General features: G+C 72.1%; 48 protein-coding genes, 1 rRNA gene, 1 pseudogene and 1 riboswitch (1 of these 51 cut by a window edge). Of the genes and pseudogenes, 17 read left to right on the top strand and 33 right to left on the bottom strand.

From position 1 onward, the window contains the following. Window positions 1-134, bottom strand: the 5' portion of a protein-coding gene (locus ACIQOE_RS19385) for an aminotransferase class I/II-fold pyridoxal phosphate-dependent enzyme (protein WP_401412599.1). It extends 1201 nt beyond the left edge of the window; 134 of the gene's 1335 nt are visible here — the first part of the coding sequence; its start codon is at window positions 132-134; the stop codon falls past the left edge of the window. A 36-nt stretch (window positions 135-170) separates the two neighbouring features. On the opposite strand from ACIQOE_RS19385, the gene ACIQOE_RS19380 reads away from it, so the two are divergent. Beyond that, window positions 171-869: a pyridoxamine 5'-phosphate oxidase family protein gene (locus tag ACIQOE_RS19380; RefSeq protein WP_401412597.1), complete on the top strand. Its 699-nt coding sequence runs from the start codon at window positions 171-173 to the stop codon at window positions 867-869. A 106-nt stretch (window positions 870-975) separates the two neighbouring features. On the opposite strand, the gene ACIQOE_RS19375 is transcribed toward ACIQOE_RS19380, so the two are convergent. Together ACIQOE_RS19375 and ACIQOE_RS19370 are read right to left on the bottom strand one after the other, a co-directional pair. Continuing rightward, window positions 976-1953, bottom strand: a complete 978-nt coding sequence (locus ACIQOE_RS19375) for an EamA family transporter (protein WP_401412595.1) — start codon at window positions 1951-1953, stop codon at window positions 976-978. 46 nt (window positions 1954-1999) lie between these two features. Then, window positions 2000-2575 (bottom strand): Clp protease N-terminal domain-containing protein, encoded by a 576-nt coding sequence (locus tag ACIQOE_RS19370; protein WP_351326980.1) that lies wholly within the window; start codon window positions 2573-2575, stop codon window positions 2000-2002. Between the two features lie 223 nt (window positions 2576-2798). Here ACIQOE_RS19370 and ACIQOE_RS19365 point away from each other — a divergent pair, with 223 nt between their 5' ends. Together ACIQOE_RS19365 and ACIQOE_RS19360 are read left to right on the top strand one after the other, a co-directional pair. Next, window positions 2799-2993 carry a hypothetical protein gene (locus ACIQOE_RS19365; protein WP_351327001.1) on the top strand — a complete coding sequence of 65 codons (195 nt, stop codon included), beginning with the start codon at window positions 2799-2801 and terminating at the stop codon, window positions 2991-2993. Between the two features lie 78 nt (window positions 2994-3071). Then, the gene (locus tag ACIQOE_RS19360; RefSeq protein ID WP_351326981.1) at window positions 3072-3500 is read left to right on the top strand and encodes an SRPBCC family protein; all 429 of its coding nucleotides are present in this window, start codon (window positions 3072-3074) and stop codon (window positions 3498-3500) included. 76 nt (window positions 3501-3576) lie between these two features. On the opposite strand, the gene ACIQOE_RS19355 is transcribed toward ACIQOE_RS19360, so the two are convergent. Beyond that, complete coding sequence (locus ACIQOE_RS19355; protein ID WP_362649631.1) at window positions 3577-4173, bottom strand: PadR family transcriptional regulator; 597 nt, start codon at window positions 4171-4173, stop codon at window positions 3577-3579. A gap of 161 nt (window positions 4174-4334) precedes the next feature. Between ACIQOE_RS19355 and argG the strand changes: the two genes are divergently transcribed. Then, window positions 4335-5783 carry an argininosuccinate synthase gene (gene argG / locus ACIQOE_RS19350; RefSeq protein ID WP_351326983.1) on the top strand — a complete coding sequence of 483 codons (1449 nt, stop codon included), beginning with the start codon at window positions 4335-4337 and terminating at the stop codon, window positions 5781-5783. Between the two features lie 211 nt (window positions 5784-5994). Then, window positions 5995-6807, top strand: a complete 813-nt coding sequence (locus ACIQOE_RS19345) for a PhzF family phenazine biosynthesis protein (protein WP_351326984.1) — start codon at window positions 5995-5997, stop codon at window positions 6805-6807. Here the strand turns inward: ACIQOE_RS19345 and ACIQOE_RS19340 are convergent. Beyond that, entirely contained in the window at window positions 6797-7537 is a 741-nt protein-coding gene (locus tag ACIQOE_RS19340; protein WP_401413380.1) for a CPBP family intramembrane glutamic endopeptidase, read from the bottom strand. The two genes, ACIQOE_RS19345 and ACIQOE_RS19340, sit on opposite strands and share 11 nt — an antisense overlap. 158 nt (window positions 7538-7695) lie before the next feature. After that, complete coding sequence (locus ACIQOE_RS19335) at window positions 7696-9216, bottom strand: glutamate--cysteine ligase (RefSeq protein ID WP_351326986.1); 1521 nt, start codon at window positions 9214-9216, stop codon at window positions 7696-7698. 557 nt (window positions 9217-9773) lie between these two features. On the opposite strand from ACIQOE_RS19335, the gene ACIQOE_RS19330 reads away from it, so the two are divergent. Continuing rightward, window positions 9774-10358: a hypothetical protein gene (locus ACIQOE_RS19330; RefSeq protein WP_401412591.1), complete on the top strand. Its 585-nt coding sequence runs from the start codon at window positions 9774-9776 to the stop codon at window positions 10356-10358. Window positions 10359-10709: 351 nt separating this feature from the next. Next, entirely contained in the window at window positions 10710-10916 is a 207-nt protein-coding gene (locus ACIQOE_RS19325) for a DUF5999 family protein (protein WP_363014973.1), read from the top strand. Between the two features lie 168 nt (window positions 10917-11084). Here the strand turns inward: ACIQOE_RS19325 and ACIQOE_RS19320 are convergent, their stop codons facing one another. The 4 genes from ACIQOE_RS19320 to ACIQOE_RS19305 all read right to left on the bottom strand — a co-directional run bounded on the left by ACIQOE_RS19320 (window position 11085) and on the right by ACIQOE_RS19305 (window position 16391). Further along, window positions 11085-12599 carry a glycoside hydrolase family 43 protein gene (locus ACIQOE_RS19320; protein ID WP_401412589.1) on the bottom strand — a complete coding sequence of 505 codons (1515 nt, stop codon included), beginning with the start codon at window positions 12597-12599 and terminating at the stop codon, window positions 11085-11087. 102 nt (window positions 12600-12701) lie between these two features. Continuing rightward, window positions 12702-14519 carry an amino acid permease gene (locus ACIQOE_RS19315; protein WP_401412587.1) on the bottom strand — a complete coding sequence of 606 codons (1818 nt, stop codon included), beginning with the start codon at window positions 14517-14519 and terminating at the stop codon, window positions 12702-12704. Window positions 14520-14685: 166 nt separating this feature from the next. Beyond that, a complete protein-coding gene (gene lysA, locus ACIQOE_RS19310) occupies window positions 14686-16020 on the bottom strand; it encodes a diaminopimelate decarboxylase (protein ID WP_362649616.1) in 1335 nt (444 codons plus the stop codon). A 23-nt stretch (window positions 16021-16043) separates the two neighbouring features. Next, window positions 16044-16391, bottom strand: a complete 348-nt coding sequence (locus ACIQOE_RS19305) for an SAV_915 family protein (RefSeq protein WP_362649613.1) — start codon at window positions 16389-16391, stop codon at window positions 16044-16046. A 299-nt stretch (window positions 16392-16690) separates the two neighbouring features. On the opposite strand from ACIQOE_RS19305, the gene ACIQOE_RS19300 reads away from it, so the two are divergent. Continuing rightward, the gene (locus ACIQOE_RS19300) at window positions 16691-17230 is read left to right on the top strand and encodes a universal stress protein (RefSeq protein ID WP_401412584.1); all 540 of its coding nucleotides are present in this window, start codon (window positions 16691-16693) and stop codon (window positions 17228-17230) included. A gap of 76 nt (window positions 17231-17306) precedes the next feature. Here the strand turns inward: ACIQOE_RS19300 and ACIQOE_RS19295 are convergent, their stop codons facing one another. The 8 genes from ACIQOE_RS19295 to ACIQOE_RS19260 all read right to left on the bottom strand — a co-directional run bounded on the left by ACIQOE_RS19295 (window position 17307) and on the right by ACIQOE_RS19260 (window position 29877). Beyond that, complete coding sequence (locus ACIQOE_RS19295) at window positions 17307-19847, bottom strand: ATP-binding protein (RefSeq protein WP_401412582.1); 2541 nt, start codon at window positions 19845-19847, stop codon at window positions 17307-17309. 1 nt (window position 19848) lies between these two features. After that, on the bottom strand, window positions 19849-20532 hold the full coding sequence (locus ACIQOE_RS19290) for a response regulator transcription factor (protein ID WP_351328927.1): 684 nt from the start codon (window positions 20530-20532) through the stop codon (window positions 19849-19851). Then, window positions 20532-21200, bottom strand: a complete 669-nt coding sequence (locus tag ACIQOE_RS19285; RefSeq protein ID WP_365577351.1) for a potassium-transporting ATPase subunit C — start codon at window positions 21198-21200, stop codon at window positions 20532-20534. Before ACIQOE_RS19285 ends, ACIQOE_RS19290 begins: the two co-directional genes overlap by 1 nt. Before the next feature lie 5 nt (window positions 21201-21205). Then, on the bottom strand, window positions 21206-23305 hold the full coding sequence (kdpB, locus tag ACIQOE_RS19280) for a potassium-transporting ATPase subunit KdpB (RefSeq protein WP_399009606.1): 2100 nt from the start codon (window positions 23303-23305) through the stop codon (window positions 21206-21208). A gap of 29 nt (window positions 23306-23334) precedes the next feature. Further along, complete coding sequence (gene kdpA, locus ACIQOE_RS19275) at window positions 23335-24999, bottom strand: potassium-transporting ATPase subunit KdpA (protein WP_401412579.1); 1665 nt, start codon at window positions 24997-24999, stop codon at window positions 23335-23337. Between the two features lie 7 nt (window positions 25000-25006). After that, window positions 25007-25096 carry a K(+)-transporting ATPase subunit F gene (kdpF, locus tag ACIQOE_RS19270; RefSeq protein WP_016434100.1) on the bottom strand — a complete coding sequence of 30 codons (90 nt, stop codon included), beginning with the start codon at window positions 25094-25096 and terminating at the stop codon, window positions 25007-25009. Window positions 25097-25394: 298 nt separating this feature from the next. After that, window positions 25395-27236: an APC family permease gene (locus ACIQOE_RS19265; RefSeq protein WP_399009604.1), complete on the bottom strand. Its 1842-nt coding sequence runs from the start codon at window positions 27234-27236 to the stop codon at window positions 25395-25397. A gap of 139 nt (window positions 27237-27375) precedes the next feature. Continuing rightward, window positions 27376-29877: an ATP-binding protein gene (locus ACIQOE_RS19260; protein ID WP_401412576.1), complete on the bottom strand. Its 2502-nt coding sequence runs from the start codon at window positions 29875-29877 to the stop codon at window positions 27376-27378. Window positions 29878-30329: 452 nt separating this feature from the next. On the opposite strand from ACIQOE_RS19260, the gene ACIQOE_RS19255 reads away from it, so the two are divergent. Next, entirely contained in the window at window positions 30330-32285 is a 1956-nt protein-coding gene (locus tag ACIQOE_RS19255; protein WP_351328935.1) for an amino acid transporter, read from the top strand. A gap of 116 nt (window positions 32286-32401) precedes the next feature. Beyond that, the gene (locus tag ACIQOE_RS19250) at window positions 32402-32923 is read left to right on the top strand and encodes a hypothetical protein (protein ID WP_401412574.1); all 522 of its coding nucleotides are present in this window, start codon (window positions 32402-32404) and stop codon (window positions 32921-32923) included. Window positions 32924-32935: 12 nt separating this feature from the next. Here the strand turns inward: ACIQOE_RS19250 and ACIQOE_RS19245 are convergent, their stop codons facing one another. Continuing rightward, a complete protein-coding gene (locus ACIQOE_RS19245) occupies window positions 32936-33532 on the bottom strand; it encodes a DUF6461 domain-containing protein (protein ID WP_401412572.1) in 597 nt (198 codons plus the stop codon). 88 nt (window positions 33533-33620) lie between these two features. Between ACIQOE_RS19245 and ACIQOE_RS19240 the strand changes: the two genes are divergently transcribed. After that, window positions 33621-34016 carry a helix-turn-helix transcriptional regulator gene (locus ACIQOE_RS19240; RefSeq protein ID WP_351328941.1) on the top strand — a complete coding sequence of 132 codons (396 nt, stop codon included), beginning with the start codon at window positions 33621-33623 and terminating at the stop codon, window positions 34014-34016. A gap of 6 nt (window positions 34017-34022) precedes the next feature. Here the strand turns inward: ACIQOE_RS19240 and ACIQOE_RS19235 are convergent, their stop codons facing one another. Then, complete coding sequence (locus ACIQOE_RS19235) at window positions 34023-35504, bottom strand: PucR family transcriptional regulator (RefSeq protein ID WP_401412570.1); 1482 nt, start codon at window positions 35502-35504, stop codon at window positions 34023-34025. Between the two features lie 185 nt (window positions 35505-35689). On the opposite strand from ACIQOE_RS19235, the gene ACIQOE_RS19230 reads away from it, so the two are divergent. Together ACIQOE_RS19230 and ACIQOE_RS19225 are read left to right on the top strand one after the other, a co-directional pair. Next, on the top strand, window positions 35690-36514 hold the full coding sequence (locus ACIQOE_RS19230) for an FAD binding domain-containing protein (protein WP_401412568.1): 825 nt from the start codon (window positions 35690-35692) through the stop codon (window positions 36512-36514). Next, entirely contained in the window at window positions 36511-39252 is a 2742-nt protein-coding gene (locus ACIQOE_RS19225) for a molybdopterin-dependent oxidoreductase (protein WP_365553488.1), read from the top strand. The genes ACIQOE_RS19230 and ACIQOE_RS19225 overlap by 4 nt, the downstream gene beginning before the upstream one ends. Here ACIQOE_RS19225 and ACIQOE_RS19220 read toward each other — a convergent pair. Continuing rightward, the gene (locus ACIQOE_RS19220; protein WP_351328948.1) at window positions 39167-39655 is read right to left on the bottom strand and encodes a molybdopterin-dependent oxidoreductase; all 489 of its coding nucleotides are present in this window, start codon (window positions 39653-39655) and stop codon (window positions 39167-39169) included. The genes ACIQOE_RS19225 and ACIQOE_RS19220 overlap by 86 nt on opposite strands. A 208-nt stretch (window positions 39656-39863) precedes the next feature. Here ACIQOE_RS19220 and modA point away from each other — a divergent pair, with 208 nt between their 5' ends. From modA to ACIQOE_RS19205, 3 genes are read left to right on the top strand one after another with little or no spacing between them, the layout of a single operon-like run. Continuing rightward, window positions 39864-40691, top strand: coding sequence for a molybdate ABC transporter substrate-binding protein (gene modA, locus ACIQOE_RS19215; RefSeq protein WP_351328949.1), 828 nt, complete (start codon window positions 39864-39866; stop codon window positions 40689-40691). Further along, window positions 40688-41536 (top strand): molybdate ABC transporter permease subunit, encoded by an 849-nt coding sequence (modB, locus tag ACIQOE_RS19210; RefSeq protein ID WP_351328952.1) that lies wholly within the window; start codon window positions 40688-40690, stop codon window positions 41534-41536. The genes modA and modB overlap by 4 nt, the downstream gene beginning before the upstream one ends. Beyond that, window positions 41533-42738, top strand: a complete 1206-nt coding sequence (locus ACIQOE_RS19205; protein WP_365577343.1) for an ABC transporter ATP-binding protein — start codon at window positions 41533-41535, stop codon at window positions 42736-42738. Before modB ends, ACIQOE_RS19205 begins: the two co-directional genes overlap by 4 nt. A 64-nt stretch (window positions 42739-42802) precedes the next feature. On the opposite strand, the gene gcvP is transcribed toward ACIQOE_RS19205, so the two are convergent. Further along, complete coding sequence (gene gcvP, locus ACIQOE_RS19200; protein WP_365577341.1) at window positions 42803-45688, bottom strand: aminomethyl-transferring glycine dehydrogenase; 2886 nt, start codon at window positions 45686-45688, stop codon at window positions 42803-42805. 174 nt (window positions 45689-45862) lie between these two features. Beyond that, window positions 45863-45957: riboswitch (glycine riboswitch) on the bottom strand. A gap of 114 nt (window positions 45958-46071) precedes the next feature. Here gcvP and ACIQOE_RS19195 point away from each other — a divergent pair. After that, window positions 46072-46452 (top strand): PRC-barrel domain-containing protein, encoded by a 381-nt coding sequence (locus tag ACIQOE_RS19195; protein ID WP_351328959.1) that lies wholly within the window; start codon window positions 46072-46074, stop codon window positions 46450-46452. Here the strand turns inward: ACIQOE_RS19195 and ACIQOE_RS19190 are convergent. The 11 genes and pseudogenes from ACIQOE_RS19190 to rrf form a co-directional block, all read right to left on the bottom strand. Next, window positions 46365-47891: pseudogene (locus tag ACIQOE_RS19190) on the bottom strand (DNA polymerase IV). The gene ACIQOE_RS19195 and the pseudogene ACIQOE_RS19190 sit on opposite strands and share 88 nt — an antisense overlap. 61 nt (window positions 47892-47952) lie before the next feature. Continuing rightward, a complete protein-coding gene (locus ACIQOE_RS19185; protein ID WP_351328961.1) occupies window positions 47953-48636 on the bottom strand; it encodes a MerR family transcriptional regulator in 684 nt (227 codons plus the stop codon). A 272-nt stretch (window positions 48637-48908) separates the two neighbouring features. Continuing rightward, window positions 48909-49382, bottom strand: coding sequence for a bifunctional nuclease family protein (locus tag ACIQOE_RS19180; protein ID WP_026253112.1), 474 nt, complete (start codon window positions 49380-49382; stop codon window positions 48909-48911). Window positions 49383-49473: 91 nt separating this feature from the next. Then, complete coding sequence (locus ACIQOE_RS19175) at window positions 49474-50211, bottom strand: MerR family transcriptional regulator (protein WP_365553477.1); 738 nt, start codon at window positions 50209-50211, stop codon at window positions 49474-49476. Between the two features lie 40 nt (window positions 50212-50251). Then, window positions 50252-51082: an FHA domain-containing protein gene (locus tag ACIQOE_RS19170; protein ID WP_351328964.1), complete on the bottom strand. Its 831-nt coding sequence runs from the start codon at window positions 51080-51082 to the stop codon at window positions 50252-50254. Window positions 51083-51272: 190 nt separating this feature from the next. Then, window positions 51273-52109, bottom strand: coding sequence for a DUF881 domain-containing protein (locus ACIQOE_RS19165; protein WP_365554478.1), 837 nt, complete (start codon window positions 52107-52109; stop codon window positions 51273-51275). 5 nt (window positions 52110-52114) lie between these two features. Continuing rightward, window positions 52115-52447, bottom strand: a complete 333-nt coding sequence (locus ACIQOE_RS19160; RefSeq protein WP_046727248.1) for a small basic family protein — start codon at window positions 52445-52447, stop codon at window positions 52115-52117. After that, window positions 52444-53355, bottom strand: a complete 912-nt coding sequence (locus ACIQOE_RS19155) for a DUF881 domain-containing protein (RefSeq protein ID WP_351328966.1) — start codon at window positions 53353-53355, stop codon at window positions 52444-52446. The genes ACIQOE_RS19160 and ACIQOE_RS19155 overlap by 4 nt, the downstream gene beginning before the upstream one ends. Window positions 53356-53462: 107 nt before the next feature. Beyond that, the gene (locus tag ACIQOE_RS19150) at window positions 53463-55958 is read right to left on the bottom strand and encodes a mannose-1-phosphate guanyltransferase (RefSeq protein WP_363014941.1); all 2496 of its coding nucleotides are present in this window, start codon (window positions 55956-55958) and stop codon (window positions 53463-53465) included. Window positions 55959-56074: 116 nt separating this feature from the next. Then, window positions 56075-56683 carry a CDP-alcohol phosphatidyltransferase family protein gene (locus tag ACIQOE_RS19145; RefSeq protein WP_351328970.1) on the bottom strand — a complete coding sequence of 203 codons (609 nt, stop codon included), beginning with the start codon at window positions 56681-56683 and terminating at the stop codon, window positions 56075-56077. Window positions 56684-56795: 112 nt separating this feature from the next. Further along, window positions 56796-56890: ribosomal RNA gene (gene rrf, locus ACIQOE_RS19140) — 5S ribosomal RNA — on the bottom strand; the annotation flags it as partial.

Here is a 56890-nt window from a genome sequence, read left to right as displayed (position 1 = left end):
CCGAGCCGGGCCGCCAACTCCCTCATGGGCGGCAGCAGTTGACCGGGCTCCAGGTCGCCGGCGCCCACCGCGCGCTCGACGTCGGCGGCAATCTCCGCTGCGCCGCGGCCTTCGATCAGATATTCTCCTAGCACAAAAGAAATTATGCACTAGTGCAATAGGGAGACGCAATGGAGACCGCCGAGCCCGGCGTGCGGGGGACCGTTCCGGCACAGCCCGCCGCCTACGCACCGACCGACCGCACCGTCCCGACCCGCTCCGCGGAGCGGGCGTCGTACGACAAGGAGGTGGTGCACTCGATCCTCGACGAGGCGTACCTGTGCCACCTCGGCTTCGTGCGCGACGGCGCGCCGGTGGTGCTGCCGACGCTGTTCGCCCGGGTGGGCGGGGTGCTGTACCTGCACGGCTCGACGGGCTCGCGTCCGCTGCGGATGACCGGCCAGGCCGACCCGGGGCTCCCCGTGTGCGTGACGGTCACCCATGTCGACGGCCTGGTGCTGGCCCGCTCCGCCTTCCACCACTCGATCAACTACCGCTCGGTCGTGGTGCACGGCGTCGCCCACCAGGTCACCGACCCCGAGGAGAAGAGCCGCGCGCTGGACGCCCTGGTCGACCACGTGGTGCGCGGCCGCTCCGCCGACTCCCGCCCGGCCAACCGCAAGGAGCTGGCCGCGACGGCGGTGATCCGCCTGGACCTGGCCGAGGTCTCGGCCAAGACCCGCACAGGCGGCGTCAACGACGAGCCGGAGGACGTGGACCTGCCGTACTGGGCGGGCGTGGTGCCACTGCGGAAGGGCTACGACACGCCGATCGCCGACGGCGACCTGGCGGCCGGGACGCCGGTTCCGCTGTATCTGAAGAGCCTCTGACCCCGGCCGCGGCGAGGGGGGAGCGCCCCTTCGGGGGCGCCGGGCCGTGCCCTGTGGTGGCTGCCGCCGTGCGGGCGCGGGGGGCCGGACCGCGCCGTCGTCCCGGTCACATCGCGCTGGGTGAGGCGACCCGCTCGGCCACCGCGCCCCCGTCCGTCGTCGGCTCCTTCGCCGGGGCCGACGACTGCGCGATGAGCGCCCCGGCCAGCACCAGCACCCCGCCGCCGACCTGCGGCGCGGACAGGTGCTCGCCGAGCAGCACCCACGCGAGCACGGTGGCGACGACCGCCTCCAGGCAGGCCACCACTCCGGCGACCTGCGGTGACAGCCGCCGCACCGAGACCACGCCGGTGACGTAGGCGAGCACGGTCGCGACCAGCACGATCCACGCGAGGAGCGCGAACGCGGGCACCCGTGTGCCGTTCATCGGCGCGGAGCCGGCCAGCACCGCCCAGTCCATCTCCCACGGCCGGGCCACCGCGGTCAGCAGACCCGTGCCGGCCAGCAGCCCGTACGCGATGACACCGAGCGGGTCCACGCCTTCGCCGCCGCCGTGATCGGAGAGCACGAAGTACCCGACCTGACAGCAGGCCGCCCCCAGCGCCAGGGCCAGCCCGAGCGGGTCGAAGCCGAGCCCCGACCACACCTCCACGACACACGCGAGGCCGCCGGCCGCGAGGACGACGCCGAGCGCGGCGGCCCTCGTGACCGGCCGGCGCTGGACGAACCGGACCCAGCCGAGCACCAGCGCGGGCGCGAGGTACTCCACGAGCAGTGCGACCCCGACGGGGATGCGGGAGATCGCGGCGAAGTAGCAGGCCTGGACGCCCGCGACCGCGAGCAGGCCGAATCCGGCGAGCAGCGCGGGGCGGCGGCGCGGCAGGTCGCGGTGGCGCACGGCCAGCGGCAGCATCACCAGCGCGGCGCCCGCCACCCGCAGCCAGACCACGTGCAGCGGGTCGAGACCGGCCTCGATCAGCGGCTTGGCCGCGACACCGGAGCCGCCGAAGGCGAGCGCCGATCCGAGGGCGAGGCCGAGCCCGAGGCGCTTGCCGTGGTTGCTGTCAGTGAGAGGCACCGGCACAGGATGTCAGGGAACGACATGAGCGTCACCCCCTTTGACCCCTGTCTCACCGGCTGGACGTGCGGTTTTCCGTCCCGGTGTCCCACGCCCCGCCGTCCCCGTCGATCCGCAGGGCCAGGGCGCGGGCGGCCACTCCGGCCCGCTCCAGGACCTCCACGGCACGCGATGCGGGGTCCACGACGAGACCGGCCAGCAGATCGGTGCCGCCGGCACGGCCCGCGGTCCGGCTCCGGGCGCGGCTGCGGGCGTGCTCCAGGGCGGCGGTCGCCACCGGTGACCAGGCCCCGTCCCCGCTTCCCGCGGCGCGCGGGACGGCGGGGAGCGCGCCGGAGTCCTCGACCCCCTCCTGCCAGCGCAGGCCGTAGCCGATGCTGCGCTGCACGAGGTAGCCGAGCAGCTTGGCGAGTTGCGGGGCGTCGCCGATGGCGGCGCGGACCTCGGGGTCGTACTCGATCAGCGAGTGCAGCAGATGGGCGGTGTCGACCTGGCGGTCCCCGTCCCGTACGGCCCGGCGGCGGGCACCGGCGACCACCGCTGCCAGCTCGGCGCCGAGCCCGGCATCGCCGTCCGCGTGGATGCCGCCCTGGTCCTGGACGGGCTGGCGGGGAATACGGGGTTGCACATCCCCTACCTCATCAACCGCAAGCGCTTGAGTCATCACCGAGGGGAACCATCTTCGCGTCCCACGCAGAGTGGACGGCGGCGGCCGGAATCTCCTCCCTACGGATGAGATCAGGCCGAATCCCGCACAACGGCGCGCGTCGCGTTGCCATGCGCCGGTCGCGCAACCGTCGTACACCGGGCGCACGTCTCTCGTCGTCGTGGAGGACTGCTGCGGTTGCTGGCTGGTCGCGCTGCCCGCGGTCGACGGCAGGCGGTACGTCTACCGCGTCTGCGCGCCGGCGGACGCCCTGCTCGCGGACCTGTTCTGGGACGCCTGGCACTGCCACGACGAAAGCGCGTTCCCGCGGGCCTGCGACCTGTTCGACGCGGCGGAGATACGGCGGGTGGAGCCCGGCGCGGACCCGCACACGTTCTGACGGTTCATCAGTATTGAATGTTCGCGGCCCTGCGGCTACGTTCCGCGACACCGTAGCCCGATCCGAAGGGGTGGTCGCATGGCCGAAGTCAGCGCGGAGTCACGCATCCAGGCACCGGCCGAGAAGGTGTGGGCGCAGCTCACCGACTGGCCGGCGTACGGGCAGTGGAACGCGACCCACACGAGCTTCCCGAAGGGCGGCCCGGAGAACCTGGCGGTGGGCGGCACCTTCCAGGAGAACATGAAGCTGATGGGCTTCCCGGCCGAGGTCGAGTGGACCATCGAGGAACTGGAGCCGGCGCGGGTGCTGGCGATCCGCGGCAAGGGCCCGATGGCGGTGACGGTGGCGACCCGCTACACGCTGACCCCGGACGGGGACGCGACCGGGGTGCGGATCGACGGCGAGTTCACCGGCGCGGCCGTGTCGCTGATGGCGGGCAAGCTGAAGGACTCGGCGACCGCGGCGCTGAACGAGTCGCTGCGCAAGCTGGGCGGACTGGTGGCCTGACGCCCGCCCCGGGCACGCGGAAGGGCGCCCCGCGGAATCACTCCGCGGGGCGCCCCGCTCGCCGTGCCCATGAGGGTCAGTCCTCGTCGGCGAGGATGAGGTACAGCTTCTTGCGGGTCTCGTTGATGACGGCCAGCGCCTTCTCGCGCTGTTCCTTGGTGCCGGTCTTCCAGACCTGCCCGAACGCCTCCATCAGGCCGAAGCCGGCCTGCCGGATCTCGCCGAGGGCCTCGAAGTCGACTCCGCGGGAAGCCTCTTCCCAAGGGGCGTCCGGACCTTCGTCGGCCGCCGTGCGGCCGCTGTCGGTGAGGGAGAACAGCTTCTTGCCGCCCTCGCTCTCACTGGCGATCAGCCCCTCGTCCTCCAGCAGCTGGAGGGTGGGGTAGACCGAGCCGGGGCTGGGCTTCCACGCACCCCCGCTGCGCTCGGCGATCTCCTGGATCATCTCGTAACCGTGCATCGGGCGGTCCTTCAGCAGGGCCAGGATCGAGGCCCGCACGTCACCGCGCCGCGCCCTGCCCCTGGGACCTCCGCGCCCGCGCGGACCCCAGTGCCCGGGTCCGAAACCGGGCCCGCCCGGGCCGAAGCCGGGGCCGCCGGGACCGAAGGGCCCGAACGCCGCACGGCGTCCCTGTCGCTGTCCATGTCCATGCTCGTGTCCGTGGGGACGCATGACCATCACTCCATTCCATCGTTGATCTGTCGCGTATCGTTCGCGATGCCTCAACGATATATCGGAACCCTTTCGCTTGACAACCCCCGCCGACAGATTCGCCCCCGGCCCCCACCACCAGGGGCGTTGCATGGTCATGCGTTCTCATGCATACTCTTCCTATGTCCAAGGTCCTCACCTCCCTTCCCGCCGGCGAGCGCGTCGGCATCGCCTTCTCCGGCGGGCTCGACACCTCGGTCGCGGTCGCGTGGATGCGCGACAAGGGCGCCGTCCCGTGCACCTACACCGCCGACATCGGCCAGTACGACGAGCCCGACATCGCCTCGGTGCCCGGCCGCGCGCACACCTACGGTGCGGAGATCGCGCGCCTGGTGGACTGCCGTGCCGCGCTGGTCGAGGAGGGGCTGGCCGCGCTGACCTGCGGTGCGTTCCACATCCGCTCGGGCGGACGGGCGTACTTCAACACCACCCCGCTGGGCCGTGCCGTCACCGGCACGCTGCTGGTGCGGGCCATGCTGGAGGACGACGTCCAGATCTGGGGCGACGGCTCGACCTTCAAGGGCAACGACATCGAGCGGTTCTACCGGTACGGCCTGCTCGCCAACCCGCACCTGCGGATCTACAAGCCCTGGCTGGACGCGGACTTCGTCACCGAGCTCGGCGGCCGCAAGGAGATGTCCGAGTGGCTGCTCGCGCACGGGCTGCCGTACCGGGACAGCACCGAGAAGGCGTACTCCACCGACGCCAACATCTGGGGCGCCACGCACGAGGCGAAGACCCTGGAGCACCTGGACAACGGCATCGAGACCGTCGACCCGATCATGGGCGTGCGGTTCTGGGACCCCGAGGTCGAGATCCTCCCCGAGGACGTGACGATCGGCTTCGACCAGGGTCGGCCGGTGACCGTCAACGGCAAGGAGTTCGAGACCGCCGTCGAACTGGTCATGGAGGCCAACGCGATCGGCGGCCGGCACGGGCTCGGCATGTCGGACCAGATCGAGAACCGGATCATCGAGGCCAAGAGCCGCGGGATCTACGAGGCGCCGGGCATGGCGCTGCTGCACGCCGCCTACGAGCGGCTGGTCAACGCGATCCACAACGAGGACACGGTCGCCCAGTACCACAACGAGGGCCGGCGGCTGGGCCGCCTCATGTACGAGGGCCGGTGGCTGGACCCGCAGGCGCTGATGATCCGCGAGTCGCTGCAGCGGTGGGTCGGCGCGGCCGTCACCGGTGAGGTGACGCTGCGGCTGCGGCGCGGCGAGGACTACTCGATCCTCGACACGACCGGGCCCGCGTTCAGCTACCACCCCGACAAGCTGTCGATGGAGCGCACCGAGGACGCGGCGTTCGGTCCGGTGGACCGGATCGGCCAGCTGACCATGCGCAACCTCGACATCGCGGACTCCCGGGCGAAGCTGGAGCAGTACGCGGGCCTCGGCCTGATCGGGACCGCGAACCCGGCGATCGGTGCGGCGCAGGCCGCGGCGACGGGGCTGATCGGCAGCATGCCGGAGGGCGGGGCCGAGGCGATCGCGTCCCGCGGGGAGGCTGCGGCGGACGCGGACGAGTTGCTGGACCGGGCGGCGATGGAGTTCGGCACGGACTGAGCGTGCGGCGGGGAGTGGGGCCGGCTCGGTGACGGGCCGGCCCCCTCTTGTGTCGCGGTGCGGCGCCGTCGTGGGCCTTTGCGCAGTTCCCCGCGCCCCTTTCGGGGCGCCGTTCCCCGTGTGCCTGTCGGGCGGCCGGGTGGGGGAATCGGGCCAGGGGGGTGGGATTGGACTTGGGTGGGTGGGGGGTGGGGGCGTTAGCGTCCGGGGTATGCGGATCCGAATCGTCGACGCCTTCGCCGAGCGGCCGTTCACCGGAAACCCCGCCGGTGTCGTGCTGCTCGACTCCTTTCCCGATGACCCGTGGCTGCGGAACGTCGCCATGGAGGTCAACCACGCCGAGACCGCCTTCGCCCACCCCCTGCCCGAAGGCGGGGACGGCGACTGGGCGTTGCGGTGGTTCACGCCGGTCACCGAGGTGGCGATGTGCGGACACGCCACGCTGGCCACGGCCCATGTGCTGCACACCACGGGAACGCACGCCGGCCCCGTGCGGTTCGCCACCCGCAGCGGGGTGCTGACCGCCACCCCCGCCGCGGACGGGGCGATCACCCTCGACTTCCCCACCGCCCCGCTCACCCGCGTCGACACCCCCGCGGGCGTCGCCGACGCGCTCGGCGCCGAACCCGTGGCCGCCTTCGACACCGGACCCGGCGTCGGCGACCTGCTCCTCGAACTCGCCGACGAGAAGGCCGTGCTGGGCCTCTCCCCCGACCTGAGGGCGCTCGGCGCCCACTCCGTCCGCGGGATCATCGCCACCGCGCGGGCCGAGGACCCGGCGTCGGACTACGACTACGTCTCCCGCTGCTTCTTCCCCAACGTCGGCATCGCCGAGGACCCGGTGACCGGCAGCGCCCACACCGCGCTCGCCCCGCACTGGTCGGCCCGGCTCGGCAGGCCCGACCTGACCGGGCTCCAGGCCTCCCGGCGCACCGGCTTCGTGCGCACCGCGCTGCGCGGCGACCGCACCCTGCTCACCGGCCGGGCCGTGACCGTGATCGACGGCGAACTGCTCACGCCGTAGGCAGCCAGCCGACCTTGCCGGCCAGCAGCGCGTAGCCCACGAACGCGCCGATGTCGAGCAGGGAGTGCGCCACCACCAGGGGACCGACCCGGCCCCAGCGCCGGTACAGGTAGACGAAGACCACGCCCATCACCATGTTGCCGACGAAGCCGCCGATCCCCTGGTAGAGGTGGTACGACCCGCGCAGTACCGCACTGGCCACCAGGGCCGTACCCGCGCTCCAGCCCAACTGGTCCAGCCTGCGCAGCAGGTAGCCGACGACGATGACCTCTTCGAGGATGGCGTTCTGCATCGCGGAGAGGATCAGGACCGGGTACTTCCACCACACGTCGGGCAGCGCCTCCGGCACCACCGTCAGGTTGAAGCCGAGACCGCGCGCGGCCAGGTAGAAGGCGATGCCGGCGCTGCCGATCACCGCGGCGATGCCCGCCCCGCGGCCCAGGTCGGGCCAGCGGCGGGTGCGGTCGAAGCCGAGCGTGCGCAGGCTCGCGCCCTCGCGGAGCAGGAGGTGGGCGACCAGGAGGACGGGGACGAGCGCGCTCGCGATGCCGAACAGCTGCCAGGCGAGGTCCAGCCAGGGACGGCCCGGCGCGGCCGAGGCGTTGAGGGTGGCCGCCTGGTCCTTGAGGCCGCCCGGTTTGGTGACCGATCCGACAAAGCTGATCAGCGCGGAGACGCCGCTCGCGCCGAGCGAGAGCCCGAGCACGAGCAGCGTCTCGTCCCGGAACATGCGCTGCGAGGGCCGCTCCAGTGGGTAAGCACCGGCCACCTGGTCCGCCACCTGCACTCCTGCCTCCAACGGTCATCGGACGTCACAGCTTGCCCGATCGACCTGTGACAGGCGCGGCCGACCCCCGCCGCCCCGGCGAGGCGCCCCGAACGGCGGCCTCAGCCCGTCAGCACCGGTTCCAATAACCCGACCGGCCAGGTGTGCACCGGCTCCCCCTGGTTCATCAGCTCCGCGTAGCGCCGCGTCATGGCGGCCAGCGCCTCGTCCCGCGGCAGCCCCCGTTCCACCGCCCGGTGGAACGTCGCGGCCTGCCAGGACGCCCCGTTGACCCGCCGCCGGCACCGCTCCTCGATCACGCCCAGGTAGAAGTCCCGGTCGGCGCTCTCCACGCCCCACGCGTCCAGGCCGGTCGCCGCCAGCGGCAGCAGCTCGTCGCGGACCAGGGTGACCGCGTCCACCTCCGTCGTGCCGCCGCCGTAGCGGCCCCGCCGCGGCCACACCATCCGGGCGTCGATGCCGTGCCGGCACGCGGCGTCGAAGTTCGCCTCGGCCGCGGCGAACGGCAGCCGGGTCCACACCGGCCGCGACTCCTCCGCGAGGGCGCGCACGAGGCCGTAGTAGAAGGCAGCGTTGGCGATGACGTCGGTGATGGTCGGCCCGGCGGGCAGCACCCGGTTCTCCACGCGCAGGTGCGGGACGCCGTCGGCGATGCCGTAGACCGGCCGGTTCCAGCGGTACACCGTGCCGTTGTGCAGGACGAGTTCGGCGAGCTTGGGCACGCCGCCCGCGTCGAGCACGGCCAGCGGGTCCTCCTCGTCGCAGATCGGCAGCAGCGGCGGGAAGAACCGCAGGTTCTCCTCGAAGAGTTCGTAGGCGGAGCTGATCCAGCGCTCGCCGAACCAGATGCGCGGCCGTACGCCCTGCGCCTGGAGCTCGGGCGGCCGGGTGTCGGTGGCCTGGAGGAACAGCGGCGGCCTGGACTCCCGCCACAGTTCGTGGCCGAAGAGGAAGGGAGAGTTCGCGCCCACGGCGATCTGCACGGCGGACGCCGCCTGCGCCGCGTTCCACACGTCGGCGAAGCGGGCCGGGGTGACCTGGAGGTGCAGCTGCACGGAGGTGCAGGCGGCCTCCGGCACGATCGACTTCGACGTGCACCGCAGGTGTTCGACGCCTTCGATGTCGAGCACGAAGTCCTCGCCCCGCGCGGCGACGATCTGGTCGTTGAGCAGGGTGTACCGGTCGACCTCGGAGAGGTTCGCGGAGACCAGGTCGTCGCGTTCCAGCGTGGGCAGGATGCCGATCATCACGATCCCGGCGGCCACCTCGCCCGCCTTGCGGTCGGCATAGGCCAGCGAGGTCCGCAGTTCCTCGTCCAGCCGGTCGAATACCCGGCCGCCGATCCGATGTGGGGCTATGTTCACTTCCAGGTTGAACATCGCCAGCTCTGTCTGGAAATCGCGGCTGGCGATACGTTCGAGGACCTGGCCGTTCAGCATTCTCGGCATACCGTCCGCACCGGCGAGATTCAATTCGATCTCGACGCCCATGAGGTTCTTGGGGCTGTCGAACCGCTTCTCCACCAGCAGTCGCTCCAGCCCCGCCAGACAGTCGCGGAGCTTTTCGCGGTAGCGCTGGCGATCGGACAGGTCGAACCGGCCCGCCACGACCTTCTCCCCCATCGAAGCGTCCCTCCTCGAATGGGCGGACCGGGGTTCCGGCCGCCGGGTGTCCCGGGTCCAGGTGGGATGATGCCCACCGGAAGCGATCGATAACGTCGCGCGCGGCACAGGGAGCCGCTAGTCTGTTGGAATGTGTCCTGCGGCACATTCACGGGGCATGGGGCATCATGCAACTTCGGGTTCCCCGATGTCCTCGTGAAAAACGCCGACGACATTCGGCCGACCGCGAGAACCCCGTATTACGAGGTCAGTACGGTGGCGGCGGGCCGGAAATCGGGAGGATCCCGCACGTATCAACGGCCGAATTGCGCCTTGTTCTCTGCTGTGAAACGACCCGGTGAAACGCCGCCTGAACAGGCGTCGTATAAACTCCGCGAACAAGGCAGAAGGCTGGCGCCCATGGTCTGGTTCCTGCCCTCTGAATGACGTGCGGCAACAACGCCCGCACCTCTCTTCACCGAGCCGGGCCCCCGCCTCTCTGACCCCCCTGTGAGCTGACAGCGCCGTCCGCCCCTGCCCTCGCGCCGCCGCGCCTGTCGAACGAGAGGCGACCCACCATGCCGCTGCAATTCCCTCCTGCCCCCGCGCCTGCCCTGCGTTCCGTCCTCACCGCCCTGAGTTCGCCCACTGCGGTCCGCGAGGCCCGCACCCCGTCCCTGCGTACCGCCCAGGGACCCGCGACTCCCGAACTCCCGCTGCCCGTGCACGTCCTGGACCGCATCACTCCCGAGGGCATGTCCGGCACCCGGCTGGCCGGCTGGCGCTTCCTGATCCGCTGCGGGGACCGGGCGGTGGCCGCGGCCGACACCATGCTCACCCCGGACGGCTGGGCCTTCTCGCACTTCTTCGAGGGCCCCTACATCTCCTCCACCGAGCGTGCCCTGCAGCAGGCCGAGGCCCTGCAACAGGCCTATCAGCCGCGCCTGTTGTCGCTGCCCGGCCTCTACATGCTCACCCTGTGGCTGCACGGCGACTGCGGCGCGGACGGCACCGAGGGCCACCCGGAGGCCAGCGACCTGCTCGTCCCGCTGGCCCCGGCCCCGCCCGGCATCGCGGCCCACCGGCCGCACCCGGTGGCCGAACTGCTCCCCGTGCTGACCCATCGGATCACCACGGCACCGCTGCTGATCACCCCCGCCTGACGAGGCCACCGGCCCCACCCCGTCGCTCCGGGACGAGTGACGGGGTACGGTCGTATGTCAACAAGTCAATCCGTGCGACAGCGAAAGCCGCTCGTCCGAGCAATTGGCCGCTCCTCGGAGCCGATAATCCACCTCGCCGACGACCTGACTAGCCCCATCCGGCCATGCGGAACCATCCGAATTGGCAGCCGGGGCGAGATGAACCGTCCGCGCGAGTGACGCGTCTCCAATCTGTGAGAGGCGGTGCGGCCAAATCCCTGCGGAACACCGCCCGGAGGGCAACACTGGTTTCCGACCGACTCATCATCACGGGGGACCGAGATGACCACCACAGAGCGAGAGACCCCATCCATGTGCCAGCACCAGCCGCCGTGTCCGACAGCAGAGTCCGCCGACCGGGAGTCCGCCCGTCTGACGGCGCACCACCCGGAGCAGGGCTGGAGCCTGCTGTGCAACGGCGTCCTGCTCTTCGAGGACACCGGTGAGCTTCTGCCCGACGGGCAGATCATCGCGCCGCACCGCCCGGTCGGCGCCGGCAGCGTGATGACCGCCGCCTGACGGACGCAGCACCGCACCACCCCCGGGCGGCCCCGCCGCTCCGCCCGGTGACCAGCAGGGGCCGGACGCACACGCACGGTGCGCACCGGCCCCGACGTGCGTCCGGGGGCGGTCACCGCCCGTAGCCGCTCGTTGGGCGCAGCGCGAGCGACCGGGTGCCGGGCGCGTTCAGCTCGTGGGCCGGTACGCGAACCAGTCGAAGGCGGCCCGGCCCTCGGTGACGTACATGCCGATGACGCGGCCCGTGAAGCCGCCGGCCACCTGGGTGGAGAGGTACCGGCCGTCCAGTTCGGCCAGCCGGACGACACCGGCGGAGGTCTCCGCCGAGAGGATCACGGCGTCGGGCCCGGCGGCCCGGACCCCGGTCGTCCCCGACCGCCCCGGCACGGTGCCGGAGGGCGGCGGCACCCGGTCCGTGCGGGTCTCGACGACGAGGGTCAACGGGCCCGGCGGGACCGGGTGTTCGGAGATCGTCTGGCGCAGCGGGCCGATCCGGGCGAGCGCGCTCACCGTCCCGCCGTACACCTCCAGGTCGTAGTGGTGGGCCTCGTCGACGCGGACCGAGAGGCCCGCGCGGGCCGTACCGGGGTCGAGCAGCGCGGCGGCCCGGCAGTCCGGGTGCTGCTGGCGGCGGCCGACGAAGGTGTGCCCGGCCCGGTCCAGGCTGTCCCCGGTGGCCGTGAGCGTCAGCCACCCGGGCCGGTCGGCCAGCGACCATGAGCCGTCGGGCCGGGCGCGCGGGGAGATCCACTGCGGGGCGAGGGCGGCGGCCGTGAAGTCGTCGCGGGCGGGCGGCTGTCCGACCGGGTGCAGGCGGGCCGGCGCCTGCTCCCGCTCGCGCACCGGCCCCATCCGCGGCCACCCGTCGACCCACTCCACGGGCGCGAGGAAGGTCTCCCGGCCGAGGACGTGGAACTCCGGGAACCAGCCGCGCGGGCGGGTGCCCAGCAGCACCGCCCACCAGCGGCCGTCGGCGGCCCGCACCAGGTCGGCGTGGCCGGTGCACTGGACCGGCTCCCCGGTGCCCCGGTGGGAGACCAGCGGATTGCCCGGCGCCGGCTCCCAGGGCCCGCGCGGCGAACGGGCGCGGGCCACCGACACCCCGTGCCCGAGCGCGGTGCCGCCCTCGGCGACCAGCAGGTACCACCACGCGCCGACCCGGTACAGGTGCGGCGCCTCGGGATCGCGCAGCCCGGTCCCGGACCACATCGGCAGCGGCCCCTCCAGTACCTTTCCGGTCCGGGTGTCGATCCGCGCCACCGTCCCACCGGCCACCGCGCACCAGCAGTCGCCGTTCTCGTCCCAGGCGAGGTCGGGGTCGATGCCGGGGACGTCGATCCACACCGGGTCGGACCAGGGGCCCTCGGGCCGCTCGGCGGTGACCAGGAGGTTGCCGCCCCCGCCGACGACGGTCGTGACGACGTGGAAGAGGCCGTCGTGGTGCCGGATCGTCGGGGCGTACACCCCGCCCGAGGCCGGTGTCCCCTCCGGCAGCGTCAACTGGCCGGGCCGGTCGAGCACGTTGCCGAGCTGCCGCCAGTGCACCAGGTCGCGGCTGTGGAAGAGCGGGACGCCGGGGAAGTACTCGAAGCTGGAACAGACCAGGTAGTGGTCCTCGCCCACCCGGCACACGCTCGGGTCGGGGTGGAATCCGGGGATGACGGGGTTGTCGTACGTCCGCATGCGGAAGCCCTCCCCCAGGCGCCGCCGAAAGTTTCGGCGCATTCGGCGAACATGTCGAGGCGCACTGTAGGCGGGGCGTCCGGGGTCCGGCAAGACGGGCGGCTACAGCTTCAGGCGGTACGGGAGCAGGCAGACCACGACGTCGGTGCGGGCCCGCAGGACGGTGGCCAGGAGCAGGCCGCGCTGGTTCTGCAGGATCTCGTAGCGGCGGTGGACGGGATCCACCTCGGGGATGAGCACGGCGACCTGGCGGCCGCCCTCCGCCGCCCGCTGCACGTAGTCGACGACCGGCTGCACCAGCGAGCGGTGCGGACTGTTGACGATGTCGAGGCGCACCCCGGGATTCCACCGCTCCCAGGCCTCCTCCAGCGCCCGGACCCTGGCCGGATCGGCGTGCACGGCGACCGCGACCACCTCGTCGCCGAGGGCGAGGGCGGCGCCCAGGGCGTGCCGGGCGAGCTTGCTGACCTCGCCGATCGGCACGATCACCAGGCTGCCGAGGTGCCGGGGCGGCGGGTCCGGGGTGCGGCCGAGACCCAGTTCCCTGCCGACGGCGGTGTAGTAGCGCTGGATGCGGGCGAACAGCAGCATCAGCAGCGGTACGGCGAGCACCACCACCCAGGCGCCGCCGAGGAACTTGGTGAGCAGCAGGATGACCCCGGCGAGGGTGGTGAGCACCGCGCCGGTGCCGTTGATCAGCGCCCGCCGCTTCCAGCCGGGGGGCCGCTGGGTCGCCCAGTGCCGGACCAGACCGGCCTGGCTGAGGGTGAAGCCGATGAAGACACCGATGGCGAAGAGCGGCAGCAGCCGGTGGGTGTCGGCGTCGGTGGCGACCAGGAGCAGCGCTGCCAGCAGGGCGAGGGCGACCACGCCGTAGCGGTAGACCGGGCGTTCGGCGCGCAGGCCGAAGAGGTGGGGCAGCCGGTGGTCGCGGGCGAGCAGGCTCATCAGCACCGGCAGCCCGCCGAAGCTGGTGTTGGCGGCCAGCGCCAGGACGAGGGTGACGAGGAGATTGGTGACGTAGTAGGGCCAGCCGGTGCCGTAGGCGCCCGCGGTGAGCTGGGCGAGGACGGTCACTCCGTCGCGCGGGGCCACGTGGTCGCGGTGGATGAGGACCGCCAGGCCGATGAGCATGACGCCGAGCAGCGCGCCCAGCATCAGCTCGGTGCGCTGGGCGCGCCGGACGCTCGGCGGCCGGAAGGTCGGGACGGCGTTGGCGATGGCCTCGACGCCGGTCAGGGCCGAGCAGCCGGACGAGAACGCCTTGAGGACCACCAGCGCGCCGAGCGCCTCGGTCGCGTGCACCGGCCGGTCGGTGCCGACCAGAGCGACCGGGTGCGAGCGCAGCAGGCCGAGCAGGATCACGCCGAGGATCGAGACGATGAACAGCAGGGCCGGCAGCATCAGCACCCGGGCGCTCTCGGCGATGCCCCGCAGGTTCACCGCGGTCAGCAGGGCCAGGCCGATCAGGCAGACGAGCAGCTTGTCGTGGCCGAGGGAGGGGAAGGCCGAGGCGAGCGCGTCGGCGCCGGCCGCGAGGCTGACGGCGACGGTGAGGACGTAGTCGACGACCAGGCTGGCGGCGGCGAGCAGGCTCGCGGTGCCGCCGAGATCCGCCTTGGCGACGGCGTAGGCGCCGCCGCCGTCCGGGTGAACGGCGATGACCTGGCCGTAGGAGACCACGAGCGCGGCGAGCAGGAAGGTGATCGCGAGGGTGATGGGCAGGGTCGCGGTGAGCGCGCCGGTGCCGGCGACCACCAGGGCCAGCACGATCGCCTCGGGGCCGTACGCCACCGAACTGAGCGCGTCCAGGGAGAGGGCGGCCAGTCCCTGCAGGCTGGTCAGGCCGTGCTTGTCGCCCTCGCCCGGACGCAGCGGAACCCTGGGTCTCAGTTCACGACGTGCCAGGCCATACGCCATCGGAACCTCATCACGGCCGGTGGGACGGTCGGCAACAGTGTCCTGCGGACCGGGGCCGTGCGCCCGTGGGGAATGCCCGGACGGGCGGCCGCTGAGGTGGCACACCTCCGGGCGAGGGCCGGGCCGCCGCTCGCCCGGAGGTGGGTATCGGGGCGGGCCGGGCCGGTCAGAGGCCGACGTCCCGGCGGCGGATGTCCTCCAGGGACTCGCGGCGGACCAGCAGCCGGGCGTGGCCGGCCCGGACGGCGGTGACCGGCGGGCGGCCCACCAGGTTGTAGCCGGAGGCCATGGACAGGTGGTAGGCACCGGCCACCGGGACCGCGAGCAGGTCACCGGGGCGCAGGTCGGCGGGGAGTCCGGCGTCCGCGGCCAGCACGTCACCGGCCTCGCAGTGCCGCCCCACGACGGTCACCGGGGCCGTCGGAGCGGCGCTCGCGCGGCCGACGAGCCGGGGCGCGTACCGGACGCCGTAGAGCGCGGGACGCGGGTTGTCGCTCATCCCGCCGTCGACGGCGACGAAGGTGTGCTCGCCGGTCTTCTTCACGGCGAGGACCCGGTACACGGCGATCCCCGCCGGGCCCACGACGGCCCGGCCCGGCTCGATGATCAGGCGGGGCACCGGCAGCCCGGCGGCCGCGCACGCCTGGGTCAGCTCGCCGCGCACCCTGCGGGCCAGCGCGGTCAGGTCGAGGGCCGCCTCGCCGGGCCGGTAGGCGACGCCGTGGCCGCCGCCGAGGTCCAGTTCGGGCAGGACCAGGCCGTGCTGCTCGTGCAGCCGGGCCATCAGGCCGACCAGCCGGCGCACCGCGGCCAGGTAGGGCTTGACGCTGGTGATCTGCGAGCCCAGGTGGCAGTGCAGACCGGTGAGTTCGAGCTGCGGCTGGTCCAGTATCCGGGCGATGGCGTGCTGGGCGTAGCCGTCGGCGATGGACAGGCCGAACTTCTGGTCGTCGGTGCCGGTGCGGATCTTCTCGTGGCCGCCCGCGCTGATCCCCGGCACCACCCGGACCATCACCTTCTGGTGCCCGCCGGGTCCCACGGCGGCGGCGAGCCGGGCGATCTCCGAGGGGCTGTCGATCACGATCCGTCCGACACCGAGCCGCAGCGCGGTCTCCAGGTCGCGCGGGGACTTGGCGTTGCCGTGCAGCACGATCCGCTCCGGCGGGAACCCGGTGGTGACCGCGAGTTCCAGTTCGCCGGCCGAGCAGACGTCCAGGCCGAGGCCCTCCTCCGCGGTCCAGTGGACCATGGCCCGGCACAGGAACGCCTTGGCCGCGTACAGGACTTCGGCGTCCGGGAAGGCGTCCCGGTAGGTGCGGCAGCGTTCGCGGACCTCGTCCTCGTCCAGGACGTAGACGGGTGTGCCGAACCGGTCGGCGACCTCGGCGAGCGGGACACCGCCCACGGCCAGGTCGCCGGGCCGGTGTTCGGTGGTGGAGGCGGGCCACACCGACAGATCGGCGGGCGTGGTGGTGAGGACGGGTTCGTGCAGGGTGGTCATCGACCGCTCCCCTCTCAGACGGTTCAGGCGGTTCGGGCGATCCGCAGGGACACGGCGACCGGCGCGAGCGGCGCCACCGGGGTGGGGGCCGGCGCCGACAGCTGGGGGTCGACCGTGACGGTGGTGACGCCGAGCGGTGCGGTCAGGGCACGCAGCGCGGGTTCGGCGAGCCGGATCCAGGCCTGGCCGGGGCCGAGGGTGGCGGCGAGGGCGCGGGCCGAGGTGAAACCGACCGCCGTGCGCTCGCCGAGCGGGGTGCGGAAGAGCCGGGCCGCGCACCCCGCGGGTCCCGGCCGGACCGGTACGAACAGGGGTCCGGCCGGGAAGCGATCGGAGGGTTCCGGATCGTCACCGCACAAGAGTTCTGGCATGGGATGCCTCCTGCCACAGGAAGGAACGGGTGCCCCGGACGCGGGGAGGCGGACCGGGGCTCGCTGATGACGCTATGCCCGGTCCCGGCCCTCATCCGACGCTTCATGACGGGACGCTGACGGTGATCGCGGCGACGTTGACGGGACGCTGACGGCGGGCCCCGCGGTGCTGGTCGCGGGTGTCAGAGGCGTGCCAAGAAGAGGCGGCGGAGCTGGCCCGCGCCGGGTTCCGGGGGTGTCATGGAGGCGGTCCGGCCCCGGGACACGCCCGGGGTCCGCTGCGGAAATACGGTGAGGACATGTCCCGATACGACACCTGCGCGTCCCGTCGGGTCGTCGTCGGTGTGAGCGGTTCGCTGGGCAGCGTCACGGCCCTGTACCGGGCCGCGGCGGAGGCCAGGCACCGGGAGGCCGAGCTGTGGCCGGTGCTGGCCTGGGAGCCGCCGGGCGGCGAGTCGGCGGCCCGCCGCTCCCCCGCCCCGCCGGCGCTCACCGGGGAGTGGCAGCGGCTCGCCCGCGAACGGCTGCTCGTCGTGCTCGGCGAGGTCTTCGGGGAGGCGACGCCGGCCGGTGTCCCGCTGCACGGGCTCGTCGTCCGCGCCGCGCCGGGCGCGGCCCTGGTGGAGACGGCGGACCGGGACGACGACATCCTGGTGGTCGGCGCGGGCCGGCGCGGCTGGCAACGGGCCTTCTCGGGCCGGGTCACCCGCTACTGCCTGACGCACGCGCACTGCCCGGTCCTCGCGATACCGCCGTCCCCGCTGGAGGAGACGCTCGCGGCCGCCCGCCGCCGCAGCGCCTGGCATCTGCCGCTGAGCACACGGCAGTTGTCGTCCTGAGCCACGACAACGCCGGAGCCGTGACGGCGGCAGAGCGATCGGGAGCCGTCACGGCATCGAAGCGGACCGGGAGCCGTCACGACGTCAGGGCCGTGGGGAGAGCCGGCCGCTCCGGTTCGCGGCCCGGCGCCGACGGCAGGCTCAGCACCATGGTGAGCCCGCCGCCCGGCGTGTCCTCGGCCGTGAGCGTGCCGCCCATCGCCTCGGTGAAGCCGCGGGCCACGGCCAGGCCGAGGCCGACCCCGGCACCGCGCGGCGAGTCGCCGTACCGCTGGAACGGTTCGAAGATGCGCTGCTTGGCCTCGTCCGGGACGCCGGACCCGCGGTCCACCACCCGGACCTCCACCCGGTCGGCGAGGGAACTGGCCTTCACCAGCACGGGGGTGTTTGGCGGGCTGTACTTGACCGCGTTCTCGACGACGTTGGCCACCACCCGCTCCAGGAGGCCCCTGTCGACGTGGACCATGGGCAGCGTCTCCGGGATGTCCAGTTCGACGCCGTCCTCGGGGACCCCGCCCAGGGCCATCGGCACCACCTCGTCCAGGTCGGTCTCCCGGACGATGGGGGTGACGGTGCCGGTCTGCAGCCGGGTGATGTCGAGGAGGTTACCCACGAGGTTGTCGAGCCGGTCGGCGCCCGCCTCTATGGCCTCCAGCAGCTCCGCCCGGTCCTCCTCGGACCACTCGACGTCGTCCGAACGCAGCGAGGACACCGCCGCCTTGATCCCGGCGAGCGGGGTGCGCAGGTCGTGGCTGACGGCGGCCAGCAGCGCGGTGCGGATCCGGTTGCCCTCCGCCAGCTCCTTGGCCCGGTCCGCCTCGTGCTGGAGGCGCTGCCGGTCGAGCACGACGACGGCCTGCGCGGCGAACGCGGCGAGCACCCGCCGGTCGGACGCGGGCAGCACCCGTCCGGACAGGGCGAGCGTCATGCGGTCGCCGACCGGCATGTCGACGTCGGCGTTCTCCGGCCGTCCGCAGGGCTGCGGCCCGACACTGCCGGCGCAGGTCCACGGCGTCACGTCGTCCGCCCTCTCCAGCAGGGCCACCGACTCCATGCCGAAGGTCTCGCGGACCCGTTCCAGGAGCGCTTCCAGGCTGGTCTCGCCGCGCAGCACGCTGCCCGCGAGGAAGGACAGGATCTCCGACTCGGCGCGCAGCCGGGCCGCCTGCTGGGTGCGCCGGGCGGCGAGGTCCACGACGGACGCCACCGACACCGCGACCCCGAAGAAGATCGCCATGGCGACGATGTTCTTGGGGTCGGCGATGGTGAGGGTGTGGACGGGCGGGGTGAAGTACCAGTTGAGCAGCAGGGAGCCGACGAGCGCCGAGGTGAGCGCCGGGAGCAGTCCGCCGAGCAGGGCCGCGGCGACCGTCAGGGTGAGGTAGAGCAGCATGTCGTTGGCCAGGCCCACCTCGGGAGCCAGGCCGGTCAGCAGCCAGGTCAGCAGGACGGGTCCGAGGACGCCGGCGAGCCAGCCCCAGATGATCCGGGACCGGCCGAGCCGTGCCGGGCGTCCCAGCGGGAGCCGCCCCTTCCCGGCCTCGGCGTGCGTGATGAGGTGGACGTCGAGGTCGGGGCCCGACTCGCGGGCGACGGTGGCGCCGACGCCGGGCCCCAGCACGTACTGCCACGCCTTGCGGCGCGAGACGCCGAGGACGATCTGGGTGGCGTTGACACCGCGCGCGAAGTCCAGGAGGGCCGCCGGGACGTCCTCACCGACCACCTGATGGAAGGTCCCGCCGAGATCCTCCACCAGCGTGCGCTGGACGGCGAGTTCCTTCGGCGAGGCCGAGGTCAGACCGTCGCTGCGGGACACGTACACGGCGAGCACCTCGCCGCCCGCGCCCTTCTCCGCCAGCCGCGCCGCCCGCCGGATCAGCGTCCGGCCCTCGGGACCGCCGGTCAGCCCGACCACGATCCGCTCCCGCGAACCCCAGATCGCCGACACCCGGTGCTCACTGCGGTACTGCTTCAGATACGCGTCCACACGGTCCGCGACCCACAGCAGCGCCAGTTCCCGCAGAGCGGTCAGATTGCCCGGCCGGAAGTAGTTCGACAGCGCCGCGTCCACCTTGTCCGACTGGTAGATGTTCCCGTGCGCCATACGCCGCCGCAGCGCCTCGGGAGACATGTCGACCAGCTCGATCTGGTCCGCCCGCCGCACCACCTCGTCCGGCACCGTCTCCCGCTGCCGCACCCCCGTGATGGACTCCACGACATCACCCAGGGACTCCAGATGCTGGATGTTGACGGTCGAGACCACGTCGATCCCCGCCGCCAGCAGCTCCTCCACGTCCTGCCAGCGCTTGGCGTTGCGCGAACCGGGGACGTTGGTGTGCGGCAGCTCGTCCACCAGGGCGACCTGGGGGCGGCGGGCGAGCACGGCGTCCACGTCCATCTCGGTGAACACCGCGCCGCGGTACTCCAGTTCCCGGCGCGGGATCTGCTCCAGGCCGTGCAGCATCACCTCGGTGCGCGGCCGGCCGTGGTGCTCGACGAACGCGACCACGCAGTCCGTGCCGCGTTCGATCCTGCGGTGGGCCTCGGCGAGCATGGCGTAGGTCTTGCCCACACCGGGTGCCGCGCCGAGGTAGATCCGGAGCCTGCCGCGTGCCATGTCATCCTTCGAAGCGGTAGCCCATGCCGGGCTCGGTGATCAGATACCGGGGGTGCGCGGGATCCGCCTCCAGCTTGCGGCGGAGCTGCGCCATGTACACCCGCAGGTAGTTGGTCTTGCCGCCCTGCGAGACTCCCCACACCTCGTGCAGCAGGTGCTTCTGTGTGACGAGCCGGCCGGGGTTGGTGACCAGGATCTCCAGCAGGTGCCACTCGGTCGGGGTCAGGCGTACGTCGTGACCGGCCCGTACGGCCTTCTTGGCGCGCAGGTCGATGGTGAAGCCGTCGGTCTCCACCAGGGTGGTCTCGGGGGCGAGCGGCACGTCCTCGGTACGGCGGACCGCCGCCCGCAGCCGGGCGAGGAGTTCGTCCATGCTGAACGGCTTGGTGATGTAGTCGTCGGCACCCGCGTCCAGCGCGGCGACCTTCTCGTCGGAGGCCTGCCGCGCCGACAGCACGAGGATCGGCACCCGGGTCCAGCCGCGCAGCGCCCTGATGACGTCGACCCCGTCCATGTCGGGCAGTCCGAGGTCGAGCATCACCACGTCCGGCTGACGCGCGGCCGCCAGCCGGAGGGCCGTGGCGCCGTCGGGCGCCGCGTCCACTCCGTACCGGCGTGCCTGCATGTTGATCACGAGTGCCCGTACGAGCTGGGGGTCGTCTTCCACGACCAGCACGCGGGTCATCAGCTGCCCTTGGTCAGTTCCTTCAGCGCGATGTTGAGTTCGAGGACGTTCACCCGGGGCTCCCCGATGAAGCCGAGGGCGCGGCCCTCGGTGTGGTCCTCGACCAGCTTCGCCACCTGGCCGACGGAGAGGTGGTTGCGCGCGGCGACCCGGTGGACCTGGAGGCCGGCGTAGGCCGGGGAGATGTCCGGGTCGAGGCCGGAGCCCGAGGAGGTGACCGCGTCGGCCGGGATCTCGGAGGCCCTGACCGTGTACCCGGGCACCGAGTTGTCCTTGACGACCGCGGCCTTGGCGTCCTTCACCTGCTGGATCAGCACCTTGTTGTCGGCGGCGAGGTTGGTCGCCCCCGAAAGGATCAGCTTGTACCGGGTGTTGATGCTGTTGCTCCCGAGTCCGTTGGCCGGGCGGCCCTGGAACCACCGCAGGTCGGCGTCCGGGGTCTGCTGGCCCTTCTTCAGCGGCAGGTCGTAGGACTGCCCGATGAGGGACGAGCCGACGACCCTGCCGTCCGACGTGATCTCGGAGCCGTTCGCCTTGCCGTGGAAGGCGGCCTGGGCCACGCCGGTGACGACCAGTGGATAGACGACGCCGGTGACCAGGGTCAGCACGAGCAGCGCCCGCAGACCCGCCCCGAGCAACCGGGCCGTGTTGGTGATGGAGTTGTTCATGGCGATCAGCCGATTCCGGGGATGAGGGAGATGATCATGTCGATGATCTTGATGCCGACGAACGGCGCGATCAGGCCGCCGAGACCGTAGATCCCGAGGTTGCGGCGGAGCAGCTTGTCGGCGCTGACCGGCCGGTACTGCACGCCCTTCAGCGAGAGCGGCACCAGCGCGATGATGACGAGCGCGTTGAAGACGACCGCGGACAGGATCGCGGAGCTGGGCGAGGACAGGTGCATGATGTTGAGCTTGTCCAGGCCCGGGTAGACCACGGCGAACATGGCCGGGATGATCGCGAAGTACTTCGCGACGTCGTTGGCGATGGAGAACGTGGTCAGCGCGCCGCGGGTGATCAGCAACTGCTTGCCGATCTCGACGATCTCGATGAGCTTGGTCGGGTTGGAGTCGAGGTCGACCATGTTGCCGGCCTCCTTCGCGGCCGACGTGCCGGTGTTCATCGCCACGCCGACGTCCGCCTGCGCGAGGGCCGGGGCGTCGTTGGTGCCGTCACCGGTCATCGCGACCAGCTTGCCGCCGGCCTGCTCCCGCTTGATGAGGGCCATCTTGTCCTCGGGGGTGGCCTCGGCGAGGAAGTCGTCGACACCCGCCTCGTCGGCGATCGCCTTGGCGGTCAGCGGGTTGTCACCCGTGATCATGACGGTCCTGATGCCCATGCGGCGCAGTTCCTCGAACCGCTCGCGCATGCCGTCCTTGACGACGTCCTTGAGGTGGACGACACCCAGGACACGGGCGCCCTCGGTGTCCTCGACGGCGACGAGGAGCGGGGTGCCGCCGGCCTCGGAGATGCGGTCGGCGAGGGTGCCGGCGTCCTCGGCGACGGTGCCGCCCCGCTCGCGGACCCAGGCGATGACCGAACCGGCCGCGCCCTTGCGGATCTTCCTGCCGTCGACGTCGACGCCGGACATCCGGGTCTGGGCGGTGAAGGCGATCCAGTCGGCCTGCGCCAGTTCGCCCTGGTGGCGCTCGCGCAGCCCGTACTTCTCCTTCGCCAGGACGACGACGGAGCGGCCCTCGGGCGTCTCGTCGGCCAGCGACGAGAGCTGGGCGGCGTCGGCGACCTCGGCCTCGGTCGCGCCGCGCACCGCGAGGAACTCGGCGGCCCGGCGGTTGCCGAGGGTGATGGTGCCGGTCTTGTCGAGCAGCAGGGTGGAGACGTCACCGGCGGCCTCGACCGCGCGCCCTGACATGGCGAGCACGTTGCGCTGCACCAGCCGGTCCATGCCGGCGATGCCGATCGCGGAGAGCAGCGCGCCGATGGTGGTCGGGATGAGGCAGACCAGCAGGGCGACCAGCACGATCATCGTCAGGTGGGTGCCCGCGTAGTCCGCGAACGGCGGCAGCGTGGCGACGGCCAGCAGGAAGACGATCGTCAGCGAGGCGAGCAGGATGTTCAGCGCGATCTCGTTGGGCGTCTTCTGCCGGGCCGCGCCCTCGACCAGGCTGATCATCCGGTCGATGAAGGTCTCGCCCGGCTTCGTGGTGATCTTGATGACGATCCGGTCGGAGAGCACCTTGGTTCCGCCGGTCACGGCGCTGCGGTCACCGCCGGACTCGCGGATGACCGGCGCGGACTCGCCGGTGATCGCCGACTCGTCGACCGACGCGACGCCCTCGACGACGTCGCCGTCGCCGGGGATGACGTCGCCGGCCTCGCAGACCACCAGGTCACCGATCCGCAGTTCGGTGCCGGGCACCCGCTCCTCGGTGTCCCCGGCGAGCCGGCGGGCGACGGTGTCGGTCTTGGCCTTGCGCAGGGTGTCGGCCTGGGCCTTGCCGCGGCCCTCGGCGACCGCCTCCGCCAGGTTCGCGAAGATCACGGTCAGCCAGAGCCAGGCGCTGATCGTCCAGCCGAACCAGTCGCCCGGGTCCTTGAAGGAGAAGACGGTGGTCAGGACCGAGCCGATCCAGACCACGAACATCACGGGCGACTTGACCATGACCCGCGGGTCGAGCTTGCGGCAGGCCTCGGGCAGCGAGCTGATCAGCTGCTTGGGGTCGAACAGGCCCGCGCCGACGCGGCCTTCGGCGGGCTTGTGCCCGGTGGGGACGTCGCTGTGCGGCGCCCGGGTCGGGGTGGCTGTGGACATGGAGTCCTCTGACTTCCGGGTACGGGTGGTCATGACGCCAGCCCCTCGGCGAGCGGACCCAGCGCCAGGGCCGGGAAGTAGGTCAGACCGGTGATGATCAGGATCGCGCCGACGAGCAGGCCGGTGAAGAGCGGCTTCTCGGTGCGCAGGGTGCCGGCCGTGGCCGGGACGGGCCGCTGCTCGGCGAGCGAGCCGGCCAGCGCCAGCACGAACACCATCGGCAGGAAGCGGCCGAACAGCATCGCGAGTCCGGTCATGGTGTTGTACCAGTCGGTGTTCGCGTTCAGGCCGGCGAAGGCCGAGCCGTTGTTGTTGGCCGCCGAGGTGAAGGCGTACAGCACTTCGGAGAATCCGTGCGCACCCGGGTTGAGCATGGAGTGCGGCGGGGTCGGCAGCGCCATGGAGACCGCGGCGAAGACGAGCACCAGCGCCGGCGTGATCAGGATGTAGATCGCCGACAGCTTGATCTCGCGGGAGCCGATCTTCTTGCCCAGGTACTCGGGGGTCCGGCCGACCATCAGACCGGCGATGAACACCGCGATGATCGCCATGACGAGGATGCCGTAGAGACCGGAGCCGGTGCCGCCCGGCGCGATCTCGCCGAGCATCATGCCGAGCATGGTGATGCCGCCGCCGAGGCCGGTGAACGAGGAGTGGAAGGAGTCCACGGCGCCGGTCGAGGTCAGCGTGGTCGCCACCGCGAAGATCGACGAGCCGCCGACGCCGAAGCGCACCTCCTTGCCCTCCATCGCGCCGCCCGCGGCCTGGAGCGCCGGGCCGTGGTGGGCGAACTCGGTCCACATCATCAGCGCGGTGAACCCGAGCCAGATGGCGCCCATGGTCGCGAGGATGGCGTAACCCTGCCGGACCGAGCCGACCATCACACCGAAGGTGCGGGTCAGCGCGAACGGGATCAGCAGGATCAGGAAGATCTCGAAGAGGTTGGTGAAGGGGGTGGGGTTCTCGAAGGGGTGGGCGGAGTTGGCGTTGAAGTAGCCGCCGCCGTTGGTGCCCAGTTCCTTGATGGCCTCCTGCGAGGCCACGGCCCCGCCGTTCCACTGCTGGGAACCGCCCATGAACTGTCCGACCTCGTGGATGCCGGAGAAGTTCTGGATGGCTCCGCAGGCGACCAGGATCACGGCGGCGACGGCGGCGACCGGGACCAGGACGCGGACGGTGCCGCGCACCAGGTCGGCCCAGAAGTTGCCGATCTCGCCGGTGCGCGAGCGCGCGAACCCGCGCACCAGCGCGACGGCGACGGCGATGCCGACGGCCGCGGAGACGAAGTTCTGCACGGCCAGGCCGACGGTCTGGACGACGTGCCCCATGGTCTGCTCGCCGTAGTACGACTGCCAGTTCGTGTTCGTCACGAAGGAGACGGCCGTGTTGAAGGACTGCGCCGGGTTGACCGAGGAGAAGCCGAGCGAGCCGGGCAGGACGCCCTGGAGCCGCTGCAGCAGGTAGAGGAAGAGGACGCCGACGAAGGAGAAGGCGAGGACACCGCGCAGGTACGCGGGCCAGCGCATCTCGGTGTCGGGATCGGCGCCGATGCCCTTGTAGATCCACCTCTCGACACGCCAGTGCGTGTCGGAGGAGTAGACCCTGGCCATGTAGGTGCCGAAGGGGACGTAGCAGAGCGCCAGCGCGCCTATGAGCGCGGCGAGCTGGAGCACGGCGGCGGTTGCGGGACCCATGGCTGTCTCAGAACCTCTCCGGGAAGATCAGGGCGAGGACGAGATAGCCCAGCAGGGCGACGGCCACGACGAGGCCGACGATGTTCTCGGCGGTCACAGCTTGGTCACCCCCTTGGCGACGAGGGCCACCAGCGCGAAAGCCGCGAGCACGGTGACGACGAAGGCCAGATCGGCCATCGTGAACTCCTGGATGAGATGCGGAACGGACTCGGACTGTTAGAGGAAAGCGTCTTTCCGGCCGGATTCGGCCACCGTTGACGGGTCCCTTACGGCGGTGTTCGCGCCTTTGACGGGACTCTTACGCGGCCCCGGCCGGCCCGCGACCGGACAGCGCCGTTCGGTCGCGGAAACCGCTCTGAACTGGGGGAACACGAGCCTCGGGAGAACCGGCAGGATCAGGCGAGGCGGAACCGCAGCCGGCAGATCACGGCGTCGGTCTCCCGGCGGACGGCGTGCGCGACGACGGCACCGCGCTGGTTCTGCAGCAGGCGCTGCCAGAGCCGCTCGGGCTCGGTCTCCGGGATCAGCACGGTCACCCGGGTGGCCGGTTCGGCCGCGGCGACCTCGCGGACGTACGCGGCGATGGGACGGCCCAGCGTGCGGCGCTCGCAGGTCAGCCGGACGAGGGGCACGCCGGGGTCCCACGCGGCCCAGGAGCGTTCCAGGGCGCGCACCTGGGCACGGTCCTCGGGGTCGGAGTGGCAGACGGTCACGGCGCGGACCTCGTCGCCGAGGGAGGCCGCCGCGGACAGCGCCTGGGAGGTGAGCCGGGACAGGGACGACACCGGCACGATCACGACCGACCGCTCGCGGCGCGGCGGTTCCGGGATCCGCCCGAGCCCGAGCCGTTCCCCGATGCGTCCGTAGGCGCGGTGCACGGCGCCGAAGGCGGCGACCAGCAGCGGCAGCATCACGACGACGAGCCAGGCGCCGTCGGTGAACTTGGCGGCGGTGACGACCACGGTCGCCACCCCGGTCAGGACCGCGCCGAAGCCGTTGAGCAGCGCCTTCCCCCGCCGGCCGGGCCCGCGCTCCAGCGACCAGTGCCGCACCATGCCCACCTGGGCGATGGTGAAGCCGACGAACACGCCGATGGCGAACAGCGGCACCAGCGTGTTGGTGTCGCCGCCGGAGAACACCAGCAGCGCCGCCGAGACCAGGGCGAGGGCGAGCACTCCGTGCCGGTGCACCTGGCGGTCGGCCTTGAGGGCGAAGACGTGCGGCAGGTAGTTGTCCCGGGCGAGCAGCTTGAGCAGGACCGGAAGTCCGCCGAACGAGGTGTTGGCGGACAGCGCGAGCAGGATCATCGTGGCGAACTGGATGACGTAGAAGCCCCAGTCGTGGCCGAGCGAGGCGTCGGCGAGCTGCGCGAGGACGGTCACGCCCTGGACCGGCTGGAGGTGGAAGCGGGAGATCAGCACCGAGAGACCGATCAGCATCACGCCGAGCACGGCGCCGAGGGCTACCTCCGCGTGCTGGGCCCGCCGGACGCGCGGCACGCGGAAGGAGGGCACGGCGTTGGCGATGGCCTCGACGCCGGTGAGCGCGGCGCACCCGGAGGCGAAGGCCTTCAGCAGGAGCAGGGCGCCGACGCCCGAGGCGTTGTCGGCGAGCACCGAGGCATGTCCGGCGGCGGTGGCGGTGCTGACCGGCGCGGACCGGAACAGTCCCACGACGATCAGCACGAGGACCGACCCCACGAACACCGCGGTCGGCACGATGAACGCCTTGGCCGACTCCACGATGCCCCGCAGGTTGACGCCGGTGATCAGCACCAGCACGGCCAGGCAGATCCAGAGCCGGTCGGCGTACAGCTCGGGGAAGGCGGAGGTGAGCGCGGCGACGCCGGCGGTGACCGCGACGGCGACGTTGAGGACGTAGTCGAGCACCAGGGAGGCCGCGGCCACCAGAGCGGTCCGCGCCCCGAGGTGGCGACGGGCGACGGCGTAGGAGCCGCCGCCGTCCGGGAAGGCCGCGATGACCTGCCGGTACGACGCGACCAGCACCGCCAGCAGGGCCGCGATGGCGAGGGTGACGGGCAGCGTGAAGCCGAGCCCGTGCGCACCGGCGGCGGCCAGCACCAGCACGATGGCCTCCGGCCCGTACGCCACCGACGCCATGGCGTCCAGTGACAGCGCGGCCAGGCCGGTGACGGCGGTGAGCCGGTGCCGCTCGCCGGTGTCGGGCGGCTCCTCACCGGCGGGGACGGCGCCTGGTTCGGCGGTGAGCAGGGACATGAGGAGTGCTCCTTCGGGACGGGACGAACGCCCGACAAGGTTCTGTCCGGCGACCGCCGCGTCCGGCGCCCCTTGCGCCTTCTTCGCGCCGGGCGAGGGGACTTTGACGCCTCCTTGACGGCGGCGTCGCGGGCCGTGCTCAGCCGGAGGCGTCCCGCGCGTGCCGCGGAGCCGGCGGCGCCGCGTCCGGGCCGGCCAGGGGCAGCGAGACGACCATGGTCAGTCCGCCGCCGGGGGTGTCCTCGGGGGTCAGGGTGCCGTCCATCGCCTCGGTGAGGCCGCGGGCGAGCGCCAGGCCGAGGCCGAGGCCGGTGGTGTTGTCGGTGTCGCCGAGCCGCTGGAAGGGCTCGAAGAGACGCTCACGGCCGGCCGGCGGCAGGCCAGGACCCCGGTCCACGACCCGGAGTTCGGCGCGTCCGGCCAGCACGCTCACGGTGACCAGCACCGGCTTGCCCGGCGGGCTGTAGCGGGCCGCGTTGCCGGCCAGGTTGGCGATCACCCGCTCCAGCAGCGGCGGGTCGGCCAGCAGCGCGGGCATGTCCTCCGGGTCGCCGTGCACCTCGGCCGCGGGGACGTCGGCCAGCGCCGCGGGGAGGACCTCCTCCAGCGCGGTCGCCCGCAGACTGAGCCGCAGGACACCGGCCTCCAGGCGGCTGAGGTCGAGGAGGTTGTCGACGAGCCTGCTCAGCCGGGCCATCGACTCGTCGGCGGTGGCGAGGAGTTCCTCGCGGTCCTGCGGGGAGAACTCGACCTCCCGGCTGCGCAGCGAGGTGACCGCCGCCCAGCCCGCTGCGAGCGGGGTGCGCAGGTCGTGGCCGACGGCCCGCAGCAGCGCCGTGCGCATCCGGTCGGCGGCGCGCACCGGTTCGACCTCGGCGGCGGCCTGGGCGAGCCGGGCCCGCTCGACGGCCGAGCCGGCGTGCGCCGCGAACGCGGCCAGCACCCGCCGCTCGGAGGCGGAGGGCGTACGGCCGCGCAGGACCAGGTAGTTGCCGGGTCCTGCCGGTACGGCGGTGGCGTCGGCGGAGTCGGGCGGTTCGCAGACGAGTTCGGCGGAGTCCATGCCGAAGGTCTCGCGGGTGCGTTCCAGCAGGGCCGGGATGGTCTGGCCGCCGCGCACGATGCTGCCGGCCAGCGACGACATGGTCTCCGCCTCGGCGGTGGCGCGGGCCGCGCGCCGGGACAGCCGCAGCGAACGGTCCACGACCGCGGCGACGGTGGCGGCCACGACCGCGAACACCCCGAGCGCCAGCAGGGCGTTGGGATCGTCGAGGGTGAACCGGCCGACGGGCGGGATGAACCAGTAGTTGAGCAGCAGCGAGGCGGTGACGGACGCGATCAGCGCGGAGGTGACCCCGCCTATGCAGGCCACGCCGACCACCGCGAGCAGGAAGAGCAGGGCCTCGCTGGTCAGGTTGACGGTGCCGCGGACCTGGGCGAGGGCGACGGTGAGCAGCAGCGGCAGGACGAGCCCGGCGACCGGTCCGGCGATCAGCCGCCGGGTGGACAGGGTGCGGCGCCGGGAGGGCAGCAGGGTGCCGCGGCCGGCCCGCTCGTGGGTGACCCGGTGCACGTCGATGTCGCCGGAGAGCGCGGTGACCGCCTCCCCCGTGCCCGGTCCGGTCAGGAACCGTTCGAGGCGGCCGCGTCGGCTGGTGCCGAGGACGAGCTGGGTGGCGTTCTCGGCGCGGGCGAACTCGACCAGGGCGGTGGCCACGTCGTCGCCGACGACGCAGTGGTAGCTGCCGCCGAGGTCCTCGACGAGCCGGCGCTGCCTGGCCAGCGAGGCGTGCGAGACGCCGGCGGCCAGTCCGTCGCTGCGGGCCACGTGCAGGGCGAGCAGGTCGCCGCCGGCCGACCGGCCGGCGATGCGCGCGGCCCGTCGTACGAGTGTGTCGCCCTCCGGGCCGCCGGTCAGCGCGACCACGACTCGCTCCCGGGTCTCCCACACCCCGCCGATGGCGTGCTCGGCGCGGTAGGACTGGAGGGCCTCGTCGACCCGGTCGGCGACCCAGAGCAGGGCGAGCTGGCGCAGGGCGGTGAGGTTGCCGGGGCGGAAGTGGTGGGCGAGGGCCGCGTCGATCTTCTCGGGGGCGTAGATGGTGCCGTGCGCCATCCGGCGCCGCAGACCCTCCGGCGACATGTCGACCAACTCGATCTCCGCGGCCCGCCGGACCACCTCGTCGGGCACCGTCTCGTGCTGCGGCACCCCGGTGATCTTCTCGACGACGTCCTTGAGGGACTCCAGGTGCCGGATGTCGAGGGCGGTGATCACGTCGATGCCGGCGGCGAGCAGGTCCTCGACGTCCTGCCAGCGCTTGGGGTGCCGGGCGCCGCCGGGGACGTTGGTGTGGGCGAACTCGTCGACGACCGCGACCTCGGGGCGGCGGGCCAGCACGGCGGCGACGTCCATCTCCTCGAACGTGCCGCCCCGGTGGGCGCAGCGCAGCCGGGCCACGACCTCCAGGCCCTCGGTCATGGCCTCGGTCCCCGGGCGCCCGTGGCACTCCGCGAACCCCACCGCCACGTCCGCGCCGCGGGACGCGCGGCGCCGTGCCTCGTCGAGCATGCGGTAGGTCTTGCCGACCCCGGGGGCGGCCCCGAGGTAGACCTTCAGTCGTCCGCGCGGTACGTCGTTCATCACCTCAAGGAGAAGCGGAGGGCGCGGCCCGCGACCGGCGTCTTGACGCGTCTCTGGCGCCGCCGACGAGCACGTTGACACCGTCTTGACGCCCGTGCCGCGGACAGGCCGGGCTCGGTGTGCCGTCCCCGCCCGCGTGGTCCCGGGGACGGCGGCCTCCGCGCGCGACCGGACGCGTCCACGGTCGTACGGGATGACGCTCGGTGTCCGGTCCCGCGCCCCCGGACCGCCTTCCCCCGTACAGCCGAACGCCGCACGGCGGCCTCGCGGCCCCCGCTTCCTGATGCCGCACCACCGCTCGTCAGGCGATTCTTAACGCAAGCTTGACGCCCGGCCCCCGCTGATCCGTGGGCCCACGCGTCACTCTCTGCATACGCTGGTGCCGCCGTCCGCGTGATGGCCGGAATCGAACCGCCCCGCACTCAGCGCGCCGGACACCAGGAGCCCGACCGATGGCCACGACCGAACACCCCCCTCCCAGTCGCCTGCGCGCCTGGATGCTGGAGGGGCTGTCCGACATGGGCAAGAGCGGCGGCCACACCGGGCCCCACGCGCAGCCGGAGCCCGCGCACAAGGGCCAGCGCTGGTGGCGGGTGATGTGCCTGACCGGTGTGGACTACTTCTCGACCCTCGGCTACCAGCCGGGCATCGCCGCCCTCGCGGCCGGACTGCTGTCACCGATCGCGACCATCGTGCTGGTCGTCGTCACCCTGGCCGGCGCGCTGCCGGTGTACCGGCGCGTGGCCGCGGAGAGCCCGCACGGCGAGGGCTCCATCGCCATGCTGGAGCGGCTGCTCTCGTTCTGGCAGGGCAAGCTCTTCGTCCTGACCCTGCTCGGCTTCGCCGCCACCGACTTCCTCATCACCATCACCCTGTCGGCGGCCGACGCCTCCACGCACCTGGTGGAGAACCCGCATCTGACCGACGCCCTCCAGGGCAAGCAGATGATCATCACGCTGTTCCTGGTGGCGCTGCTCGGCGCGGTCTTCCTCAAGGGCTTCCTGGAGGCGATCGGTGTCGCGGTCGCCCTGGTCGGCATCTACCTGGCGCTGAACGTCGTCGTCGTGATCGTCGGGATCTACCACGTCATCACCGCCGAGCACGTCATCACCGACTGGACCAGCGCCCTGACCACGGAGCACGGCAACGTCTTCGTCATGATCGGCGTGGCCCTGATCGTCTTCCCCAAGCTGGCGCTCGGCCTGTCCGGCTTCGAGACCGGCGTCGCGGTCATGCCGCACGTCCAGGGCGACCCGGGCGACACCGAGGAGCGGCCCACCGGCCGGATCCGGGACACCCGGAAGCTGCTCACCACGGCCGCCCTGATCATGAGCTGCTTCCTGATCGCGACCAGCTTCATCACCACGCTGCTGATCCCGGAGAAGGAGTTCAGGTCCGGCGGCGACGCCAACGGCCGCGCGCTCGCGTACCTGGCGCACGAGTACCTCGGCAACGCCTTCGGCACCGTGTACGACGTCTCGACCATCTGCATCCTGTGGTTCGCCGGCGCCTCGGCGATGGCCGGCCTGCTCAACCTGATGCCGCGCTACCTGCCCCGCTACGGCATGGCCCCGCACTGGGCGCGTGCCGTGCGCCCGATGGTCATCGTCTTCACCCTGATCGCCTTCCTGGTCACCTGGATCTTCGACGCCGACGTGGACGCGCAGGGCGGCGCCTACGCCACCGGCGTGCTGGTGCTGATCAGCTCCGCCGCGGTCGCGGTGACCATCGCCGCCCGCAAGGCGGGCCAGCGCGGGTGGACGATCGGGTTCGGCGTCATCTCGGCGGTGTTCCTCTACACGACCGTCGTGAACGTCATCGAGCGGCCCGACGGTGTGAAGATCGGTGCCTGCTTCATCGTCGGCATCATCCTGGTCTCCCTGCTGTCCCGCCTGGCCCGTGCCTTCGAGCTGCGCGTGACGAGCGTGAGCCTGGACCCGATGGCGGAACGATTCATCCGGGACATGGCCAGCCGGAAGATGCGGTTCATCGCCAACGAGCCGGACCGGCGCGACAAGGCCGAGTACCGCGACAAGATCGAGCAGATCCGGGCCGACAACGACATGCCCGAACAGGAGGACTTCGTCTTCGTCGAGGTCACCGTCACCGACCCCTCCGAGTTCGAGGCGGGCCTGGCGGTGCGCGGCGAGGTCCTGCACGGCCGCTACCGGGTCCTGACCCTGGAGTCGGCGTCCATCCCGAACGCCCTGGCCGCGCTGCTGCTGCACGTCCGTGACGAGACCGCCTGCATCCCGCACATCTACTTCGAGTGGACCGAGGGCGGGCCGTTCGCCAACTTCCTGCGCTTCTTCCTGTTCGGCCAGGGCGAGGTCGCCCCGGTCACCCGGGAGGTCCTGCGCGAGGCGGAACCGGACCGCGCCCGGCGGCCGCGCGTCCACACGGGCTGAGTCACGCGGGTCTCCCGGACGGCCGTCGTAAGAAACCCGTCAATAACCGCTCGGTACGCATAAGAAGGCCGTCAGCCGCCGTCCCCGGGCGCGCGGCGGGACCTACCGTCGGCCCCATGGAGGACACAAGACCCGGGTGCCGGGCGGCCGGTGACCGCACCTGGCGCGGTAGCGCCCGCCTGGCCGTGTGCTGTGCCGCCGGCTTCGGCGGTCTGACGTTCCTGGTGGACTGGGACGCCGGCACCCTGACCCCGGCGCGCGCGGTGCTCTGGGTCGCGCTGTCGGCCGGCGTCCTCGCCGTGCTGGTGCCGGCCCGGGTGACGGCGGGCCCCGGCTGGCTGACCGCGCGCGGGCCGCTGCGCCGCCGTACCGTCCGTACCGACTCCCTCGTCTACCTCGGCCGGTACGGCGACGTCTCCGGCCACCTGGTGCTGCGCGACACCGCCGGCAACCGGCTGGAGCTCGACCTGCACGTGCTGCACGCCAATCCGCTGCTCTGGCACGAGCTGGACACCGGCGTGCGCCGCTCCCTGGACCGCGGCACGCTGCGCCGGGGCGGCGAGGTGCTCGCGCGGCTCGGCCACGAGATCGACGACGCCACCGCGCTCGCGGTGCTCAGGGCCTCCGGTCTGACCTGACCGCCGGGCCGTTCACTCCTCCGGCAGGGCGCGCAGCCGGCCGCTCCAGCGCTCGCCGCCGGCGGTGGCCGGGTCGGTGACAGCGATGCCGAAGGCGTTCTCCAGCAGCGTCAGCACACTGTCCGGCGGCGCCGCCTCACCGCGGACCAGGCCCAGCGGCCGCATGCTGGCGTCGAGCCGTGCCGGGTCGTACCCGATCGGGTCGATCGCGTGCAGGGTGTGGAAGTCCACCTGGACGTCACCGCCGACCGCGTACTTGAACCAGTGCATCGGCTTCTCGTTGTAGTGGACCACGACGGCCTCGGTCCCCGCCGAGACGGCACCCAGGACCCGCTCGTCCAGCCCGTGCAGGCCGCCCAGCTCCCACGCCCACGTCCACGCGCCGTCCACCCCGGTCAGCACGACCGGTTCGTCCCCGTCGTAGAGGTCGTCACCGAGGTCGTCGGCGAGCGCGGCGCCGGCAGCGCGCAGCGCCAGGGTCCCGGGGACGGCTCCCATGCGGGTCAGCAGTTCCTCGGGGGCCACGTCCCGCGCGAAGGTCAGCGTGTAGATCGGGATGTCCTGGTGCCGGAACAGGTCCAGGCCCCGGCTCGCTCCTGTGGTCGTCATACGCCGGATGCTGCCACACCCCGGCCGCCGGGCCCGAACCGGCGGACGCCGGTCCGCGGGCCCCGCCGGGCGGCCCTATCGTGAGCCCATGCAGTCCTACACGATCGGCCAGGCGGCGCGGCTGCTCGGCGTCAGCCCGGACACCGCCCGCCGCTGGGCCGACGCCGGCCGGATGACCACCCATCGCGACGAGGGCGGCAGGCGGCTCATCGACGGCAAGGCGCTCGCCGCGTTCTCCGTCGAGCTCGCCAGGGCCGGGACGGCCGAGGAGGACGCCTCCTACACGTCGGTCCGCAACGCCTTCCCCGGCATCGTCACCGCGATCAAGCTCGGCGACGTCGCCGCCCAGGTCGAGATCCAGGCCGGCCCGCACCGCCTGGTCTCGCTGCTCACCCGCGAGGCCGTCGAGGAACTGGGCCTGGAGGTGGGCATGGAGGCCACCGCCCGCGTGAAGTCGACGAACGTGCACATCGACCGCGTCTGACCGCGGTCACCGGCACATCAGTGCCGCCCACAGGTCCAGCCGGTCGCCGAGCCGGGACAGGTCGCGTCCGGTGAAGTGCTCCACCCGCTGCATCCGGTAGTGCACGGTGTTGACGTGCAGGTGCAGCGCCTCGGCGGTCCGCGCCCAGGAGCCGTCGCAGGCCAGGAAGGTCTCCAGGGTGGTCACCAGCATGGCGGAGGCGGCGCGTCCGCCGGTCAGCAGCGGGCCGAGCACGGTCCGGCTGTAGGCCGCGCGGACGTCGGCCGGCACTCCGGTGAGCAGCGCGGCGAGGCTGCTGAGCCCGGTGGCGTCGACGAGGACGGAGTCCTGCGGGGCCGAGCCGCGGGCGGCGGTGAACGCGTACCGGGCCTGCGCCAGCGCCGCCCCGAGTCCGCCGGGCCCGTCGGCCGCCGCCCCGGTCCCGCCGTGCAGCGGTACGCCGGGCTCGCAGCCGGCGACCAGCGCCCAGACCTCCTTCGGCACCGCGTCCCCGGTGGGCAGCACGGCGAAGGCGAGCCCCTCCGGCAGCCGTCCCACCGCCGCGACGGGCGCCAAGTGCCCCGCGACCTCCGACAGCGCCCCCTCGGCCGGTCCCGGCCGGCGCGTCCCGGTGTCGGCGACCAGCACGCGGTAGGGCCCGTCGGCGGGCAGTCCGCACTCCCGTACGGCGGCCGGCAGCGCGCTCTCCGCGGCGGCCGGTCCGGTCAGCAGCGCGCCGAGTTCGTCGGCGGCCTGGTGCTCGGCGGCCCGGCGCCGGACGGCGGCCTCCTGGCAGCGCCCGAGCGCGGCGGCCACCTCGTGCAGCATCCCGGCCGGTGCGCCGTCCGGGTCCGGCAGGTAGAGCAGCCAGCGCTCGTAGGGCGAGACGCCGTCGGCGGCCACCGACACGGTCACCCCGCGCCCGTCCGCGACCAGTGCCGCCGCCTCCCGGGCCGGCACGGGCCCGGCGCCCGCCGTGGCGGCGACGGTCCGGCCGGACGGCGTGAACACGTGGGCGGCGAGCCGGTCCAGATGCGCGAAGGCGGCCGCCAGCACCTCCCCGGGCCCGGCCTCCCGCGCGAGCAGCCGGCTCAGCCGCACCCGCGCGTTCTCCGGCAGCGCCTGCCGCCGGCTCAGCTCGCCCCACTGGCGCAGGTACACGGTGTCCGTGATGGCCCGGAACATGATGTGCGCCGGCACCCCGGCGAGCGGGACCCGGTGCCTGGCGCACGCCTCCACCAGTTCCTCGGGGACGCTCCCGTGGGTCTCCTCGCCCGCGAACAGCGCGGCGGCCCCGGCCTCGCTGAGGCCCGACACGAAGCGCTCCGCCTTGCCCGGCGCCCACCACACCAGGCCGCTGAGCACCACCTCGCCGGGGCGCACGAAGCGCGCCGGGTCCTCCAGGTCCGTCACCGTGACCCCGCTGATCTCCCGCGCCAGCAGGGCGTCCTGCGCCCACAGCGGGCGCAGCCCGAGGGAGACGTCCGTCAGGAGGTGTTCGACGTGCATGTGCTCAGACTCCTCGCGCCAACCTCGCATTCACCAGGTGAGTGCGAGTTACGGCATCGTAAATGCAAGTCTGCCCGGACGGAACGCCTCTTGGTGGATCATCCAGGACCGGCCCGGCCCGGCTCGTTTTTTCCGTGCCCGGCACCAGTCGTGCCGGGCGGCCGCGCGTTGCTTCACTGACCGGCATGGACCTGAACACGGTGGTGGAGATCCGCGATGCCAGGGACTCGGCCCCCTGGCGGCCCGGCGACGCCTGGCTGGGCGGCGGAACCTTCCTCTTCTCCGAACCCCAGCCGCACCTGCGCCGCCTGGTCGACCTGAGCCGCACCGGCTGGCAGCCCGTCACCCGCACCCCGGACGGCTCCCTGGAGATCGCCGCCACCTGCACCGTCGCCCGGCTGTCCCGGACCGCGGCAGGCCTTCAGGTCCCCGCCGCTCCCCTCTTCGAGCAGTGCTGCCGGGCCTTCCTGGCCTCGTTCAAGATCTGGAACATGGCCACCGTCGGCGGCAACCTCTGCAACGCGCTCCCGGCCGGCCCGATGATCTCCCTCACCGCCGCCCTCGACGGCGAGTGCCTGCTGATCGCCCAGGACGGCGTACGACGGCGGGTCCCGGTCACCGCCTTCGTGACCGGCGCGGGCCGCAAGGACCTGGCCGAGGGCGAACTGCTGCGCTCGGTCACGCTGCCCGCCCGGAGCCTGGCCTGCCGCACGGCGTTCCGGCAGGCCTCCCTCTACGGGCTGGGCCGCTCCGGCGTCCTGGTGATCGGCGTCCTCGACCCCGTCGACGGCTCCTTCGCGCTCACGGTCACCGCGTCGACCGTGCGGCCGGTGCGGCTGTGGTTCCCGCTGCCGCCCACGGCCGGGGCGCTGCGGACGGCGATCGGGGCCGCGGTCGCCGACGACGAGTGGTTCGACGACATCCACGGCCTGCCCGAGTGGCGGCGCCACATGAGCTTCCGGCTGGCGGAGGAGATCCGCCGCGAACTGCGCGACCAGGGAGAGCGATGAGGATCGAGGTCAACGGGCGGTCCCACGAGGCGGAGCCGCGTCCCGGCCAGTGCCTGCGCACCTACCTGCGCGACCGGGGCTGGTTCGGGGTGAAGAAGGGCTGCGACGCGGGCGACTGCGGTGCCTGCACCGTCCACGTCGACGGCGAGCCGGTGCACAGCTGCCTCTATCCGGCCTTCCGCGCCGACGGCCGCACGGTCACCACCGTCGAGGGCCTGGCCTCCCCGGAAGGTGAACTCCACCCCGTGCAGCAGCGGTTCCTGGACGCCCAGGGCTTCCAGTGCGGGTTCTGCACGGCGGGCTTCCTGATGACGACCGCGGCCCTCTCCGAGGACCAGCTGACCGACCTCCCGCGGGCGTTCAAGGGCAACCTGTGCCGCTGCACCGGCTACCGCGCCATCGAGGACGCGGTCCGCGGCGTCCGGCACGTCGAGGAGCCGTCCCCCGGCGAGTCCGTCGGACGCAACCTGCCCGCCCCGGCCGGACCGCAGGTCGTCACCGGCACCGCCCGCTACACCTTCGACATCGAGGTGCCCGGCCTGCTCCACATGAAGCTGCTGCGCTCCCCGCACGCCCACGCCCGGATCACGGCGATCGACACCTCGGCCGCGCTGCGCGTCCCCGGCGTGCACGCGGTCCTCACCCATCACGACGCCCCCGAGCGGCACTACTCCACCGCCCGCCACGAGCACCCCGAGGAGGACCCGGCGGACACCCGCCTCCTGGACGACACGGTCCGCCACATCGGCCAGCGGGTGGCGGCGGTCGTCGCGGACAGCGAGGCCGCCGCCGAGGAGGGCTGCCGCCGCGTCGAGGTGACGTACGAGGTGCTGCCCGCCGTCCTGGACCCGGAGGAGGCGATGCGGCCGGGCGCTCCCGTGGTACACGACAAGGACCCGGAGGCCGCCCGGATCTCCCGCCCGCGGGCCAACGTCGTCGGCGAGGCGCACGGCGAGATCGGCGACGTGGCGGCCGGGTTCGCCGCGGCCGACGTCGTCGTCGAGGACACCTTCCGCACCCAGCGGGTCCAGCACGCCAGCCTGGAGACGCACGGCGCCGTCGGCTGGATCGACGAGGACGGCCGGCTCACCGTCCGCACCAGCTCGCAGACCCCGTTCCTCACCCGCCGCGCCCTGTGCGCTCTCTTCGACCTGCCCGAGGACCAGGTCAGGGTGGTCGCGGGCCGGGTCGGCGGCGGCTTCGGCGGCAAGCAGGAGATGCTGGTCGAGGACATCGTGGCGCTGGCCGTGCTGCGGCTGCGCCGCCCGGTGAAACTGGAGTACACCCGCGCCGAGCAGTTCTACGGCGCGACCACCCGGCACCCCTTCACCATCCACGTGAAGGCGGGCGCGGGCCGCGACGGCCTGCTGACCGCGCTCCAGCTGCGGGTGGTCTCCAACACCGGCGCGTACGGCAACCACGGCCCGGCGGTGATGTTCCACAGCGTCGGCGAGTCGACGGCGATGTACCGCGCCCCGCACAAGAAGGTCGACGCCTACTCCGTCTACACCCACACCGTCCCGGCGGGCGCCTTCCGCGGCTACGGGCTCGGCCAGGTCCTGTTCGCCGTCGAGTCCGCGCTGGACGAGCTGGCCCGCCGACTCGGCCTGGATCCCGTGGACTTCAAGGCACGCAACATCATCGGGCCGGGCGACGCGATGCTCACCCCGGGCGGCCACGAGGAGGACCTGCACATCGCGAGCTACGGCCTCGACCAGTGCGTGTCCATCGTGCGCCGGGCGGCGGCCGAACCCGTCCCGGACACGGTGCCGGACGGCTGGCTGGTCGGCGAGGGCACGGCGCTGGCGATGATCGCCACCGGCCCGCCTGGCGGTCACATCGCCGACGCCAGGGCCGCCGTGCTCCCCGACGGCGCCTTCGACCTGGCCGTGGGGACGGCCGAGTTCGGCAACGGCACCACGACCGTGCACCAGCAGATCGCGGCCGGCGAACTCGCCACCACCGTCGACCGGATCACGATCCGCCAGTCCGACACGGACGTCGTACGGCACGACACCGGCGCGTTCGCCTCCACCGGCACGGTCGTCGCGGGCAAGGCCACCCTGCGGGCCGCCCGCGCCCTGGCCGACCTGCTCCTGGACTTCGCGGCGGCTCACCTGCACGTCCCGCGCGCGGACTGCCGGCTCGTCCGGGAGGCCGTCCTGCACCCCGGCGGCCGGCTGCCCCTCAAGGAGCTGCACGCCGCCGCCCGCGGGGTCGGCGTCGAACTCGCCGCCGACGGCCACTTCGGCGGCACGCCGCGCTCGGTCGCCTTCAACGCGCAGTGGTTCCGGGTGGCCGTGGACCCCGGCACCGGCGAGATCCGCATCCTGCGCAGCGTGCACGCGGCCGACGCGGGCAAGGTGATGAACCCGATGCAGTGCCGGGGCCAGGTGGAGGGCGGGGTCGCGCAGGCGCTGGGCGCCACGCTCTTCGAGAACGTACGGCTGGACGCGCGGGGCGCGGTCGAGACGGCGGCCTTCCGCCGCTACCGGCTCCCGCAGTACGCCGACGTCCCGCGGACCGAGGTGCACTTCATGGAGACCGCCGACGCCATCGGGCCGCTGGGCGCCAAGTCGATGAGCGAGAGCCCGTTCAACCCGGTCGGCCCGGCGCTGGCCAACGCGGTCCGGGACGCGACGGGCGTGCGGTTCACGGAGCTGCCGTTGACGCGTGACCGGGTGTGGCGGGCGCTGGACGCCAGCCGCCGTACGCCCCGTCCACCCGTATCGCCGTGATCCCGCTGATGTGCCGGGCGCCGCAGCGGTCCTGCGGCAGGACCAGCTGGGGGCCCGCCAGATCCAGCGGGGTCCCGTCGATGCCGACGGCCAGCAGGACGGGTGCGTGCGCGAAGTCCGGGTCGATCTCGGCCCAGGAGAGCAGCGCGTGGTGCCCGTCGGCGCCGGTGACCGCGATGAGGAACCGCAGCCGGTCCTTGCGCCGGGCGGCGTCGAACGCGGGGCCCGCGGCACTGAGGACGTCGTACAGCAGGGGTCCGGTGAAGCCGTGGCGCTGCACGCCGCTGGTGGCGCAGTCGAAGCTGACCCGCACCCGGTGCTGGGGCCAGCGCAGGAGGTCGGACACGGTGAGCCGGGCCGGCCGTGCCAGGTCTCCGGTGAGGTCGAGTGCGGCGAGCGTCATGTGCGGCCTCCTCCCGGAAGACGGTACCCGCGGCGCACCTCCGTACAAACGCACATGCCAGGTTCTGGTCATAAGTGTGCAGCTCATGCGATGTGACAGAAGACTTACGGCTGGCAGGTGCGGCAGTATCATCGCGTGGCGGCTGATAGACAGGTCGCACCAGGGCGCGACAGCTTTTTCCATCTGGATTCAGAGGAGTTCACTCGTGATGACCCGTTCCGCTCGCCGGACCCGGCGGACCCTTCAGGTGGCCGGCGCCTCGGTGGCGGCCCTGCTTGCCCTGAGCGCCTGCTCCTCCTCGGACGACGACTCGTCCGCGAAGACGAAGTCGGACACCTCGTCCTCCGCGTCGCCCAAGTTGTCCGGCTCGATCACCGTGTTCGCGGCGGCCTCCCTCAAGGAGAGCTTCACGACGCTGAAGGCGGACTTCGAGAAGGCCCACCCGGGTACGAAGGTCGACTTCAGCTTCGGCGGCAGTGACACCCTCGCCGCGCAGATCACCAGCGGGGCCCCGGCGGACGTCTTCGCCGCCGCCAGCCCCAAGACGATGGCGATCGTGACGGACAAGAAGGACACCGCCACCACGCCGGCCACCTTCGTCCGCAACCAGCTGGAGATCGCGACCCTGCCGGGCAACCCCGACAAGGTCTCCTCGCTCAAGGACCTCACCGACTCCAAGCTGAAGGTGGTCCTGTGCGACAAGACGGTGCCGTGCGGCGCGGCAGCGCAGAAGGCGCTGGACGCCAGCAAGCTGAAGCTGACGCCGGTCTCCTACGAGGAGGACGTGAAGTCCGCCCTCAACAAGGTGGTCCTGAAGGAGGCCGACGCCGCGGTCGTCTACAAGACCGACGTGAAGGCCGCGGGTGACAAGGTGGAGGGCGTGGAGTTCCCCGAGTCCGCCGACGCCATCAACGACTACCCGATCGCCCTGCTGAAGAACGCGCCGAACCCGGAGCTCGCCAAGGCGTTCATCGCGCTGGTGCAGTCCGCCGAGGGCCAGCAGGTCCTGAACCAGGCCGGGTTCCTCAAGCCGTGACGAAGGTCGACGAGCCGGGCGCCGGGGCCGTCGCCGTCACGGACGGCCCCCGGCGCCGGCGCGTCCGCCCGGCCGTGCCGCTGCCGCTCCTCCTCCCCGGAGCGGTGGCGCTGGTCTTCCTCCTGCTGCCCCTGCTGGCGCTGCTGCTGCGCGCTCCCTGGGGCAGCCTGCCCTCGCTGCTGACCAGCACGGAGGTGTGGCAGGCGCTCCAGCTCTCGCTGCTCAGCGCGACGGCGGCGACGGCCGTGAGCCTGGTCCTCGGCGTTCCGCTGGCCTGGCTGCTGGCCCGCACCGAGTTCCCCGGCCGGGGCCTGGTACGGGCGCTCGTGACGCTCCCCCTGGTCCTTCCTCCGGTGGTCGGCGGTGTGGCCCTGCTCCTGGCCCTCGGCCGCAACGGGGTCGTCGGGCAGTGGCTGGACGCATGGTTCGGGATCACGCTGCCGTTCACGACAACCGCGGTGGTGATCGCGGAGTCCTTCGTGGCGATGCCGTTCCTGGTGATCAGCGTCGAGGGCACGCTGCGGGCCGCCGACCCGCGCTTCGAGGAGGCGGCGACGACGCTGGGCGCGTCCCGTTTCACGGCGTTCCGCCGGGTCACGCTCCCGCTCATCGCGCCGGGCATCGCGGCCGGTTCGGTACTGGCCTGGGCCCGCGCGCTCGGCGAGTTCGGCGCGACGATCACGTTCGCCGGCAACTTCCCGGGACGCACCCAGACCATGCCGCTGGCGGTCTACCTGGCCCTCCAGAACGACCCCGACGCGGCGATCGCCCTCAGCCTGGTCCTGCTGGCCGTCTCGATCGCGGTCCTCGCGGGCCTCCGCGACCGCTGGATGACCGCCTCATGACGACCCCCGACCCCACTCCGCCCGCGGCGGCCGACGGCGCGAAGCGCCCACTGGGGCCATCGGCACCCGACGCCGCTGCCGGCACGGACGGTGCGGGTGGGAAACACGTCCCGGCCGAGGGCCGGGCGGCCCCCACGCACCCGCACGCCACCGTCGGCCTCGACGCCCACCTGATCGTCACCCGCCCCGCCTTCCACCTCGACATCACCCTGACCGCCGCCCCCGGCGAGGTGGTCGCCCTGCTCGGGCCCAACGGCGCGGGCAAGACCACCGCGCTGCGCGCCCTGGCCGGCCTCACCCCCCTGACCGCCGGTCATCTGCGGCTGGACGGCAAGGAGTTGGACCGCACGCCGCCCGAGTCCCGCCCGGTCGGCGTCGTCTTCCAGGACTACCTCCTCTTCCCGCACCTCACGGCGCTCGACAACGTCGCCTTCGGCCCCCGCTGCCACGGCGTGCCGAAGGCCGAGGCCCGCGCGCAGGCGGCCGCCTGGCTGGACCGCATGGGCCTCGCGGACCACGGCGGCGCCAAACCCCGCCGCCTGTCCGGCGGCCAGGCCCAGCGCGTCGCGCTGGCCCGCGCCCTGGCCACCCGCCCCCGCCTGCTCCTCCTCGACGAGCCGCTCGCCGCCCTCGACGCCCGCACCCGCCTGGACGTGCGCTCCCAGCTCCGCCGCCACCTGGCCGAGTTCGAGGCCGTGGCGGTCCTGGTCACCCACGACCCGCTGGACGCGATGGTGCTGGCCGACCGTCTGATCGTCATCGAGCACGGCTCGATCGTCCAGCAGGGCGCCCCCGCCGACATCGCCCGCCGTCCGCGCACCGACTACATCGCCCACCTGGTCGGCCTCAACCTCTACCGCGGCCGGGCCGGGACCGAGGCCGGGGGCCGGCTGGTCCGGCTGGACACCGGCACCGCCGTCGCCACCACGGAGCACCTCACCGGTGACGTGTTCGTCGCGTTCCCGCCGAGCGCCGTCACTCTCTTCCGGGAACGGCCCGCCGGGGCGAGCGCCCGCAACGTCTGGCGCTGCGAGGTCGCCGGCCTGGAGATCCACGGCGACCGCATCCGCGCCGACCTCACCGGTGAGCTGTCGCTCGCCGCCGACCTCACCACCGTCGCGGCGGCCGAACTGGACCTGCACCCGGGCACCCCGGTGTGGGCGACGGTGAAGGCGACCCAGACCCACGCCTACCCGGCGTAGCCCCCACGACGTGACGCAGGCCCCGCCGAAGCGGGGCCTGCGTCACGTCGTCGCTTACCGCGGATCAGTCCTCGTAGGCGTCCAGCGGCGGGCAGGAGCACACCAGGTTGCGGTCACCGAAGGCCTGGTCGATCCGGCGCACCGGCGGCCAGTACTTGTCGGCGGCGGACACACCGGCCGGGAAGACGGCCTCCGTGCGCGAGTAGGCGTGCTCCCACTCCCCGCCGAGCGCGGCGGCCGTGTGCGGCGCACCCCGCAGCGGGTTGTCCTCCGCGGGCCACTCCCCCGACCCGACCTTGTCGATCTCCGCGCGAATGGCGATCATCGCCGCGCAGAACCGGTCCAGCTCGCCCAGGTCCTCGGACTCGGTCGGCTCGATCATCAGCGTGCCGGCCACCGGGAAGGACATCGTCGGCGCGTGGAAGCCGTAGTCGATGAGCCGCTTGGCGACGTCGTCGACGCTCACGCCGGTCGCCTTGGTGAGCGGCCGCAGGTCGATGATGCACTCGTGCGCGACCAGCCCGCCGGGGCCGGTGTAGAGCACGGGGAAGTGCGGCTCCAGCCGCTTGGCGACGTAGTTGGCGCTGAGCACCGCCACCTGGGTGGCGCGCTTCAGTCCCTCGCCGCCCATCAGGCGGACGTACGCCCACGAGATCGGCAGGATCCCCGCGGAGCCCCACGGCGCGGCCGAGACCGGCCCGACGCCGGTGGCCGGGCCCGCGGCCGGCTGGAGCGGGTGGTTCGGCAGGTACGGCGCCAGGTGGGACCGTACGGCCACCGGGCCGACGCCCGGACCGCCGCCGCCGTGCGGGATGCAGAAGGTCTTGTGCAGGTTCAGGTGCGAGACGTCGCCGCCGAAGTGTCCGGGCTTGGCGACCCCGACCAGCGCGTTGAGGTTGGCGCCGTCGACGTACACCTGGCCGCCGGCCTCGTGGACCTGGGCGCAGATGTCCGCGACGTGCTCCTCGAACACGCCGTGCGTGGACGGGTAGGTGATCATCAGGACGGCGAGCTGGTCACGGTGCTGCTCGATCTTCGCCCGCAGGTCCTCGACGTCGACCTCGCCGTCCTCGGCGGTCTTGACGACGACGACCTTCATCCCGGCCATGACGGCGCTGGCGGCGTTGGTGCCGTGCGCGGAGGACGGGATCAGGCACACGGTGCGCTGCTCGTCGCCGTTGGCGCGGTGGTAGGCGCGTACGGCGAGCAGACCGGCCAGTTCGCCCTGGGATCCGGCGTTGGGCTGCAGCGACACCTTGTCGTAGCCCGTGACCTCGGCGAGCCGCTCCTCCAGCTCACGGATGAGCGTCAGATAGCCCTGCGCCTGCTCGGCGGGGGCGAAGGGGTGCAGCTGGCCGAACTCGGGCCAGGTGACCGGCTCCATCTCGGTGGTGGCGTTGAGCTTCATCGTGCAGGAGCCCAGCGGGATCATGCCCCGGTCCAGGGCGTAGTCGCGGTCGGCGAGGCGGCGCAGGTAGCGCAGCATCGCGGTCTCGGACCGGTGCTCGTGGAAGACCGGGTGGCCCAGGTAGCCGTCCTCGCGCAGCAGCGCCTCGGGCAGCGTGTCCGCGGCGGCCGTGTCCAGCGCCTCGACGTCGCCCTCGACGCCGAACGCCGCCCAGACGGCTCCCAGCTGCGCGCGCGTGGTGGTCTCGTCGCAGGCCATGGAGACGTGGTCGGCGTCGACGAGGCGCAGGTTGACCCCGCCCTGCCGGGCGGCCGCGACGACCTCGGCGGCCTTGCCGGGCACGCGCGCGGTGAGCGTGTCGAAGTAGGCGCCGTGCACCAGCTCGACCCCGCCGTCCTTCAGCCCCGCGGCCAGGATCGTGGCGTAGCGGTGGGTCCGCTGCGCGATGGCCCGCAGGCCCTCGGGCCCGTGGTAGACGGCGTACATGCCGGCCATCACGGCGAGCAGCACCTGCGCGGTGCAGATGTTGCTGGTGGCCTTCTCGCGGCGGATGTGCTGCTCACGCGTCTGCAGCGCGAGCCGGTAGGCCCGGTGTCCGTCGGCGTCCACGGAGACGCCCACGAGCCGGCCGGGCAGGCTGCGCGCGAACTTCTCCCGCACCGCCATGTAGCCCGCGTGCGGACCGCCGAAGCCCATCGGCACACCGAACCGCTGGGTGGTGCCGACGGCGATGTCGGCGCCCAGCTCGCCCGGCGAGGTCAGCAGGGTCAGCGCGAGCAGGTCGGCGGCGACGGTGACCAGCGCGCCCAGCCCGTGCGCCTGCTCGACGAGCGGCTTGATGTCGCGCACGGCACCGGAGGCGCCCGGGTACTGGACGAGCACGCCGTTGATCTCCCGCGCGGCGAGATCGGCCGGGATGCCCTCGCTGAGGTCCGCGACGACGACCTCGACGCCCGTCGGTTCGGCCCGCGTCCGGATCACGGCGATGGTCTGCGGCAGGGCGTCCGCGTCGATGACGAAGACACCCTTCTTGTTCTTGCCCATGCGCAGCGACAGGGCCACGGCCTCGGCGGCGGCGGTGCCCTCGTCGAGCAGCGAGGCACCCGAGGTGGGCAGCCCGGTGAGGTCGGCGACCACGGTCTGGAAGTTCAGCAGCGCTTCCAGCCGGCCCTGGGAGATCTCCGGCTGGTACGGCGTGTACGCCGTGTACCAGGCGGGGTTCTCCATCACGTTCCGCAGGATGACGGGCGGCGTGAAGGTGCCGTAGTAGCCCAGCCCGATCATCGAGTCGAGCACCTGGTTGCGGTCGGCCAGCGACCGCAGCTCGGCCAGCACCTCGGCCTCGGTGCGCGCACCCGGCAGCTCCAGGGTGTCGGCGTTCTTGATGACGTCCGGCACGGCGGCTGCGGTCAGCTCGTCGAGCGAGCCGTAGCCGACCTGGGCGAGCATCTTGGCCTGCGCCTCGTCATCGGGTCCGATGTGGCGCTGCTCGAAGGGGATTCCCTGCTCTAGCTCGGAGAGCGGTACACGCTGGGCGGTCATTGCGGAGGCCTCCTGGTCTGACGCGACCTTCGAGGGGTACCCCGGCACGGGCACCCCGACGGCCTCCCCCTCTGTCATCTCAACCTGAGAGCTTCGCCGGACGCCCAGGGGATCCGGCTTGCACCGTCGGTGAGGACAAGCGCCATGGACGCCTGCCCTGCTTTCCAGAGTGACCTCGTCCGTGCGGTACGTGAGCCTGAGAGATTCCGGGGAGGATTTGCTCCTTCGGCGCCTCCGGTCTGCCCGGAGGACTCTCCCGCACGGGGTCAGCAGCCGTCTGCCAGCCTACCAGCGAGGGCACCGCACGGGTCTTCGAGTGGCCGCCTCCTTCAATGTGCTCTTTTGTAGTGCTTACGGATGAGGTGCGACCTAGTGGAGGGCCCGTGCAGACCGACATCGATCCGCGCAACCTGATCGGCCGCAAGGCGTTCGACCGCAACGGCACGAAGATCGGCACGATCGACGAGGTCTACCTCGACGACGCGACCGGGGTGCCGGAGTGGGCGGCCATACGCACCGGCCTGTTCTCCCGGGACGCCTTCGTGCCCCTGGAGCCGAGCGAGCTGGTCGAGGGCACCCTCAAGGTTCCCTTCGACCGCGCCCTGATCAAGGACGCCCCCGACTTCGGCGTGGGCCGCCACCTCTCCCCCGAGCAGGAACTCCAGCTCTACCACCACTACGGCCTGGACACGGCCGCCCCGCCCGCCGACCATCCCGACCACGACTTCGGCAAGCTGGCGGGCACGGAGGACTCGGGCGCGTAGGCCCGGCGGGGGCCGCTCCCGCCCTGCCCCGGCCCGGGACGGGGCCCTCCCGGCCCCGGAAGGCCCCGCGCTCCTGGTCACACGCCGACGCCGTCCGCGGGAACCTCCGGCACCAGCGGCAGCGGATCCACCGGTTCCAGCTCGGGGTCGTCCACCCGGAACGTCCGCACCCTCCCCGGCACCACCGACCCCGGCGTCTCGAACCGCACCGTCACCCGCCCCAGCCCGCTCCCCTGCACCCATCCGTGGCCGTACCCCGCATGGCGTACGTCGTGCCCCGCGGGCCACCGCCGCTCGACGGCCGCCTCCGCCTCGGCGGCCGGCTCCGCCACGTCCTCCTCCGCGGCCGGCTCCACCCCGTCCCCGGCCGCCGCCTGCGCGAACAGGTCCTCCTGGGTGTAGTCGGCGAGCCCCGACACGCCCACGCCCAGCAGCCGCACGCCTCCCGTCGTGTCCACCGAGTCCAGCAGCCGCGCCGCCGCCTCCCTTACCACCGCCGGGTCGTCGGTCGGCCCCCGCAGCGTCTCCGACCGGGTGAGCGTCGAGAAGTCGTACCGCCGCACCTTCAGCACGATGGTCCGCCCCGACAGGCCCGCCCCCCGCAGCCGGCGCACACACCGGTCGGCCAGCCGCTGCACCTCCATGCCCACCCGCGTCCGGTCGTGGATGTCCACGTCGTAGGTGTCCTCGACGGACACCGACTTGGCCTCCCGTTCGGCGACCACGGGCCGGTCGTCGTGGGCCAGCGCCATCGCGTACAGCGCGTGCCCGTGGGCCTTGCCGAGCAGCCGTACCAGTTCGTCCTCGCCCGCCTCGGCGATCTCGCCGACCGTGGTGATCCCGGCCCGCCGCAGGTGGTCCCCGGTCGCCGGCCCCACCCCCGGCAGGGTCCGCACCGTCATCGGCCCGAGCATCGCCCGCTCGGTGCCCGGCTCGATCAGCACCAGGCCGTCCGGCTTGGCCTGCTCGGAGGCGATCTTCGCGAGCATCTTGGAGGCGGCCAGCCCGACCGACCCGGAGAGCCCCGTGGCGCCCCGTATGTCCGCGCGCAGCTTCTCCCCCACCAGCCGCGCCGAACCGGCGTCCCAGGCGACCTCACCGGCCTCCAGGTCCACGAACGCCTCGTCCAGGCTCAGCGGCTCCACCAGCGGCGACAGCTCGTGCAGCAGCGCCATCACCTGCTCGCTGATCGACCGGTACAGCCCGAACCGCGGCACGAGGTACGCGGCGTTCGGAGCCAGTCTGCGCGCCTGCGCCATCGGCATCGCGGAGTGCACCCCGAACACCCGGGCCTCGTACGACGCGGTGGCCACCACACCGCGCGGTCCGAGCCCGCCCACGACCACGGCCTTCCCGCGCAGGCTCGGCTTCGACGCCTGCTCCACCGAGGCGTAGAAGGCATCCATGTCGAGATGCAGGATCGTGGGCGCGTTTCTCACATCTCCGATGCTGCACCACGCCACTGACAATGCCCCGGCACACCGCGGTGCCGGGGTGGGCTCAGACCGCCTTGTTGCGGCGCCGGGCCAGCTCGTCGGCGGGGTTGTGCCCGACCAGGGTCTCGCCCGTGTCGACGCGCTCGCCGTGCAGCTGGGACAGGGCGCTCTCCACGTCCCGCCACACCACGCCGACCGCGATCCCGAAGATGCCCTGACCGCCCTGGAGCAGCGCGTGGACCTCGTCGGGCGAGGTGCACTCGTAGACCGTGGCGCCGTCGCTCATGAGCGTCATGCGTTCCAGGTCGCGGAAGCCGCGTTCCCTCAGGTGCTGGACGGCGGTGCGGATGTTCTGGAGGGAGACCCCGGTGTCCAGGAACCGCTTGACGATCTTCAGGACGACGACGTCCCGGAAGCTGTACAGGCGCTGGGTGCCCGACCCGTAGGCGGGCCGCACGCTGGGCTCGACCAGCCCGGTGCGGGCCCAGTAGTCCAGTTGGCGGTACGTGATGCCGGCCGCCGCGCAGGCGGTGGGCCCCCGGTACCCGATCTCCTCGGTCGTCATGGACGCCGCCCCTCCGCCGCTCGGCACTGCCGCCGGACGCTGCGGAGCGTGACCTGCAGTGCTGCCGTGCTGGGGGTCCCCCCAACCCGAACGAAGTTGAGAGCTCGGGGGAGGGTACGGACCGCTCTCCCCGAGACGGCGTCCCGGGGCACCCCCAGCCATACCGTCGCCGCTGCTTCTCACGCCGACCTCCGTCCTTGACCTGCCTTCTCGACGGTAGGCAGTCACCAGGGGTGCGTCAACGATCGCCACACTCGGCACGCCGAGTGATAATCACCCTAGGAGTGGTTTCCCGTGCCCCACCGCGGGGAAAGGCTAGCCGAATGCGCTGACGGGAAGGCGTAGGACGCTCTCAGTGGCCGCTGGCAATTGCCCGCGAGTTCGCGGAACCTGCCCGACCGGGAACCGGCCCGTCACCGCCCTTCACAGGGTGGCGGACGGGCCGCTGCGGTCACTCACTGACTGCTGGTACCGAAGTCCTCGGGCGAGATCTGGTCGAGGAACTCGCGGAACTTCTCCACCTCGTCCTCCTGCTCGTCCGGGATCGCGATGCCGGCGTCGTCCAGCACCGTGTCGCTCCCGTAGATCGGGGTTCCGGTGCGCAGCGCCAGCGCTATGGCGTCGGACGGGCGGGCGCTCACCTCCACGCCGCTGGCGAACACCAGCTCCGCGTAGAAGACGCCCTCACGCAGGTCCGTGATGCGCACCTCGGTCAGCTCCTGGCCGACGGCCTCCAGCACGTCCTTGAAAAGGTCGTGGGTCAGCGGTCGCGCCGGAGCCATGCCCTGTTGGGCGAACGCGATCGCCGTCGCCTCCCCCGGTCCGATCCAGATGGGGAGGTAACGGTCGCCTCCCACTTCGCGCAGGAGCACGATCGGTTGGTTGGAGGGCATTTCCACCCGGACACCTACGACATCGAGCTCGTTCACACAGCAACCCTAGGCCGTGCCCGGGACGTTTGGGTAGTCGGGCCCGGAACGCGCGCCCGATCCGGCCTGTGCCCGGGTCCTGTCACGATGGTCATGGCAGCCGCACTCCGAGCGCGGTCTGCACCAGTGCGGCGTGCAGCTTCACCGTGAGCGCCGCCAGCTCTTTCGTACGGGCCTCGGCGTGCGCCCGGGTCTGCGGATTGCGGTGCCGCCTCAGCGGGGCCACCACCTGGTCCACCAGGCCCGCCTCACGGTCGGCGGCGGCCTTCATCGCCCGCAGATGGCGCGGCTCGATGCCGAACCGGCCCAGCTCCGTGACGAGCGCGGCCACGGTCACCGCCTCGGAGTCGTACACGCCGTCCTCCAGGGGCGCGAGCAGCCCGTAGGACTCCCACTCCGCCAGACGGCTCTCGTCGATCTCGGCGGCCGCGAGCAGCTCCTCCCGGCCGATCCGCGCCACCGCGGGCGGCTCGGGCACCATCGGCACCGCCTCGCCGTCCCGCTGCCGCCCCAGCACGGGCAGCTGCACGGCCTCACCGCGCTCCATGGCGTCCAGGTACTCCCGGATGACCTTCAGCGGCAGGTAGTGGTCCCGCTGCATCCTCAGGACGTGTCCGAGCCGCTCCACGTCCCCGGCGCTGAACTTGCGGTACCCGGACGGAGTACGGCGGGGCTCGATGAGCCCCTCCGACTCCAGAAAGCGGATCTTGGAGATGGTGACTTCGGGGAACTCGTCGCGCAGCACGTTCAGCACCGTGCCGATGCTCATCAGCCCGGTTTCCGTGGCGGCGGTGCCGTGACCGGTACCGCCGCTCGGTGTGTGCAGCATGGACCTTCTTCCCTGGGGTCCCCGCACGAGGTCCGGAGGGTCAGATGCCCTGCCGGCTCGCGTAGAAGACCAGCCGGTACTTGCCGATCTGGACCTCGTCGCCGTTCGACAGGGCGACCTGGTCGATGCGCTCCCGGTTGACGTACGTGCCGTTGAGGCTGCCCACGTCGGCCACCGTGAACGAACCGTCCGGCTGGCGGCGGAACTCCACGTGGCGGCGCGAGACCGTGACGTCGTCCAGGAAGATGTCGCTCTGCGGGTGACGGCCCGCCGTGGTCAGGTCGCTGTCCAGCAGGAAGCGGCTGCCCGAGTTCGGACCCCGGCGCACGACCAGCAGCGCCGAGCCCAGCGGCAGCGCGTCGACAGCCGCCTGGGCCTCCGGGGAGAGCGCCGGCGCCTGGGTCTGCCCGGTCACCTCGGCGTCGTACGCCTCCAGGCCGGAGATCGAGATCGTGGACGTCGTCTCGGACGCCCGCTCGGGCACGGCGCCCGGACGCAGCGGAGCACCGCAGTTGGAACAGAAGCGGGCGTTCTCCGCGTTGCGGTTACCGCACCTCGTACAAACCAGGGCCGACATGGACGGATCCTCCTGCCGCGGCTGCCCCGCCGGGTCGTTGGACGCGTACGGACCGGAGGTAAACCCTCCACCCGCACCTGAGGTTGACGGTTGCCCGAAACCTATGCCGCCGGACTGCGACGGGTCAACTGACGGCGCGCCCTGACCTCCCGAAATGTCACCCCCCGGACCAGCCAGCTGATCCCGGAACAGCGGACGCTGTCCGTCCGCGTCAGGCTGTGCGCGATGGCGAGCGGTCGCGTTGTCGCTGCCCTCTCGCGCGCTCTTGCCGAACAACTTCGAAAACAACTTCACGGGCGATTCCCCTTGACCGAAACAGACCCGCCCGTGGGGCAGGACGAACCCTGACTGAATACACCGGCCGACCCGGACAACCACACAACGTCCGTATCCACCAGACAGTTTCCACCACGCACCGGTTTCCCGGTGCGCCGACCCCCCGCATCCTCATGCCCTTGCCGGACGTCCCGCATGCACCGCTGGTTCACTGTGAGGACGACCGAGCGTAGTCAGGCTGCTTCGCCGGTCGCAAGGCATCCACGACGATCTTGGTCGATCGTTCGACGGTCACCGTCGCCTGCTCCTTCTCCAGGGTCTGCACCACGCCTCCGGGGATGTTGAGAGCCGGTTCGAGGTCCTGCGGCTTGCCGATCACCTTGAAAACGTAGGGCTGAGTGATCTTGTTCCCGTCGACGCTCACGCTCTTGCCCGAGTCGGTGAGGTAGGTGCCGGAGATCACGCGCACCCCGTTCACCTGGATCGCCTCCGCGCCGGCCGCGCGCAGCTCCTGGATCGCGTCGAGCAGCATGTCCGCCTGTACCGTCCCCTTCGGATCGTCGACCGTCATCGTGATGCCAGGACCCTGCGCCGCCACGGTGCCCGCCAGAATGCCGAGTTGCCTCTCCTTCTCGGCCGTCTGCTTGCGTGCCTCCGCCGCCTGGTCGGAGCTGCTCTGCAACTCCTGGCGCTGCTTCTCCAGTCCTGTCTTCTCGTCCTCAAGACGCTGAGTACGGTCGTCCAGTTCATCGAGGATGCGAACAAGATCCTCCTGGCGGGCGCCGCGCAGCGCGCTGTCGTTGTCACTGTTCGACGCCACCTGCACGGCGAGGCCGAATCCGAGCCCGAACAGCAGCACCGCGACGATCAGTTGGGCCCGGCTCACGCGCGGCGGCCACAGCCCCTGGACCAGCCGCCGACGGCCGGTCAGCCCGGCCTCCGGCGCCGGCTCGGCGGCGGGGCCGGCCTCCGGCGCCACGGCGGGCACCTCGGCGGGCAGTTCCTTGCGCAACCGGTGCTCAGGGTGTTTCCCGTGCTCACTCATGCCGCTCACGCCCGGAAGACATGCCGTCGGATCGCCGCGGCGTTGGAGAAGATACGGATACCGAGGACCACGACGACACCCGTGGACAGCTGCGAGCCCACACCCAACTTGTCGCCGAGGAAGACGATCAGCGCGGCGACCACCACGTTGGACAGGAACGACACCACGAAGACCTTGTCGTCGAAGATCCCGTCGAGCATGGCCCGCAACCCGCCGAAGACGGCGTCGAGCGCCGCGACGACGGCGATCGGCAGATACGGCTCGACGACCGCCGGAACCTCCGGACGGACCAACAGTCCGGCCACGACGCCCACGACGAGGCCAAGTACGGCGATCACGATGTGCCCTTCTCAGTCTTCTCGGTGTACGGCTGGGCCGTACGTACGATCACGCTGGGTGCGGCGGGCAGCCGGACGTCACTCTCCGTGGAGATCGTCGCCCGGATGTCGAAGTTCTCCTCCAGCGCGTGCAGGTACAGCCCGTCGGGACTGTCCTGGAACCTGGAGCTGAGCCTCTCCCCGTCCCCCACCGCCAGCACCGTGTACGGCGGCACCAGCGGTCTGTTGTCGACCAGTATCGCGTCTCCGGCGGCCCTGATCGCGGACAGGGCGGTCAGCCGCTGCCCGTTGATGGAGATCGCCTCGGCGCCCGAGGCCCACAGCCCGTTCACCACGCGCTGCATGTCGTGGTCCCGCACCCGTCCGGTGTCGGAGAAGCCGGAGGTCTCCCGCGGATTGCCGGCGTCGCCGCCGGCGGAGGCCTCCTTGGCGTCGTTGACGACCAGCTTCACGCCGGGGCCGTGCACCGCCGTGGCACCCGACAGGACGCCCACCAGGTCCGCCTGCCCGCTGCCGCCGCTCGCCTTCAGCGCCGCGCGCTGCCGGGCGCTGACGTCGTCACGGAGCTTGTCGACATTGCTCTCCAGCTTGTCGGCGTCCGCCGTCTCGCGGTCGATGCGGTCGATGAGCTCCTGCCGCTCCTTGGCCACCACGGGGGCCGTCACCCGCGCCTGGGCCGCTCCCACGGTCACCACCAGCGCCGCGAGCACCAGACCGCCGGCGAGGCCCAGCCTGGCCCGCAGGGTCTTCGGCATCCCGCCGGACTGCCCCTGCGCCCTCTTGCGGGCCGCCGCCTCGGCGTAGCCGTCGTCCAGGCTGTGGTCCATGACGTTGGTGATCAACGACATGGAGGCGTCCGGGCGGCGCGGCCGGGCGGCGCTGCTCCGAACGGGGGGTTGCTGCGGCATGCCGCACATCGTCGCACGTTGCGGCCGGTACCTCCGAATGGCCCCACCGGCGTGCCGGACAGGCCCCCCGCGGGGACACTTGTCCGGCACGCGCGCGTGCGGTGTCCTTACCGGCCGGCGCTGTCCACGATGGCCGACCATTCGTCCAGCAGTGCCTGCGCGGAGGCGTCGTCGGGACCTTCCGCCCACAGATGGGTGACGGCCTCGGCGGGGTCGGGCAGCACCATGACCCACCGCCCGTCCGTCTCCACGACCCGCACACCGTCGGTCGTGTCCACCGAACGGTCACCGGCCGCCTCGACCACGCGCCGCATGACCAGGCCCTTGACCGCCCACGGGGTCGCCAGGTCGCGCTTGAGGACGTGCGCCCGCGGGATCCGCGCGTCGATCTGGCTGAGCGTGAGCTGCGTGCGCGCCACCAGACCGATCAGCCGTACGAAGGCAGCCGTGCCGTCGTAGACGCTGCTGAACTCGGGGACGATGAATCCGCCCTTGCCGTCACCACCGAAGATGGTGCCTTCCTCACGCCCTACGCGCGTGAGGTCGTCGGGCGACGTGGTCGTCCACTCGACCTGGGTGCCGTGGTAGGCGGCCACCTGCTCGGCGATCCGGGTCGTGGTGACCGGGAGCGCCACACGGCCGCTGCGCCGCTCGGCGGCGACCAGGTCGAGCATCACCAGCAGCGCCCGGTCGTCCTCGATGATGCGGCCCTTCTCGTCCACCAGGGACAGCCGCTCGCCGACCGGGTCGAACCGCACGCCGAACGCGGCCCCGGAGGACGCCACGATCTCGCCGAGGCGCACCAGCCCGGTCCTGCGCTGGTCCACCGTCTCCGTGGGCCTGGCCTCGTTGAGACCGGGGTTGACGGTCAGCGAGTCCACACCGAGCTTTCCGAGCAGGCTGGGCAGGACGAGCCCGGCGCTACCGTTGGAGGCGTCCACGACGACCTTCAGGCCCGCCTCGGCGATCCCGGTCGTGTCGACGTTCCGCAGCAGCGATCCCGTGTACGAGTCGAAGACGCTGGCCGGGAAGTACAGGTCGCCGATCTCGCCGGGGAACGCGCGCCGGTACTCCTGCCGCGCGAAGATCCGGTCCAGCTTGCGCTGGCTGGCCTGCGAGAGGTCCGCGCCCCGCCCGTCGAAGAACATGATGTCGACGGAGTCGGGCACCCCGGGCGAGGTCCGGATCATGATGCCGCCGGCGCTGCCTCGCGCGGTCTGCTGCCGCGCCACCGGCAGCGGCACGTTCTCCAGGTCGCGTACGTCGATGGCGCTGGCCTGGAGAGCGGAGATCACCGCTCTCTTGAGTGCGCGCGCACCGCGCGAGTGGTCACGTGCCGTGGTGACCGTGGACCCCTTCTTCAGGGTGGTCGCATACGCGCCGGCCAGCCGCACGGCCAGTTCCGGCGTGATCTCCACGTTCAGGATTCCGGAGACACCCCGGGCGCCGAAGAGATGCGCCTGTCCGCGGGACTCCCAGATCACCGACGTGTTGACGAAGGCACCGGCTTCGATGGTCTTGAAGGGATAGACCCGGACGTTGCCCTGGACGATCGATTCTTCACCGATCAGGCACTCGTCACCGATGACCGCGCCGTCCTCGATCCGGGCGGCTCGCATGATGTCGGTGTTCTTGCCGACGACGCAGCCGCGCAGATTGCTGTGCTGTCCGACGTAGACGTTGTCGTGGACGACGGCCCGGTGGAGGAAGGCGCCGCTCTTCACGACGACGTTCGATCCCACGACCGTGTGCTCGCGGATTTCCGTGCCGGCCTCGACCTTGGCGTAGTCACCGATGTACAGCGGCCCGCGCAGGACGGCGTCCGCGTGCACTTCGGCGCCTTCGGCGACCCAGACTCCGGGCGATATCTCGAAGCCGTCGATGTCGACGTCGACCTTGCCCTCCAGGACGTCGGCCTGCGCCTTCACGTACGACTCGTGGGTACCCACGTCCTCCCAGTAGCCCTCGGCGACATAGCCGTAGATCGGCTTGCCTTCCTTCATCAGCTGCGGGAAGACATCACCGGACCAGTCGACAGGAACGTCGGCCTCGACGTAGTCGAACACCTCGGGCTCCATGACGTAGATGCCCGTGTTCACCGTGTCGGAGAAGACCTGGCCCCAGGTCGGCTTCTCGAGGAAGCGCTCGACCTTTCCCTCTTCGTCGACGATGGTGATGCCGAATTCCAGCGGATTGGGCACGCGGGTCAGGCAGACCGTGACGAGCGCGCCCTTTGCCTTGTGGAAGTTGATGAGTTCGGTGAGGTCGAAGTCGGTCAGCGCATCGCCGGAGATGACGAGGAAGGCATCGTCCTTCAACGCCTCTTCGGCGTTCTTGACGCTTCCGGCGGTACCGAGTGGCTTCTCCTCATTGGCATACGTGAGCTCCATGCCGAGCTCTTCGCCGTCTCCGAAGTAGTTCTTGACCAGCGATGCCAGGAACTGCACGGTGACGACGGTCTCGGTGAGCCCATGCCTTTTGAGCAGCCGAAGCACGTGCTCCATGATCGGGCGGTTCACCACCGGAAGGAGCGGCTTGGGCATGCTAGAGGTCATAGGGCGAAGGCGTGTGCCTTCGCCACCGGCCATCACGACGGCCTTCATGTCGGAAGCGTCCTCCTCTAAAAGATGACGGTCTAGCCGACTTCACCCGTCCAGATTGTCCCGCACTTTTCCGCGGCGGGCCATCGAGAGCCACTACGTCCGGACAATCGCCGAGCTCAATCGGCTGTGGCGTCCGCACGAACCAGACGGCGGACCTGCACCACGTAGAGCACTCCTGCCCACCAATAGAGGGTTGTACCCCATCCGGCGAACGCCCATCCGAAAATGGCAGCGAGTGACGAGATCCAGCCGCTTCCGTCACTCAGCAGCAGGAGCGGGAACGCGTACATGAGGTTGAACGTGGCGGCCTTGCCGAGGAAGTTCACCTGCGGCGGCGGGTAGCCGTGCCGCCTGAGGATCCCCACCATCACCAGCAGCACCAGCTCGCGCAGCAGCAGCACGCCCGTCAGCCAGAGGGGCAGGATCTCGCGCCAGGTGAGGCCGACGAGCGTCGACAGGATGTAGAGCCGGTCCGCGGCGGGGTCCAGGAGCCGGCCGAGGCTGCTGATCTGGTTCCAGCGCCGGGCGAGCTTGCCGTCCAGGTAGTCGCTGATGCCGCTGAAGGCGAGGACGAGCAGCGCCCAGCCGTCGCTCTTCGGCCCGCCGAACTCGGGCCTGAGGATCAACCACAGGAAGACGGGCACGCCGACGAGGCGGGCCATGCTGAGGATGTTCGGGATGGTGAGGACCCGGTCCGTCTGGACACGGGTCTCCTGGACCTCCACCCGGGGGCCTCCTGTGATGGGAAACGAGCCAACTTTGCCCCCTGACCTTACCTCAACACAAAAAAGCTCCGGCTCTCGGGCTTGATGCCCAAGAGCCGGAGCTCTAAAAGGAGTTCGGCGGTGTCCTACTCTCCCACAGGGTCCCCCCTGCAGTACCATCGGCGCTGTAAGGCTTAGCTTCCGGGTTCGGAATGTAACCGGGCGTTT

It is taken from the genome of Streptomyces sp. NPDC091282 (genome assembly GCF_044757385.1).
GTDB classification, from domain to species: Bacteria; Actinomycetota; Actinomycetes; order Streptomycetales; family Streptomycetaceae; genus Streptomyces; species Streptomyces gramineus.
The sequence above is the reverse complement of the archived record's forward strand: the minus strand, read 5'-3'. Positions and strand labels throughout refer to the sequence as shown.

Bases quoted from the DNA above. Each gene is read 5' to 3' on its own strand.
- ACIQOE_RS19235 (WP_401412570.1), bottom strand. From the start codon at position 35,504: ATGCACGTCGAACACCTCCTGACGGACGTCTCCCTCGGGCTGCGCCCG.
- ACIQOE_RS19285 (WP_365577351.1), bottom strand. From the start codon at position 21,200: ATGAACAACTCCATCACCAACACGGCCCGGTTGCTCGGGGCGGGTCTG.
- ACIQOE_RS19380 (WP_401412597.1), top strand. From the start codon at position 171: ATGGAGACCGCCGAGCCCGGCGTGCGGGGGACCGTTCCGGCACAGCCC.
- ACIQOE_RS19335 (WP_351326986.1), bottom strand. From the start codon at position 9,216: ATGGGGGAGAAGGTCGTGGCGGGCCGGTTCGACCTGTCCGATCGCCAG.
- argG (WP_351326983.1), top strand. From the start codon at position 4,335: ATGTCCAAGGTCCTCACCTCCCTTCCCGCCGGCGAGCGCGTCGGCATC.
- ACIQOE_RS19230 (WP_401412568.1), top strand. From the start codon at position 35,690: ATGGACCTGAACACGGTGGTGGAGATCCGCGATGCCAGGGACTCGGCC.
- kdpA (WP_401412579.1), bottom strand. From the start codon at position 24,999: ATGGGTCCCGCAACCGCCGCCGTGCTCCAGCTCGCCGCGCTCATAGGC.
- ACIQOE_RS19240 (WP_351328941.1), top strand. From the start codon at position 33,621: ATGCAGTCCTACACGATCGGCCAGGCGGCGCGGCTGCTCGGCGTCAGC.
- ACIQOE_RS19205 (WP_365577343.1), top strand. From the start codon at position 41,533: ATGACGACCCCCGACCCCACTCCGCCCGCGGCGGCCGACGGCGCGAAG.
- ACIQOE_RS19220 (WP_351328948.1), bottom strand. From the start codon at position 39,655: ATGACGCTCGCCGCACTCGACCTCACCGGAGACCTGGCACGGCCGGCC.
- ACIQOE_RS19245 (WP_401412572.1), bottom strand. From the start codon at position 33,532: ATGACGACCACAGGAGCGAGCCGGGGCCTGGACCTGTTCCGGCACCAG.
- ACIQOE_RS19150 (WP_363014941.1), bottom strand. From the start codon at position 55,958: ATGAAGGCCGTCGTGATGGCCGGTGGCGAAGGCACACGCCTTCGCCCT.
- ACIQOE_RS19360 (WP_351326981.1), top strand. From the start codon at position 3,072: ATGGCCGAAGTCAGCGCGGAGTCACGCATCCAGGCACCGGCCGAGAAG.
- modA (WP_351328949.1), top strand. From the start codon at position 39,864: ATGACCCGTTCCGCTCGCCGGACCCGGCGGACCCTTCAGGTGGCCGGC.
- lysA (WP_362649616.1), bottom strand. From the start codon at position 16,020: ATGACCACCCTGCACGAACCCGTCCTCACCACCACGCCCGCCGATCTG.
- ACIQOE_RS19325 (WP_363014973.1), top strand. From the start codon at position 10,710: ATGTGCCAGCACCAGCCGCCGTGTCCGACAGCAGAGTCCGCCGACCGG.
- kdpB (WP_399009606.1), bottom strand. From the start codon at position 23,305: ATGTCCACAGCCACCCCGACCCGGGCGCCGCACAGCGACGTCCCCACC.
- ACIQOE_RS19340 (WP_401413380.1), bottom strand. From the start codon at position 7,537: ATGTTCCGGGACGAGACGCTGCTCGTGCTCGGGCTCTCGCTCGGCGCG.
- ACIQOE_RS19175 (WP_365553477.1), bottom strand. From the start codon at position 50,211: ATGCTGCACACACCGAGCGGCGGTACCGGTCACGGCACCGCCGCCACG.
- gcvP (WP_365577341.1), bottom strand. From the start codon at position 45,688: ATGACCGCCCAGCGTGTACCGCTCTCCGAGCTAGAGCAGGGAATCCCC.
- ACIQOE_RS19320 (WP_401412589.1), bottom strand. From the start codon at position 12,599: ATGCGGACGTACGACAACCCCGTCATCCCCGGATTCCACCCCGACCCG.
- ACIQOE_RS19290 (WP_351328927.1), bottom strand. From the start codon at position 20,532: ATGACCCGCGTGCTGGTCGTGGAAGACGACCCCCAGCTCGTACGGGCA.
- ACIQOE_RS19345 (WP_351326984.1), top strand. From the start codon at position 5,995: ATGCGGATCCGAATCGTCGACGCCTTCGCCGAGCGGCCGTTCACCGGA.
- ACIQOE_RS19165 (WP_365554478.1), bottom strand. From the start codon at position 52,109: ATGAGTGAGCACGGGAAACACCCTGAGCACCGGTTGCGCAAGGAACTG.
- ACIQOE_RS19305 (WP_362649613.1), bottom strand. From the start codon at position 16,391: ATGCCAGAACTCTTGTGCGGTGACGATCCGGAACCCTCCGATCGCTTC.
- ACIQOE_RS19155 (WP_351328966.1), bottom strand. From the start codon at position 53,355: ATGCCGCAGCAACCCCCCGTTCGGAGCAGCGCCGCCCGGCCGCGCCGC.
- ACIQOE_RS19315 (WP_401412587.1), bottom strand. From the start codon at position 14,519: ATGGCGTATGGCCTGGCACGTCGTGAACTGAGACCCAGGGTTCCGCTG.
- ACIQOE_RS19300 (WP_401412584.1), top strand. From the start codon at position 16,691: ATGTCCCGATACGACACCTGCGCGTCCCGTCGGGTCGTCGTCGGTGTG.
- ACIQOE_RS19295 (WP_401412582.1), bottom strand. From the start codon at position 19,847: ATGGCACGCGGCAGGCTCCGGATCTACCTCGGCGCGGCACCCGGTGTG.
- ACIQOE_RS19265 (WP_399009604.1), bottom strand. From the start codon at position 27,236: ATGTCCCTGCTCACCGCCGAACCAGGCGCCGTCCCCGCCGGTGAGGAG.
- ACIQOE_RS19330 (WP_401412591.1), top strand. From the start codon at position 9,774: ATGCCGCTGCAATTCCCTCCTGCCCCCGCGCCTGCCCTGCGTTCCGTC.
- ACIQOE_RS19225 (WP_365553488.1), top strand. From the start codon at position 36,511: ATGAGGATCGAGGTCAACGGGCGGTCCCACGAGGCGGAGCCGCGTCCC.
- ACIQOE_RS19260 (WP_401412576.1), bottom strand. From the start codon at position 29,877: ATGAACGACGTACCGCGCGGACGACTGAAGGTCTACCTCGGGGCCGCC.
- ACIQOE_RS19255 (WP_351328935.1), top strand. From the start codon at position 30,330: ATGGCCACGACCGAACACCCCCCTCCCAGTCGCCTGCGCGCCTGGATG.
- ACIQOE_RS19355 (WP_362649631.1), bottom strand. From the start codon at position 4,173: ATGCGTCCCCACGGACACGAGCATGGACATGGACAGCGACAGGGACGC.
- ACIQOE_RS19250 (WP_401412574.1), top strand. From the start codon at position 32,402: ATGGAGGACACAAGACCCGGGTGCCGGGCGGCCGGTGACCGCACCTGG.